The sequence below is a fragment of the Rhodoferax potami genome (assembly GCF_032193765.1).
GTDB classification, from domain to species: domain Bacteria; phylum Pseudomonadota; class Gammaproteobacteria; order Burkholderiales; family Burkholderiaceae_C; genus Allorhodoferax; species Allorhodoferax potami.
This window is the reverse complement of record NZ_JAVBIJ010000001.1, coordinates 2,669,959-2,726,631: the sequence shown is the minus strand read 5'-3', so window position 1 is coordinate 2,726,631 and position 56,673 is coordinate 2,669,959. Positions and strand designations below refer to the sequence as shown.

Here is a 56,673-nt window from a genome sequence, read left to right as displayed (position 1 = left end):
CACCGTACCGCCCGGGCACATGCAAAAGCTGTACACCGCTCGCCCGTTGGCTGCGTGGTGCACCAGTTTGTAGTCGGCAGCACCCAGCAGAGGGTGGCCTGCGTGGCGGCCCCAGCGGGCGCGGTCGATCACGCTTTGCGGGTGTTCGATGCGAAAGCCCACAGAAAACGGCTTGGACTGCATGGCGACTCCGCGCTCGTACAGCATGGCAAAGGTGTCCCGCGCACTGTGACCCAAGGCCATGACCACATGGCTCGTGGGCAACTCATATACGCTGCCGTCTTGAAGGTTTTCGACCTCTAGCCCTCGAACTGATTGCGCGGAGTGCTCCTGATTTAGGAGCAAGTTGTTGACGCGCTGCTCAAAACGGATTTCGCCGCCCAGGGCAATAATCTGCTCGCGGATGCCTTCCACCACCTTCACCAGTTTGAAGGTGCCGATGTGGGGGTGCGCTTCATACAGGATTTCGGAGGGTGCACCGTATTGCACAAATTCGTGCATTACCTTGCGGCCCAGAAAACGGGGGTCTTTGATCTGGCTGTAAAGCTTGCCATCCGAAAAGGTGCCAGCGCCGCCTTCACCGAACTGCACATTGCTCTCGGGTTTGAGCGTTTTTTTACGCCACAGGCCCCAGGTGTCTTTGGTGCGCTGGCGCACGGTGGTACCGCGCTCCAGCACGATCGGTTTGAAACCCATTTGGGCCAGCACCAGCGCCGCGAACATGCCGCAAGGCCCGAAGCCCACCACGACCGGACGCAGGGGCATGTCTGCGGGAGCTTGGGCCACCATGCGGTAGGCCATGTCGGGCGTAGCACTGATGTGCGGATGGTTGGCGTGCCGGATCAGCAAGGCGGCTTCCTGGGCCGGGTCTGCCAATGTCAGGTCCACGATGTAGACCGCCAGCAGGTCGACCTTGCGGGCGTCAAAGCTGCGCTTGAAGATGTGCAGGTCGGCGATGTCGGTGTTCGCAATGCCCAGCGCTTGGGCGGCCAACGCTTGCAGGGCCTCCAACGGGTGGGCTACCGGGGCGCGGTCGGCCTCGGTTTCTGCGGGCGCATCAGCGGCGCGGCGCGCCTCCACGGGCAGGGCGGAAAGGGGAAGTTTGAGTTCGGTAATTCGGATCATGGCACGGGCTCGTGGTTATCAAGCAAGGCCATGATTTTACGCGGGCTGGGTCAATGCAGTCCGGTGCGCGGGGTGGCCGAGGGGCTGTAGCCAAAGAGTTTGCGGTAGTCGCTCGCGAACTGGCTGAAGTGCCAGAAATTCCAGTCAGCAGCTACGTCGCGCACCGTAGCGCTCGGGTTGCCGCGCAAGTCGCGTCGCGCACCGTTGAGGCGCAAGATGCGCAGCGTTTGCACCGGCGTCATGCCCAGCACGTTTTCAAAACAGTACTGCAGGGTGCGCCGGCTCACATGCAGCTGTTCACACAAGTCGGGCACAGTCACGCTCTGGTCGTGATGGGCCAGCAGGTAATCCCGCGCTGCGGCCACGATACGCTGGCGGCGGCTGAAGCTGTCGCGCACCCCGGCATCCACCACGCTGGTGTCCAGCAAAGGCAGCAGGGCTTCCAGGGCATGGGTTTGCGCGTGCGCCGGATCGGCCGGCACCCCGTGATCGGGCTGCAGCAATGCACTCAAGGTGTGCAGGCACTGCTTCAGTGCTGCCGCAGAAGGGTGCAGAATTTCGGCGGCCTGCAGCCGGCCCCAGTCCACATCAAAGCCGAGCGCTTGGGCGGCGCTGTGCAAGGTGTCTTGCCGTACCACCAGGCCGAAGATGGTGTAGTCGGCCGGCGTCACCAGCTCAAACTCTTGGTGACCCGGGCGCACCAGCACGCTGTGGGGGGGCGCAGTGCGTCCGTTGATGCGGGTGATATCCGCCGAGAACGGCAGTCCAAACCACATGGCATCAGGCCATACACAACAGGACTGCCGCATACCCTGGCTGGTGCTCTCGCGAAACACCTGCATCCCGGGGAGCTGGATTTCCTCCAGCAGCCCGTGGAAGGTGCCGCAGGTGGTCTGGTCGTAGCACTGCTCCCAGTTGGTGAGGTTGGCGGCGTGCTCATCCGCATCGCGGGCCTCGACGATTCGCAGACCGGCTGCAGTGTGGGTTGTGGGGTTCATGAAGCTTCTCTCCCGTGATGCAGTCCGGGTTCGCACCGTCCAGGTGCGCGCCGCAAGTCTGCCGATTTTTGATACCAGCTTATGGCGGGACTGCCTACATTCACAGCTAGCAAACCCTATGCCGAGCTGCATCGGACCTTGACTCAACCTTGTTGGAGAACCCACATGTCATCTGCGCATTCCACGGGCGTACACACGCTCAAACCGGTGCTCAGCACCCTGCAACTCTGGGGCATTGCCGTGGGCTTGGTGATATCCGGCGAATACTTCGGCTGGAGTTTCGGCTGGGCTTCGGCTGGTACCTTGGGCTTCACGGTCACCGCGCTCTTCATCGCGGCGATGTACACCACTTTCATCTTCAGCTTCACCGAGCTGACCACGGCCATTCCCCACGCCGGCGGGCCATTTGCTTACAGCAAGCGGGCTTTCGGCCCCACCGGTGGCTATCTGGCCGGGGCTGCCACGTTGGTGGAGTTTGTATTCGCTCCACCCGCGATTGCATTGGCGATTGGTGCTTACTTGAATGTGCAGTTTCCCTCGCTGGACCCCAAGCTCGCGGCCTTGGGCGCCTACCTGGTGTTCATGACACTCAACATCGTCGGCGTGCAAATTGCTGCCACCTTCGAGTTGGTGATCACCGTCATCGCGATCTTTGAATTGCTGGTGTTCATGGGTGTGGTGTCCCCCGGCTTCTCGATGGCCAACTTCACCAAAGGCGGCTGGGCGGGTAGCGATGATTTCAGCTGGGCCGCGATTCCCGGCATGTTTGCCGCCATTCCCTTCGCGATCTGGTTCTTTTTGGCGATCGAGGGTGTGGCCATGGCCGCCGAAGAAGCCAAAGACCCCAAGCGCTCGATTCCGATTGCCTACATCACCGGCATCTTGACGCTGGTGTTCTTGGCCGTCGGCGTGATGGTATTTGCCGGGGGTGCCGGCGACTGGACCAAGCTGGCCAACATCAATGATCCACTGCCCCAAGCGATGAAACTCATCGTCGGCGAGAACAGCGGCTGGCTGCACATGCTGGTGTGGCTGGGCCTGTTCGGTCTGGTGGCGTCGTTCCACGGCATCATCTTGGGTTACTCGCGCCAGATCTTTGCTCTGGCCCGTGAGGCCTATTTGCCGGCTTACTTTGCCAAGGTGCACCCGCGCTTCAAGACACCACACCGCGCCATTTTGGCGGGTGGCGTGGTGGGCATTGCCGCTATCTACAGCGACTCCTTCATCACCATCGGTGGCCAGTCTCTGACGGCCAATATCGTGACCATGTCGGTGTTCGGCGCCATCCTGATGTACATCTTGAGCATGCTCAGTGTGTTCAAGCTGCGCCGGTCAGAGCCTGCCATGGTGCGCCCTTTCCGTGCGCCGCTGTACCCCTTCTTCCCGGCCTTTGCCTTGTTCGGCGCGCTGGTGTGCATGGCCACCATGATCTATTACAACCCGCTCATCTTCGGCTTGTTTGTGGGCTTCCTGGTGTTGGGTTATGTCTACTTTAAGATGACAGGACAACAGCGCGCCGACGCCACGTTGGCAGGCATGAGCGCACCGGTTGCCAAGTAACCGGTCCTGTTCGATTCCAGTTTTTTGCGGATTCACTGACGTGCCAAGCCACCCTTATCAGCACACCGTCGCAAGCCATGTCTATGGTTTTCGGGATCTCAAAGACCTGATGGCCAAAGCCACGCCTTTGCGCTCGGGCGACATGCTGGCCGGGGTGGCCGCGCACACCGCGCAGGAGCGGGCGGCGGCGCAGATGGCCTTGGCAGAGCTGCCCTTGCGCACCTTTCTGTCAGAAGCCTTGGTGCCCTATGAATCGGACGAGGTCACCCGCTTGATTCTGGACAGCCACAGCGCGGAGGCGTTTGCGCCGGTAAGCCACCTCACGGTGGGCGACTTTCGCAACTGGCTGCTCAGTGACGCGGCAGATACTGAAGCCCTCACGGCATTGGCACCCGGCATCACGCCTGAAATGGCGGCTGCGGTGAGCAAGCTCATGCGCAACCAGGATCTGATTCTGGTGGCCAAGAAGTGCAGCGTGGTGACCGCGTTTCGCAACACCATTGGCTTGCCCGGCCGCATGGCGACTCGCCTGCAGCCCAACCACCCCACCGACGACGCCACCGGCATCGCCGCCAGCTTGCTGGATGGCTTGCTGTACGGCAGTGGGGACGCCGTCATCGGCATCAACCCCGCCACCGACAACGTGGCGCAGGTGATGAAACTGGTGCACATGATGGGCGACGTGATTGCGCACTACGAGATACCAACCCAGAGCTGTGTGCTCACCCATGTGACCAACACCATCCAGGCCATTGAGCGTGGTGCGCCGGTGGACCTAGTGTTCCAGTCGATTGGTGGCACCGAGGCGACCAACAGCAGCTTCGGCCTGAACCTGGCCTTGCTGTCCGAGGCTCGGAGTGCAGCCCTTTCGCTCCACCGTGGCACGGTGGGCGACAACGTGATGTATTTCGAAACCGGGCAGGGCAGTGCCCTGTCAGCGAATGCCCACCACGGCATGGACCAGCAAACCTGCGAAGCGCGTGCCTACGCAGTGGCCCGTGCGTTCAAGCCCTTGCTGGTGAATACGGTGGTGGGTTTCATCGGCCCTGAGTATTTGTTTGACGGCAAGCAGATCATCCGCGCGGGGCTGGAAGACCACTTCTGCGCCAAGTTGCTGGGCCTGCCCATGGGCTGCGATGTTTGCTACACCAACCACGCCGAGGCTGACCAGAACGACATGGACGTATTGCTCACCCTGCTGGGGGCGGCCGGTTGCAACTTCGTGATGGGCATTCCGGGATCGGACGACATCATGTTGAACTACCAGACCACCTCGTTCCACGACGCCTTGTACGCCCGCAAGGTGCTGGGCTTGCGGCCTGCACCTGAATTCGAGGCCTGGTTGCAGCGTATGAATATTTTCCAGGGGCAGGGCGCCGGCTTGGTGCTGCCGCCGGGACTGCCCGCCGCCTTCGAGCAGGCTTTGTTGCCCTTGGCTTGAGGTGATGTATGTCTGATCCACGGTCGCCCGTCACCGCCAACCCATGGGCGGCATTGCGCCAATTCACTGATGCCCGCATTGCCTTGGGACGCTCCGGCGTGAGTTTGCCCACGAGCGCGCATCTTGCGTTCCAACTCGCCCACGCGCAGGCGCGTGACGCCGTGCACCGCGGCTTGGATGGCCCCGCCTTGGCAGAGCAACTCAGCGCTGCATGGCCGGGTCTGCCGGGCGCTGTGCTCCAACTGCACAGTGCGGCCACCGACCGCAACCACTACCTGCAACGCCCCGATCTGGGGCGGCGGCTCGACATAGCGTCGCGCGATTCGTTGGCCCCTTCCGAGGGGACCTTGGAGGAACGACCATTCGACGTGGCGTTTGTGATTGCAGACGGCCTGTCCGCTTTGGCTATCGAGCAAAACGCGGCACCGTTTTTGGCTGCTTTGCATCAGCGCATGGCGGTTGAAGATTGGAAGGTCGCGCCCCTGTGTGTGGTGCGCCAGGCCCGCGTCGCCATCGGCGACGAAATCGGGCAGGCACTGGGTGCGAAGGCGGTGGTGGTGCTGATCGGGGAGCGCCCGGGCCTGAGTTCTCCAGACAGCATGGGCTTGTACTTGACCTGGATGCCCCGCGTGGGTCTGACGGATGCGAGTCGCAACTGCATTTCCAATGTGCGGCCCGCAGGGCTGGTGGTTGACGAGGCAGCCTACAAATTGCACTTCCTGCTCGCCGAGTCCCGACAGCGTCAGCTCTCCGGGGTGGACCTGAAAGATGAAACCGCCACAGCGGCTACTGCCCTGAACGCAGGCCACGGCAACTTCCTGCTGAAGTAAGCCGCGGCCCTTTGCGTGAATTCAGGTGGGCAAGTACCCTTCGACCGACAGGTAGCGTTCGCCGGTGTCGTAGTTAAAGCCCAACACGGTGCTGCCTGCGGGAATCTCGGGCAGCTTCTGCGCAATGGCTGCCAAAGTGGCACCGCTGGAGATGCCGACCAGCAAACCTTCTTCACGTGCGCTGCGGCGGCCGTATTCACGGGCAGTTTCGGCTTCGACCTGGATCACGCCATCCAGCAGATCCGTTTTCAAGTTTTTGGGGATGAAGCCTGCGCCAATGCCTTGAATCGGATGGGGGGCGGGTGCGCCACCGCTGATTACAGGGGATGCGGAAGGCTCCACGGCAAACACTTTGAGCTGCGGCCACTTGGCTTTGAGCACTTGCGCCACACCGCTCAGGTGCCCGCCTGTGCCCACGCCGGTGATGATGTAGTCCACGCCATTCGGAAAGTCGTTCGCGATTTCCAGCGCGGTGGTGCGCACATGCACGTCGATGTTGGCGGGGTTTTCAAACTGCTGGGGAATCCAGGCACCGGGGGTCTGGGCTTTGAGTTCTTCGGCGCGGGCGATGGCTCCCTTCATGCCCTTCTCGCGCGGTGTCAGGTCGAAACTGGCGCCGTAGGCCAGCATCAGGCGGCGGCGCTCGATGGACATGCTGTCGGGCATAACCAGAATCAGCTTGTAGCCTTTGACGGCTGCGACCAACGCCAAGCCCACACCGGTGTTGCCGGAGGTCGGCTCAATGATGGTGGAGCCGGGTTGCAGCGCGCCGCTGCGTTCAGCGTCTTCGATCATGGCCAAAGCAATGCGGTCCTTGATGGAGCCGCCCGGGTTGGTGCGCTCGCTTTTCACATACACCTTGTGGCTGTCGCCGAACAGTTTGTTGATGCGGATGTGGGGCGTGTTGCCGATGGTTTGCAGGACGTTGTCGAATGCCATGGGGTGTCTCCGTGATGGGGTGTGCAGCTGATTATTTTGTAGCAAAGCCGTGAATTGCTAGCGACAGTTTGCACATATCGATATTCCGGCGCCGGCAGGCCCGATAATCGAGGGGTGAAGCCCGCCAGACCACCGCTGGTGCAATTTGGGAAACCAAGCACTGGAGGAACGTCCGGACTGCATAGGGCAGCGTAGCAGTTAACGACTGTCCACTGACAAGCCGGCCACGCAAGTGGCAGGCCCTAAGGTGAGGATTAGAGCAACAGAGACGAGCCGATTTAGTTCGGGTGAAACGGGCAATCTCTACGCGCAGCAATACCAAGTAGGCCAACGTTGACGGGGCCCCCGGAGTTGGCGGGTAGGTAGCATCGAGCCGTTTGGGTGACCAGCGGCCCAGAGTAATGGTGGTCACGTGGGGGAAACCCCATGCACAGAATCCGGCTTATCGGTGGGCTTCACACTTTATTTGTTGTATGGTCGAGTCTTCACAGTGTTTTTGGCGGAGGCTCTATGCGACCGATTCTGGAACTGTTGGAGAAACACGGGGGCTCTGTCTGGAGTCTGAACCCGGAAGACAGCGTCTACCAGGCGCTTGAAATGCTGGCGGACTGCAACGTCGGTGCGCTCATGGTGATGGACGGCGACAAGCTGGTCGGCATCTTCTCGGAGCGGGACTACACCCGCAAAATCGCGCTTGCAGGCCGATCCTCCAAAGACACCCAAGTGAAAGACATCATGACCTCGCAGGTCATGGTGGTCGGCCCCAAGACGCGCACCCAGGAGTGCATGGCCTTGATGAGTCAGAAAAAAATCCGCCACTTGCCGGTGGTCGACGGTACCAAGGTGCTGGGCATGATCTCTATCCGGGACTTGATGGACGACATCATCAAAGACCACGAACAGACGATCAGCCAACTGCAGAGCTACATCGCGAGCTGACCCGCCCTTAAAACTTTTCCCAGCCCGCCAGATACCGCCACTGGCCGACCGGCAGGTCGGCCAAAGTGACGCGGCCCAAGCGGATGCGCTTCATGGCCAGAATCTGCAGGCCGGCTTTTTCGCACAGGAATGCAATCAGCCCGGGGTGCGAGCCCTTGATTGCAAAGCGCAGGCGGCTGGATTCGGGCGTGGTGCTGTTGACACTCACCTTCACTTGCGGCAAGTCCAAGCGCTCGTCTTTGAGCGCGTAGCCGATCGGCTTGAGTGCATCCGGCTCAATTTCGCCTTGTACCTCCACCAGAAACTCGTGTTCCATGGTGGACATGTCTTCGGTGAGTTTGCGGGTGGTACGCCAGTCTTGGGTGAACACCACCAAGCCGGTTGCGCCGTTTTCGAGCTCGACGTCCGCTTCCAGATGGTTGAAGTGGCGTTTCAGGACCCGGGTCTCGCTGGCATCGCCCTCCCAATGCTGGGCGGGGGTGAGCAGCAGGCGGGCATTGGGTGGCGGCACTTTTGCGCCGCGGGCGGGCGGCCGCATGGGAGCGCCCGCGCGGGTCGGGGGCAGTTCTTCCAGCCCGTCGGTATGCCCGGCAGGCTTGTTGAGCAGGATCGTCACCGGAGTGAGTTCCATCAGGCTGGCGTTAGGGTCCAGGGTGATGGTCTCGTGGTCTACCCGGTGTTGGGGCTCTTCAATCACCTTGCCATTCACTTGTACCCAGCCACCTTCAATGTACTGCTCGGCCTCTTTGCGGGAGCAGTCTTTGAGTTGCATGACCTTTTTGGACAGGCGCTCACCGGTGTCCGGCAGTGGCGCAGGTGCAGGCCGCTGCCGTGGAGTGGCGCCACTGGCAGGGCGCGCCGCACTGCGAGTGCCTGCAGACTCTGCCCGGGGCGGCCGCGTAGCGCCCGCACGTTCAGGTGGGCGTGGATGGCCGTCCGCAGGTCGGCTGCGCAGTGGGCGAGGGGGGGCACCATCGCGCGGTGCGTTGCCGGTCGGGCGCGGGTGTGCCGGGCCGTCATGGCTGCGGGGTGGGCGGTTGCCCGCCGGGCGTGCGCCGGCCGGCCGCGCAGCGCTGGCGCGGGGCGCCGAAGAGGGCGCTGAAGCAGGGCGCGGTGCCGGGGTGGCCTGGCGTGCAGGGGTCTGACCCGCAGGCAGGCGCTTGGGGGTCTTGGCTGCGGGATTGAGCTTGAGGGTATTGCGGGTCATGGCCGGCCTTTTTCGTTATCCAGTGCGTAAATGCGTTCGACGTGGGCCAGCAAAGAGCGTTTGGCGACCGGCCAGATGCGCGGATCCACGTCGTCATAGGCCAGGGGCAGCCAATCGTCCATGCTGCCATGGGGGTGCGCTTGCATGACGGCGGCAATTTTCGCTTCGCGCTTGAGCCGGTGGGCTTTGAGGTGGGCAATCGCATCGAGTGCCGCCTCCATCACATGGCCATGGGCAGGCAGGATGAATTGCACCTGGTGCGCCTCGCAGGCGGCGCTCAAGGCGTCCAGCGATTGCAGGTAGTCGTGCATATTGCCGTCTGGCGGGTCAATCACGGTGGTGCTGCCGTTGAGGATGTGGTCACCGCTGAAGAGCAGTCCGTCCTCTTCGAGTAACAGGCAGACATGGTTAGCCGCATGACCCGGGGTGTAGATCACTTGCAGGGTATGCTCCGGTTTAAGTGCACTTTCTACATTTAGCCCAGGCAGCATATGCGCGAGCAGCTCCTGATTTAATAGCGGTCGATCAGGGGTGAATGCACTGGCTGCGCGCGCAGTAGGCGCAGAGGGCAGACCCAGAATCGGCGGGCCGCCCTGGCAGAGCGCCTGCAGCGGGGCGGCGCCGGGCGAGTGATCCGGGTGGGAGTGGGTGCAAACAATCCGCAAGATGTTGCCGCCTGCGCCGTCTTCAAACGCGGCCGCTGCCCACAGGCGCTGCAGGTGGTCGGGGTCGGCGGGACCCGGGTCAATCACCGTAAAGCCGGTGGCAGGCTCCCCCACGAGGTAGCTGTTGGTGCCTGGGCCTGTCATCACCCCGGGGTTGGGTGCGGTCAGACGCAAGACATTGCGCAGCAATGGGGTGGGGCGGTCGGTTTGCCAGGCGTCAACGAGCGAGGCAGATGCCGGCGACAGTGCGCCGGGCAAGAGAGAGGTGGGTCGGGCCATGCGGCGGATTGTGACGCCAAACGGGGATAATGAAACGATGCGAATCCAGTTCACCAAAATGCAGGGCGCGGGCAACGACTTCGTGGTGCTCGACGAAACCCGTGGCCGCCTCGGCCTGACCCCTGCGCATTACCGCTATCTGGGCGACCGCCACTTTGGCGTGGGTGCCGACCAGATCTTGACGGTGCGGCCTTCTCCGGGCGAAGGCATCGACTTCGAATACGTGATCCACAACGCGGACGGCAACGAGGTCGAACAGTGTGGAAACGGTTCCCGCTGCTTTGCCCGTTTTGTGCGCGACCAAGGTTTGACGACCAAAGACCGCATCCGCGTCAAGACCATGAAGGGCGTGATTGAGCCGCTGCTCACGCCCGATGGCCGTGTCACGGTCGATATGGGACCCCCGGTGTTTGAGCCGGCCGAGATTCCTTTTGACGCCACGGGCTTGAGCCTTTTGCCCATGGGTTCATGGGGTTATTGGCCTCTGGCCCCCGTTGATCCTGCGCAAGGCGCTTCTCTTTTGATAGCTGCGGTCTCGATGGGCAATCCCCACGCGGTCACCCTGGTGGCCGATGTGGATGCGGCACCGGTCGGCGTATGGGGCCCGCACGTGCAGGCCGATGCCCGATTCCCGCAAGGCGTGAACGTGGGCTTTTTGCAGGTGGTGAGCCGCAGCGAAGTGCGCTTGCGTGTTTACGAGCGCGGCGTGGGCGAAACCCTGGCCTGTGGCACCGGCGCTTGCGCGGCAGTCGTGGCGGGCATCCGTCTGGGGCTGCTGGACGCGCGGGCGAACGTGCAAACCCGGGGTGGTGTGCTCACCATTGCGTGGGCGGGCCTCGGGCAGTCGGTTTTCATGACCGGCCCGGCCACGACTGTTTTCCACGGCGAAATTGATTTACCCGAATAACCTGACTCTGCTCACGATGACTACACCTATCAACCAAGCCTTGGCAAATCCGATCACCGAAGACGACATTGCCAACTTTCTGGCGAACAACCCCGATTTTTTCCAGCGCCACGCAGAGCTGTTGGCCACGGTGCAGTTCACCAGCCCGCATAGCCACCGCGCGGTGAGCCTGCAAGAGCGTCAGGCAGAAATGCTGCGCGAGAAGATCAAATTGCTGGAGCAGCGCATCATGGAAATGATCCGCCACGGCAATGAGAACGTGCTCCTGTCCGACAAAATTTTGCGCTGGGCGCGCTCGCTGTTCCTCACCATCAACCCGGCAGAACTTCCCACTGAGATCGTGCGGGAGATCCAGGATCAGTTTGCGGTGCCCCAAGTGGGCTTGCGCTTGTGGGGCTTGGCAGAGAGTTTTGCCGGTATCCCTGCCGCGCAAGCGGTGAGTGAAGACGCCAAGGTATTTGCCACCTCCTTGAATGAGCCCTTTTGCGGGCTCAACACCGGCTTCGAGGCCGTGAGCTGGCTGGAGCAGCCGACCGGCATGAGCTCGCTGGCCTTGATCCCGCTGCGCAGCGGTGTGGCTGGTAGTTCTGCCCCTGCTTTTGGCATGTTGGTGCTGGCATCCAGCGACTCCCAGCGCTTCAACAGCAGCATGGGAACCGAGTTTTTGGCCCGTATCGGCGAGATCGCCAGCGCCGCTCTTTCGCGCTTGCGCTGAGTCAGCTATCACCGCCATGCCCGCGGACGATCGTGCCCTGATCGACAAGTATCTGGAGTTCGTGCGGGTTGAAAAGCGCTTAGCGGCGCGCACCGTCGAGCTCTATGCCTTGGACCTGGCCCGCCTCCACGAGCAGGCAGAGCGCGCCGGTGTCGGGTTGCGCGAGGTGCAAAACCATCACATCCGCCGCTGGGTTGCGCAAATGCATGGCGCGGGCCGCAGCGGCCGTGGCATTGCATTGATTTTGTCGGGGTGGCGAGGTTTTTTTGCCTGGTTGGGGCGGGATGGGCTGGTGCCCAGCAACCCGGTGCAAGACGTGCGCTCGCCCAAAGCCCCCAAGCCACTACCCAAAGCGCTGGCGGTCGACGATGCAGTGCAATTTGCAGACTTTGAAAGTGATGACGATGCCTGGTTCGAGGCCCGCGATGCCGCCATGGTGGAGCTGCTCTACGGCAGCGGCCTGCGGGTCGGGGAGTTGGTGGGACTGGATGTCGTGGCTGGCAAAGACGCCAAAGGCTGGGTCGATCTGCAGGCGGCAGAAGCGCATGTGCTGGGCAAAGGCTCCAAGCGCCGCAGTGTGCCGGTCGGCGCCACCGCCCTGAAGGCCTTGCAACGGTGGCTGGACTTGCGTGGCCCATCAGGCACCCGCGGCGCAGCACCAGTCCCTGCGTCTGGTGCGGATGCCGCGTCTGCCCTGTTCACCGGCCGCAATGGCACCCGGCTCACCGCGCAAAGCATCTGGCAGCGCTTGAAGCGCCGCAGCCAGCTTGCCGGCCTGAATGTGCCGGTGCATCCGCATATGTTGCGCCACTCGTTCGCCAGCCATGTGCTGCAAAGCAGCGGTGACCTGCGTGGTGTGCAGGAGCTGCTGGGCCATGCCAACATCACCACCACACAGGTGTATACCCGGCTCGACTTTCAGCACCTGGCCAAGGCTTACGATGCCGCGCACCCCCGCGCCAAGCTCAAGCGCTGATCGCCAAATAGCGGTTTTTTGCAAAAAGTTGGTGACTTTCTTGCGAAGCCGGAAAATGCGGCATATAATCGTGGTCTTGCAACGCGGGAATAGCTCAGTTGGTAGAGCGCAACCTTGCCAAGGTTGAGGTCGAGAGTTCGAGACTCTTTTCCCGCTCCAAATTCACCCTCAAGGGTTTCAAAAAAGGTCAGCACATTGCTGGCCTTTTTTGTTTTCTGCGTCTGCTCTCGCGCTTGCGGGCGGCAGCGCACCTCAAGCGACAATACACCCCATGAAAATCATTCGCCTGCGCGCCGGCAAAGAGCGCTCCTTGTTGCGTCGTCATCCTTGGATCTTCGAGTCCGCCATTGCCAAAGGGGGCGGTGACAGCGGCGAAACCGTGCGTGTGGAGTCGGCGGAAGGGGCGTTTTTGGGTTGGGCCGCTTTCAGCCCGCAATCCAAAATACGTGCGCGTGTCTGGAGCTTTGACGAGAAGCAGCGGATTGATGCTAGCTTTTTTATAGCTGCTTGCGAAGGCGCTATCAGCGCCAGAGCCCGATTTGATATCAAAAGCGATGGCGTTCGGCTGATCCACGGCGAGTCCGACGGCTTGCCGGGCCTGATTGTCGACCGTTATGGCGACACGTTGGTCGCGCAGTTCACCTCAGCGGGTGTTGAGAAATGGAAGTCCGCCATTGCCGATGCGCTGCTCTCCGCCACGGGTTTGACCAAGTTGTATGAGCGGTCGGATGCCAGCAGCCGTGCGCTGGAGGGGCTGCCCGAGGCTACCGGCTGGTTGCGCGGTGAGGGGCCCACCGATCTGGTGCTGCGTGAGCACGATTGGACTTTGGCGCTCAGCATTTCCGAGGGCCATAAAACCGGCTTTTACTTGGACCAGCGCGACAGCCGCCACCGGTTTGCAGAGGCGACCCGCCGCTTGGGTTTCCAGCGGGTGCTCAATTGCTACTGCTACACCGGCGGATTTACGGTGGCTGCGTTGTCCGGTGGTGCCGGTCATGTGACATCGATTGATTCCAGCGGCCCTGCCATTGAAAAAGCACGTGCTAATGTGGCACTCAACGGTTTCGACGCCAGCCGGACCACGTTCATGGATGCCGATGTCAACGCCAGCCTGCGTGCCTTCGCGGCGGAGGGGCGCACGTTTGATGCCATCATTTTGGATCCGCCCAAGTTCGCGCCGACAGTGGCCCACGCCGAGCGCGCGGCCCGGGCTTACAAGGACATCAACCGCTTGGCGTTCAAATTGTTGGAGCCCGGTGGTGTGCTGTTTACCTACAGCTGCTCGGGCGGTATCAGTGCGGACCTTTTCCACAAAATCATTGCCGGAGCCGGCTCGGATGCGGGCGTCGACGGATTTATTACCGACCGCATGGGCGGTGCGCCGGATCACCCGATGACGATTGCTTTCCCGGAAGGGGAGTACCTCAAAGGCTTGGTGGTGATGCGCCGCTGACCCCACCGGCCCTCGTGCCCTTGAATTGCTGACTACACTCCCCAGTTGCTTTGTTTGCACTGCACCATTTTTGGAATTTGAATCATGAGCTTGATCCCCGCAACCATCCTGACCGGCTTTTTGGGTTCCGGTAAAACCACCTTGCTCAAGCGCGTGCTGGCTGAGGCCCATGGCCAAAAGATTGCCGTGATTGAAAATGAATTTGGTGAAGAGAATATCGACAGCGATATTCTGGTCAGCGACACCAACGAGCAGATCATTCAAATGAGCAACGGTTGCGTCTGCTGCACTATTCGCGAAGACTTGCGCACTACCTTGAAAGACTTGGCAGAAAAGAAGCGCAAGGGCGAGCTTGATTTTGAACGGGTGGTGATTGAGACCACCGGCGTGGCCGACCCCGGCCCGGTGGCGCAGACCTTCTTTATGGATGATGAGATCGCCGAGACCTATTTGCTCGACTCGATCCTGACCTTGGTCGACGCCAAACACGCGGTTCAGCAGCTCAATGATCGTCAAGAGGCGCGTCGCCAAATCGGGTTTGCCGACCAGATCTTTATCAGCAAGTCTGATTTGGTATCTAAAGAGGAGCTGGATGCCTTGATGCACCGCATCAAACACATGAACCCGCGCGCGCCGCAAAAAGCGGTGCATTTCGGCGAAGTGTCTCTCCAAGAAGTGTTTGATCTGCGCGGCTTTAACCTCAACGCCAAGCTCGATATTGATCCGGACTTCCTCAAGGACGACGACCACCACCACGACCATGCCCATGGAGAGCATTGCGACCACCCGTCGCACGCCCATGACCATGCGACCCACGGTCACCACCACCATCACGAAGATGATGTGAAGAGTTTTGTGTTCAAGTCAGAGCGTCCGTTCGACCCAGCCAAGCTGGAAGACTTTCTGGGTGCCATCGTCAATATCTATGGCCCGCGCATGCTTCGCTACAAGGGCGTGTTGAATATGAAGGGCACCGACCGCAAGGTGATCTTCCAAGGCGTGCACCAGCTCATGGGCAGCGATTTGGGCCCTGCGTGGGGTGAGACTGAGGTGCGCACCAGCAAAATGGTGTTCATTGGTATTGATCTGCCCAAGGACATTTTCTTGCAAGGCATGGAACAGTCTTTGGTTTAACTGTATCGAGGGGAGCTGCGTACGGCTGCTGTCACGGCCGTCGTTGCTCATGATCATTTGGATGGAACGAGGGCAGGGGGTGCTATGTTTGTCTCGCTTTTGCAACTTATGGGTTTTCCTTCAGGTAAGCCTGTACACTCGCGCGCCGAAGAAACCCGCTCCGAGAGGCCTCGAAAAGCCTCCAGAGTGGCTGCAGCCACCAGCGACGATGTGCAGGCCGAACCTGCCAGGAGACAAGAAGTGAACGCGAAGTCCGGGAAAAATAGCAAGGCCAAAGAAGCCCCTGCCAAAGTCAAGCCAGCTGCCGTCAAGGTCGCTGCAAAATCCGCTGCCAAGCCAACTGCGAAAGTCGTTGCCAAAGCACCTGTCGCTACACCACCGAGCAGCAAAGCCGCTGTCAAAACCACGGTTCCTGCCCCTGTGAAAACAACTACCAAGACTGCTGATAAAGCGCCTGTGAAATCCGCCGCCAAAACAGCTGCTGCAACGCCTGCAAAAACCAAGCCTGCCGCCGAAAAAGCGGTTGTCAAACCGGTGGCCGTTGCCACGCCGGTGGTTGCTCCGGCTCCCGCAGTGCCTGCCAAAGCAGGCCGCCCGTCTTCGCGACTGGCCCAGCTCACGGTGCCCTCTATGGCGCAGTCAGTCGCCTCAACGGCTGCCAAAGCCAGTTATAACCAGTCCATGTCTTCCCCTGTTATTGCTCCCGTAATTCCTGCTATCGTGAAAAAAGACGCGAAACTTGCCAATAATTGGAAAAACAAAACGGTGACCGAAATGACGGATGCTGAACTGTTGGCGATGCCCGACTCCGAATACATGAACGAGATGCAGCTCGCATACTTCCGCCTGAAGCTCACCGAGCTCAAGCGCGGAATTCTTGCGAGCGCCGGAGAGACTACCGAGCATTTGCGTGAAGATACCTCGGTGGTTCCCGATCCTGCGGACCGCGCAACCATTGAAGAAGAGCACGCTTTGGAGCTGCGCACTCGCGACCGCGAACGCAAGTTGCTGAAGAAGATTGAGCAGTCCATCGGACGTATCGATTCTGGCGACTATGGCTATTGCGATGAAACCGGCGAACCTATCGGTGTCGGTCGTTTGCTGGCTCGCCCGACGGCGACGCTCTCTCTGGAAGCGCAGCAACGCCGCGAGCTGAAACAGAAAATGTTCGGGGATTAATTCCCCTTTAACGCAGGCTACCTACCGCTGATATGGCAACCAAAGACGAACGTCCCGGCCTACTTTCCAAAGTGGCGATGTTCGTTCGCAATCCGACCAAAGACTGGTCGGATATCTCTCGCACCGAGACGGAGCCGGATAGTGCTTACGACAAGCAGGCTCTCAAGGCCATGATTGAGCGCAAGCGGCAAAACGACTTTGTCCGCAAGCGTGAATTCGACCAGCTCCGCAAACTGCGCAACAGAGACCCCTCCGCGGTAGCCAATCTTGCGCGCCCTTCGTTTTTCCAGAGCAGTATTCCCACCGACCCCGACGGTCGTGCGGTGACTCTAAAGAAAATCGATGAAATCGAAGCGCAGATGTCGAGGCAGTGGTGGAAAGGCAAGCAAGACGCTGCTGCCGCTGCGAATGCTGGGAGTGAACAGCGCCCGTCGGCAGTTGCACCTGGGAGTGACACACAACCATCCTTGGCGCCGAGTGGCACCTCTGCCGGCACCCGGTATGGGGGGGCGCCGCTGCATCCACATTGCCCATCATGCGCGGAGTACCGGATCAGCCGGGAGCAGGCGCGCCGCAAACGGAATACGCGGCCACGCAAATGGGCCAGCCGACGGAGCCAATGTTTGCGCCGCCGGCGTCCAAGGCGCCTGGGAGCAAGCCTTCATTCGCCCGAGCCACAGAGTCCTCTGATCTCTCGTTCACGACTTCCAAGCTGCTGGCTTTAGAAGTCTCCGATGCGGCGGCTGACCCTGAACTGGAGGAAGCCGCCATCCGCTTTGCCAATGGCGACGACCACGGCGCGGAAAGTAGCCTGATCAGCGCGCTGCGACGCGGTGTGGCGGATGCGTCGACGGCGTTTAACTGGGCAGCTGCCTTGATGGACCTTTACCGAGCCACTCAAAATCGTGAGCGTTTTGATTGGGCTGTCGTAGAGTTTGCGCACCTGTGGGATGAGCGGGTGCCTCGTTGGGATGTTGTTCAACTCAACACGGCGTTCGGCGCGGAAACGACGTTGGCGGCGCCTTTTGGGCCAGAGCCAGTGGCTGGAGAGTACGTCGAAGCGGATCCGATGTGGTCCTGCCCCCAGTTTTTGGACGTCCAAGGAATGGAGGCTTTGCGCCTAGTACTGTCGACTCAGCCGATGCCATGGACTTTGGACTGGACTGCTCTTGAGCGTATCGATGCCCCTGCGATGCCTTTGCTTTCTGGCTTGTTTGCCAGTTTGTGCGACGAGCCCGTCTCGTTGCGGTTCGCCGGTGCATCGCAATTGTTGACAGCGCTGCAATTCTTGACGCCTTCCGCCAATCGCAGTGTTGATTCCGCATGGTGGATTGTTCGTTTAAACGTCCTCCGAGCCTTGCAATGTCTTGACGATTTTGAGCTGGTGGCGTTGGACTATTGCATTACCTATGAGGTTTCTCCCCCTGCATGGGCCCCGGCGCGCTGTGATTATTCAGCCGTTCATTTCCGCTCCGCTCATGCAGCTTCCGCCGATTTCGTTTCTACTTCGCCGATGGGTGTTGGTTCTGTCACCCTGACCAGCCAAGAGCTGCGCGGGGTCGTTGCCGGCGATACAACGGCGCTATTGGCGGGGCTGGACAGCGCACGCGACCAGTCGAACAACATTGTGATTTCTTGTCGATTTTTGGTCCGGGTCGACTTCTCTGCAGCAGGAACGATCTTGAACTGGGTCGTTTCGCGTCAGGCGGAGGGCTGTATGGTGCAGTTTCAAGATGTGCATCGCTTGGTCGCCGCATTTTTCAATGTGATTGGCATCAGCGAACACGCACGCGTTGTGCCACGCGACCTTTAAATTTGGGTTCGCGCGGGGAGGGTATTTCTCCGCTTGCAAACTCTTGCTTCACCCCCAACTCCCCCTCTATGGAACAATTTCACGGAACGACCATCATCAGTGTGCGGCGCAAAACAGCTGCGGGTGTTCAGGTCGCAATCGGCGGTGACGGACAGGTCACTTTAGGCAACATCGTAGTCAAGGGCACTGCCCGCAAAGTGCGCAAGCTCTATCACGGCAAAGTGCTGGCCGGCTTTGCAGGTGCTACGGCGGATGCCTTCACTTTGTTTGAGCGTTTTGAAGCCAAGCTCGAAAAGCACCAAGGTCATTTAGTGCGGGCGGCGATTGAGTTGACCAAGGACTGGCGCACCGATCGCGTTTTGCGCAAGCTGGAGGCGATGTTGGCGGTGGCGGACAAAGATGCGTCGTTGATCATTACAGGAAACGGAGATGTGCTCGAGCCTGAAAACGGGATCGTCACCATCGGTTCCGGTGGCGCGTATGCCCAAGCCGCGGCGGTTGCCTTGCTCAACCACTCTGATCTGCCGGCCGCGGATATTGTGAAGCGCTCACTCGAAATTGCAGGTGAGCTGTGCATCTACACCAATATGCACCACACCATCGAAACCCTGTAACTCCTGTTTCCCCGAAGTTTTTTATGCAGACGCTCACTCCCCGCGGCATCGTTGCCGAGTTAGATAAACACATTGTTGGCCAAGCGCAGGCGAAACGTGCGGTTGCGATCGCATTGCGCAATCGTTGGCGCCGGCAGATGGTCGAGGGCGATTTGCGTCATGAAATTACGCCTAAGAATATTTTGATGATCGGCCCTACCGGCGTTGGTAAAACAGAGATTGCGCGACGCCTAGCAAAGCTGGCCGATGCGCCGTTCATCAAAGTGGAGGCGACCAAGTTCACCGAGGTTGGTTATGTGGGCAAAGACGTGGATGCCATCATTCGCGATCTGGCAGAAATCGCCGTAAAGCAGGTTCGGGAGCAAGAGAAGCGCAAAGTTGCCCGCCGGGCTGAAGACGCTGCCGAAGAGCGCATTTTGGATATCCTGGTGCCACCTCCGCGGTTCGATGCCGGCGCCACATCAACAGCCGACGCCCCCGAGAGCTCCACGCGCCAAGCGTTTCGCAAGAAGCTGCGCGAGGGACAGCTCGATGATCGTGAGATTGAGTTAGACCTCGCCATGCAAACGCCGAACTTGGAAGTCATGGGGCCTGCGGGCATGGAAGAGATGACCGAGCAGCTTCGCGGGCTCTTTGGTCAAATGGGCCAAGGCAAGAAGCAAACCCGCAAATTGCGGATTGCAGAGGCCGCCAAACTACTGGCTGAGGAAGAGGCTGCCAAGCTGGTCAACGAAGACCACATCAAAACCCAGGCGATCCAAACCCTGGAGCAAAACGGCATTGTTTTTATTGATGAAATTGACAAGGTGACCTCCCGCGGCGAAGGCAATGGGGGTGAGGTTTCCAGGCAAGGTGTTCAGCGTGATTTGCTCCCCTTGGTCGAAGGAACCACGGTCACCACCAAGTACGGCATGGTGAAGACGGACCATATTTTGTTCGTCGCATCGGGCGCCTTCCATTTGAGCAAGCCGAGCGATCTGATTCCTGAATTGCAAGGACGCTTCCCGATCCGCGTGGAATTACAGTCTTTGTCTGTTCAAGATTTTGAAGCGATCTTGACCCAAACCCATGCATCGTTGATCAAGCAATACCAAGCTTTGCTGGCCACCGAGTCTGTATCGCTGGAGTTCACGGTGGATGGAATTACCCGGCTTGCGCAAATCGCGTTCGATGTGAACGAGCGAACCGAAAACATCGGTGCTCGCCGCTTGGCGACGGTGATGGAGCGTTTGCTGGATGATGTGAGTTTCGATGCGGGAGACCTGGGTGGCCAAACCATCCAGATCGATGCCCGCTACGTGGATGAGCGTCTCGGGGCGCTGAGTCAGGACGAAGACTTGTCCCGATTTATTCTGTGATTTGTGAAAAAGCGGATAAACGGTAGTCCCTTCAAGCATCACTTTCAGAGCATCTGCTAAGTGCTTAATTTAGAACGGTTTTTAAGGCGTCGTCGCCTTTAGAAACGCTTCTAAGTCCTTGATTTCATTGGAAAAAATTCGCGTAAGGCATCTTGCGATCAGGCCGTTTGCTGATACAGTGCAAAAAAGTGCAATTTAGTGGTGAAAAGTGCCATGAAATTGCTGTTTGAGTGCTGTCACAGTACAAAGGTGGTTTTACGTGTTCCAAGGGGCTTCGTCTCTCAGTCTTGATGCCAAGGGTCGCCTGTCGGTGCCGACACGGCATCGTGACGTCTTGAGTGCGACGGCTGCCGGACAACTCACGATCACCAAGCACCCCCACGGCTGCCTGATGGTTTTCCCGCGTCCGGAGTGGGAAAAGTTCAGGGAACGTATCGCTGCATTGCCGATGTCGGCGCAGTGGTGGAAGCGGATTTTTTTGGGAAATGCCATGGATGTCGAGATGGATGGCACCGGCCGCGTGCTGATCTCGCCTGAACTCCGGGAGTCCGCAGGTATTGCCAAAGACACCATGCTGCTTGGCATGGGCAATCATTTTGAGTTGTGGGACAAAGCGACCTACGACGAACAAGAGGCCAAGGCGATGCAGGGTGACATGCCCGACGTCTTCAAGGACTTTTCTTTTTAAGGCCTGACGGTGGAAGCTCCCCGGATCCATACCACCGTGTTGTTGAACGAAGCGGTTGATGCCTTGTTCAGTGACGGCGGCACCCCATTTGCCGCAGCGGCCCAAGCCACCTATGTCGACGCCACGTTCGGTCGTGGTGGCCACTCTCGGCTTATTTTGTCGCGCCTGGACGCTGATGGGCGCTTGATTGCGTTCGATCGCGACCCGGAGGCTGTGGCACAAGCAGCGCTGATCGACGATGCCCGCTTCTCTATCCGTCACGAAGGATTTTCCAATCTTGGGGTTCTGGCCGGCGGCAGTGTGGGCGGAATTCTGATGGATCTGGGGGTCAGCTCCCCCCAGATTGACAGCCCGGAGCGGGGCTTCAGCTTCCGCTTTGAAGGTCCTTTGGATATGCGCATGGACACCACGCGCGGAGAGAGTGTTGCCCAGTGGCTGGAGACAGCCGAGATCAATCAAATCACGGAGGTGATACGTGAATACGGTGAAGAACGGTTTGCTGGGGCAATTGCAAAGGCGATTGTTGCTCGCCGACAGGAACGGGGGGCAATTTCAACCACCTCCGAGCTGGCCCAACTCGTGGCTGACACGGTCAAAACCCGCGAGCCGGGCCAGAACCCTGCAACGCGCACATTTCAGGCTTTTCGGATTTTCATCAACGCCGAGCTTGAGGAGTTGCAACAAGCGCTAGAAGCCAGTCTCGAGGTGCTGGAGCCCGGAGGGCGGCTGGCGGTGATCAGCTTTCATTCGCTGGAAGACCGGATCGTCAAGCAATTTATTGCCAAACACTCGAAAGATGAATATGACCGGCGTGCCCCTTTTGCCGCACCTAAGGTCATGAAGCTCAAGGCGCTTGGGCGTATCAAGCCGTCGGCTGAGGAGGTCGCTGCAAATCCTCGCTCCCGCAGCGCCATTCTGCGCGTTGCGCAGAGGATGCCCGCATGATCCGCATCAACCTCGTGCTGTTGTTGGCGGTCGTGATCAGCGCCCTGTACCTGGTCGGCGTGCAATACGAGTCCCGCCGCCTGTTCACTGAGTTGGACAAGGCGCGTGCTGATTCGCGTCGCCTTGAGACGGAGTTCGGACGCTTGCAGGTGGCCAAGCGTGAGCAGGCCACTTCTGCCCGTGTGCAGCAGCTCGCACGCGACAAGCTCCAGATGCGCCAGGTGACACCTGCCATCACCAGCTATGTGACCTACACCGCACCGGCGACCAAAGCCGCTGCCGAAGCCTCTGTGCCTACGAAAGGTGCCGAGTGACACGCCGGGGCATCCAGTACACCTCCAGCCCCTTGCTGGCCAGCCGCACCCCTGTGTGGCGCAGCAAGTTTGTGGTGGGCGCCATTGCTTTGGGCTTTACCGGGTTGGTGGCCCGGGCGGCTTACATCCAGGTGTATGCAAATGATTTTTTTATTAAGCAAGGCGAAGTGCGCTTTGCCCGGACGATCGATCTCCCCGCGGATCGCGGCCGCATTCTGGACCGCAATGGATTGATCCTGGGGTCCAGCGTACCCGCGCCCAGCATCTGGGCTATCCCTGAGGATGTCGATCTCGAAAAAGGCCAGCTCTCGCAGCTGGCCAAGTTGTTGGATATGCCCGTGGCGGAGCTGTCCAAAAAGCTGGCTGACGAAGACAAAACGTTTGTCTGGATCAAGCGGCAGGTCGATGCGGACATTGCCAAAAAAATAGCCGAGCTCAACATCAAGGGTATTTATCAGCGCAAAGAGTACAAGCGCCAGTACCCGGAAGGCGAGGCTGCGGCCCACATCGTCGGCTTTACGAACGTGGAAGACAACGGCCAAGAGGGCGTTGAGCTGATGTTCAACAAAGAGCTGCTCGGTCGTGCTGGTATGCGCCATGTGATCAAGGACCGATTGGGTAGGGCGGTCGAGAATGTGGGCGAGGTGGTGCCGCCGGTGCCCGGGCGAGATTTGCAGCTCAGCATCGACAGCAAGGTGCAGTTTTTTGCGTACCAGAAGCTGCGGGATGCAGTGACCACCCACAAAGCCAAAGCCGGCAGCGTGGTGGTGTTGGACGCCATCACTGGCGAGGTGCTGGCCTTGGCTAACTACCCCAGCTACACGCCCGACAAGCGCAAGAACCTGACCGGTGAACAGCTGCGCAACCGTGCTCTGACCGACACCTTTGAGCCTGGCTCGGTCATGAAGCCCTTCACGGTGGGCTTGGCGCTCGAAACCGGTCGTGTGAAGCCGACCACGATGATCGACACGGCCCCCGGCACCATCACGATCACGGGCGCGACGATCCGCGACTCTCATCCCCACGGGATGTTGACGGTAGAGCAGGTTCTGCAAGTGTCCAGCAACGTGGGAACGACCAAGCTGGCCATGCAAATGCCCGCGAGCGAAATGTGGCAAACCTTTTCGCAAGCCGGGTTTGGCCAGAAGCCCCAAGTCGAGTTTCCCGGTGTTGTGTCCGGTCGCTTGCGCCCTTACAAATCGTGGCGCCCCATCGAGCAAGCCACGGTCTCGTACGGCTACGGCATGTCTGCGTCCCTGTTTCAAATGGTGCGCTCTTACACCGTCTTTTCACACGGCGGGCAAATCATCCCGGCCACCTTGCTGAAAACCACTACGCCTGCAGTAGGCGTACAGGTGTTTTCCGAGCAAACAGCCGCCCGCGTCCGGCATATGTTGAAAATGGCAGCCGGCCCCGGCGGGACTGCCCCCAAAGCCCAGACGATCGGCTACTCGGTAGGTGGCAAATCCGGTACCGCATACAAGCAGATCGGCAAGGGCTATGGCTCTGACGGCAACCGCAAATACAGAAGCTGGTTCGTGGGCATGGCCCCGATTGAAGAGCCCCGGATCATTGTCGGCGTGATGCTGGATGAACCAAGCGCTGGCAAATATTACGGCGGTGAAGTGGCTGCTCCGGTGTTCAGTGAAACGGTGCAACAAACGCTGCGCATGTTGGGTGTCCAGCCCGATATTGCCGTGCAGCCGCATATCCAGGCTTCGGCGGTCGAGGAGAGCTTCTGATGACGGCTTTCACCCATCCCGCCGCCGTGGTTGCCTGGTTGCGCGCGCGTGGCGTGCAAGGTCTGACGACCGACAGCCGTACCCTCAACGTTACAGATGCCTTCATTGCCTGGCCGGGCGTGGCGACTGACCCTCGCCGCTTCGTGTCAGCGGCGCTGAAGCAGGGCGCATTGGCCTGCGTGGTCGACCAAGACGGGGCCGATGCTTTTGGTTTTGATGCTGAAAAAGTAGCGCCATACGCCAACCTGAAGGCCGACTCCGGCCCGATCGCCGCCGAGTTTTATGGTGCGCCATCCCGCGAGTTGGCGCTGTTGGCAGTGACGGGTACCAATGGCAAAACCAGCACGGCTTGGTGGCTGGCGCAAGCCTTAGGTCAAGTCCAAGGCGCACAAGCCAAAGCCTGTGGCGTGATTGGCACTTTGGGTGTCGGCCGCCCGCCCGCGCTGAAGGCTACCGGTTTCACTACGCCGGATCCAGTGCTGTTGCAAAAGACACTGCGCAGCTTTGTGGATCAAGGGCTCACGGCCTGTGCTATCGAGGCCTCCTCCATCGGCATTGAAGAAATGCGTATGACAGGCACTGTGATTCATACCGCCATCTTCACCAACTTCACCCAAGACCACTTGGACTACCACGGCAGCATGGCCGCCTACTGGGCAGCAAAGCGTTCGCTGTTTGCTTGGGAGGGCTTGCGGGCCGCGGTGATCAATGTGGATGACGACAAGGGCCTGGAGCTGGCCGCCGAGCTGGCAAGTTCCGGCGTGGACCTGTGGACCGTCGGTGTGAACCGGCCAGCCCGATTGCAGGCGCGTGATGTATCCCATACCGCTAAAGGCCTCGCGTTCGATGTGGTGGAAGGCGCGCAAGTCATTCGCATGCAGTCGCACGTCATTGGCAGCTACAACGTGTCCAACTTGCTAGGCGTGCTGGCTACTTTGCGTGCGCAGGGTATTGCACTGCCCGAGGCGGTTGCTGCGTGCTCCACACTGCTGCCTGTTCCGGGTCGCATGGAGTGCGTGGGCGGGGGTGCTGCGCCTTTGGTGGCCGTGGACTACGCCCACACCCCGGACGCTCTGGACCAGGCGCTGCGCGCCTTGCAGCCCGTGGCGCGCAGCCGCGGCGGGCGCTTGTGGTGCGTGTTTGGCTGTGGTGGAGACCGCGATGCCACCAAGCGCCCCTTGATGGGCGCAGTGGCTGCTGCGCAGTCGGACCGTGTTGTGGTGACGAGCGACAACCCCCGCAGCGAAAGGCCTGAGTCCATCGTGGCGCAAATTCTTTTGGGTATGGTGGAGTGCCCGCACGTGGACGTGCAAGTGGACCGCGGCGCAGCCATCGCCCAAGTGATTGCCGAGGCCGCTGCACAAGACGTGGTCTTGCTCGCGGGCAAAGGCCACGAAGAGACCCAAGAAGTGGCCGGCACCAAGACGCCGTTTTCTGACATGGCGCACGCCAAGGCGGCGCTGTCACAGCGCCAGCCCACCCACGGAGTTGTTGCATGAGCCTGTTCATGACGCTGGCGGATGCCGCGCGCTTGTTGCCTGGTGCCCACTTGATAGGCAATAGCACGGCTGGCATTGCCCGGGTCCATACCGATACCCGCACCATTGAGCCGGGCGATCTGTTCGTCGCGCTCAAGGGCGAGCGTTTTGACGCCAACGCCATGTTGCACGAGGCGCAGGCCCAAGGTGCAGCCGCCGTGTTGTGCCATGCCGGTCTACCCGCGTCGGCCTACCCCGTAGGGCTTCCGCGACTCGAAGTGCCTGACACCAAGCAGGCATTGGGCGCACTCGCTGCTGCATGGCGCGCGCAGTTTCAGATTCCCCTGATCGCAGTCACCGGCAGTAACGGGAAAACCACCGTGACCCAGATGGTCGCGAGCATCTTGCGTTCCTATGCGCCGGATGGCGCCGCATTGGCCACGGTGGGCAATTTCAATAACGACATCGGAGTCCCACTGACCCTGATGCGCTTGCGCTCCGCCCACCGCATCGCCGTGGTCGAGTTGGGCATGAACCATCCCGGCGAAATCGCTAGCCTTGCGGCTATGGCTCGCCCGACGGTGGCGCTGGTCAACAACGCGCAGCGGGAGCACCTGGAGTTCATGCACACCATCGACGCCGTTGCGCGCGAGAACGGCAGTGTGCTGTCCGCCTTGCCGGGCGACGGCGTTGCCGTGTTTCCTGCAGATGACGAATTTGCTCCCCTGTGGCGTGGGCTGGCCGCAGGCCGCTCCGTTACCGGTTTTTCCGCCGCGTCGACTGGCGCTGAGGTGGTCTTGCAACATGCCAATTGGCAGGACGGCGCTTGGCAGGTACAGGCCCACAGCCCGCAGGGCATGCTGCAGTTCCGCTTGACTATCGCTGGCCGTCACAACGTCAAGAACTCGCTGGCTGCCGCCGCCTGTGCGTTGTCCGCAGGCGTGCCGGTCGCGTCGGTTCAACAAGGCTTGGAGGCCTTTTTGCCTGTTAAAGGCCGCTGCCGCGCCCTGCAGGTTCGGCATGGTGCCAGCGATTTCACCCTGGTAGACGACACCTACAACGCCAACCCCGATTCCATGCGGGCCGCCATTGATGTGCTGGCCGATTTGCCCGGCCCCCGTTTGTTGGTGATCGGCGATATGGGCGAGGTCGGTGAACAAGGCCCGGCTTTTCATGCCGAGGCAGGCCGCTATGCGCGGGCTGCAGGCATAGAGCATGTGCTGGCTTTGGGCGAGGCCAGTGCCTTCGCGGTGCAAGAGCTGCCCTCTGCGCGCCATTTCGCGACCGTGGAAGGTTTACTCCAAGCCGCGCACGCATTGGTGCCGGACGTGGCCAGCGTATTGGTTAAAGGCTCGCGCTTTATGCGCATGGAGCGTGTGGTGGAGGCTTTGTCGGCCCCATCTGCGCCGGAGGTGGTATCCGATGCCGCTTGATTTGTTTGGAGAATTTACATGTTGCTGAGCCTGGCCCAATGGCTGCAAGGTTTGTCCCCGGAGCTCGGGTTCTTCCGGGTGTTTCAGTACCTGACGTTCCGGGCCGTCATGGCTGCGCTCACCGCATTGCTCATCGGCCTGGTGGCCGGGCCTGTGGTGATCCGCCGTTTGCGCGCCTTGAAAATCGGCCAGCCAATTCGTGGCTATGGAATGGAAACCCACCTCGCCAAAAGCGGAACGCCCACCATGGGCGGGGTGTTGATCTTGCTATGCATCGCGATTGCGACCTTGCTGTGGGCGGATCTCTCCAACCGTTTTGTCTGGATTGTGTTGGTCGTCACGCTGGGTTTTGGTGCGATTGGCTGGGTCGATGACTGGCGCAAAGTGGTGCACAAAGACCCGGAAGGCATGCGCTCCCGGGAAAAGTATTTCTGGCAGAGCCTGATCGGCTTGTTGGCTGCGCTCTACCTCGTCTTCAGCATCTCTGAAAGCTCCAACCTCCGGGTCTTGGAGCTGTTTTTCAATTGGGTAGCCTCAGGCTTCGATGTCAACCTTCCGCCCAAAGCGGGATTGTTTTTGCCCTTCTTCAAGGAGGTGAGCTACCCCTTGGGCGTGCTCGGCTTTGTGGTCATGACCTATCTGGTCATCGTCGGCTCCAGCAATGCGGTCAACCTGACGGACGGCCTCGACGGCCTGGCCATCATGCCTGTAGTCATGGTGGGTTCGGCTTTAGGCGTCTTTGCTTATGTAACCGGGAGCTCGGTGTTTTCCAAGTACCTGCTTTTTCCGTACATCCCCGGTTCGGGTGAGCTTTTGATCTTCTGTTCGGCATTGGCCGGCGCCGGACTGGCGTTTTTGTGGTTCAACACCCACCCCGCGCAAGTCTTCATGGGCGATGTCGGGGCGCTGGCCCTGGGCGGTGCCTTGGGCACGATTGCCGTGATTGTTCGCCAGGAAATTGTGCTGGCCATCATGGGCGGCATCTTTGTGGCTGAAGCGGTGTCGGTGATGCTGCAAGTCACCTACTTCAAATACACCAAGCGCCGTTTCGGCGAGGGCCGCCGCCTGCTCAAGATGGCGCCACTCCACCACCACTTTGAAAAGTCCGGCTGGAAAGAGACCCAGGTCGTGGTCCGCTTCTGGATCATCACCATGTTGCTCTGCCTGGTCGGCCTCTCCACCCTGAAACTGCGATGAACACCCCCGAGCAGCCACATCCCGCAGACAGCCCCCTCACGCCGGTCGACACGACAGGCCGGCTCGCGCACGACCCGGCCTTGAGCGCCGCGGCCGTAGATTTGTCTGCTGACGAGCCGTTAGCCGAGGTAATGACGCCAGTCGATGTGCCTGTAGTTTCAGTTCCAGCTCCAGCTCCCATCGCTTTGCCCGTGACGCTGACTGCGGCCAAAGATGCTGCCGAGTTTGTGGCCCGCATTTTTGCGGATACCCAGGCGGACAGCACCGACGCCAAAGAGGCCGAGGTCGCCGCACTCGCTTCCGAAGCGGTTGCGCAAGAGGTGGTGTCCACCGATGCGCCCGCTGAGCCTGTGGTGTTTGCGCCCCTCGCCGGCCAGCAGGTGCTGATCCTCGGTTTGGGGGCTTCTGGTCTTGCCATGGCGCGCTGGTGTGTGCGCGCTGGCGCGACCAGCGTGACCGTGGCAGACACCCGTGACACCCCGCCCCAGCTGGCGGTGTTGCAACACGAACTGCCCCAGGTCCGCTTTGTCGCGGGGCCTTTTGACGCCAGCCTGGTCGAAGGACAAGGCTTGCATGCGGTATACCGTTCGCCGGGCCTGAGTCCTGCAGATATTGCTCCTGTTTTAGGAGCTGCTCGCGCAAGCTCTATCGCGGTTGGTGGCGAATTAAGCTTGTATTCGCAGGGTCTGGAGACCTTGCGGGCCCAGCGCGCTTACGCCCCCGCTGTTCTGGCGATCACCGGCACCAATGGCAAAACGACGGTCACCTCACTGACCGGTCAACTGATCGCCCATGCGGGCAAAACAGTGGCGGTCGCCGGCAACATCGGCCCGACCTTGTTGGACACCTTGACCCAGCACCTCGTGGCGGACACGCTGCCCGAAGTCTGGGTGCTGGAACTCTCCAGCTTCCAGTTGGATGCCGCAGGCAGTTTCGAGCCAACCGCCGCGGTCGTGCTCAACATCAGCCAGGATCACCTCGACTGGCACGGCAGCATGCAAGCCTATGCCGGCGCCAAGGCCCGTATCTTTGGCCAGCACGGCATGCTGGTGCTCAACCGCGAAGACGCGGTCGTCATGGCCATGCGCCCTGAGCCGGTGCGGGTCCGCCTGCAGCGGCCGCAAGAGCGGGCGTACATCACCTTCGGCACCACCATGCCGCAACGCCCCGGCGACTTCGGCATTGAGGAAGTCAACGGCATGGTCTGGTTGGTGCGCGCCCTCGAGGCCGACGAGACCCGCAAACGCCGCAAGGATGAAGAACAAGAGATCCATATCCAACGTTTGATGCCAGCGGACGCCTTGCGCATCCGCGGCCGCCACAACGCGAGCAATGCGCTGGCCGCTTTGGCTTTGTGCGCTTCCGCCGGCTGCTCATTGGCCGCAGTGTTGTACGGCCTGCGGGAGTACCGTGGTGAGCCGCACCGTGTCGAGCCGATTGGCGTGCTCAACGACGTGGAGTTCTTTGACGACAGCAAAGGCACCAACGTGGGTGCCACCGTGGCCGCACTGCAGGGTTTAGGTGCGGACCGCCGCATCGTGGTGATTCTGGGTGGCGAAGGCAAGGGGCAAGACTTTGCCCCGCTCGCAGGCCCGGTCGAGCGCTATGCGCGCGCAGCGGTGCTGATCGGGCGAGATGCCCCCTTGATCCGTGCTGCCCTCGAGCACACCGGTGTGCCGGTGTTGGATGCGGAGTCCATGGCCGCAGCTGTGGCGCTGGCTAATGCCAAGGCCCATGCAGGCGATGCGGTGCTGATGTCGCCCGCCTGCGCGAGCTTCGATATGTTCAAGAACTACGAGCACCGTGCCCAGGTGTTTTGCGAGGCTGTGAAAGAGCTGGCCTTGGCCAATGGTACTGAATTGGAGCAGCTCCTATGAAGCTGATGCCCCGCGCGCTCGCAGCCTGGTTTGCACCCAAGGAGGCCGAGGCCGCCGGTGCACTGCCAGTGCGCTTGGGCGGGCGTGGGTCTTTCTCTGCCAGTACCACGCCAGCGCAAGTCAAGGGCTTTGACCAACCCCTGGTTTGGGTCACGGTGGCGCTGCTGCTATGGGGCTTGGTGATGGTGTATTCCGCATCTATCGCCATGCCGGACAACCCCAAATTCACCTTCTACAGCCACACCCACTTTGCAGTGCGCCATGCCATGTCGTTGATGGTGGCCTTCGTCGCGGCGCTAATTGCTTTTCAGATTCCGCTGCAGACTTGGGAGCGCTTGGCCCCTTGGTTGTTTGTGGTGTCTTTGATCCTGCTGATTCTGGTGCTCGGTGTGGGTCGTGGCGTGAATGGCGCCAAGCGCTGGATCTCGCTGGGCGTCATGAATTTTCAGCCCTCCGAGCTTGCCAAATTCGCGGTGCTTTTGTATGCGTCGGACTACATGGTGCGCAAAATGGAAGTGAAAGAGCACTTCTTCCGCGCGGTTGCACCGATGGCGGTGGCGGTGGCGGTGATCGGCTTGCTGCTCCTAGCCGAGCCCGACATGGGTGCCTTCATGGTGATTGCCGTGATTGCGATGGGCATTTTGTTTCTGGGCGGCGTCAATGCCCGCATGTTCTTTCTGATTGCTGCGGTGATGGTGCTGTTGTTTGCACTCATGATCGCTACTTCCGAATGGCGGCGCGAACGCATTTTTGCGTACCTCGACCCATGGAATGAAAAGCATGCCTTGGGCAAGGGCTATCAGCTCTCGCACTCCTTGATCGCGATCGGTCGGGGTGAGATTTTTGGTGTCGGCTTGGGCGGCAGTGTGGAAAAGCTGCACTGGCTGCCAGAGGCCCACACCGACTTTTTGTTGGCGGTGATCGGCGAAGAGTTCGGTCTGGTCGGCGTGGTAGTGGTGATTGGCCTGTTCTTGTGGCTGACCCGCCGCATCATGCACATCGGCCGCCAGGCGATCGCCTTGGACCGCGTGTTCTCAGGGCTGGTGGCACAAGGCGTGGGCGTGTGGATGGGCTTTCAGGCTTTCATCAATATGGGTGTGAACCTAGGCGCCTTGCCCACCAAAGGCCTGACCCTGCCACTGATGAGCTACGGCGGCTCTGCCATTCTGATCAACCTCGTGGCCATTGCGGTAGTTCTGCGGGTCGATTATGAAAACAGACAACTCATGCACGGAGGCCGTGTATGAAGCAGAAAACCGCGCTCATCATGGCCGGCGGCACGGGTGGGCACATCTTCCCGGGCCTGGCAGTGGCGCAAGCCCTGATCGACAAAGGTTGGCGCGTCCACTGGCTGGGAGCCCCCGGCAGCATGGAAAGCCGCATCGTGCCCAGCCGCGGCATCCCACTGGAGTTGGTGAACTTTGGCGGTGTGCGTGGCAAGGGCTTGAAGACCCTGGCCTTTTTGCCATTCAAACTGTTGCGCGCTTTCTGGGAAAGCCTGCAAGTGGTGCGGCGCGTGCGCCCTGATGTAGTGGTGGGCCTCGGCGGCTACATCACCTTCCCGGGCGGCATGATGGGCGTGCTGTGTGGCAAGCCTTTGGTGCTGCACGAGCAGAACTCGGTGGCCGGCTTGGCGAACAAGGTGCTCTCCGGCGTGGCGGATCGGGTGTTCTCGGCGTTCCCGGGCGTGATGCCCAAGGCCGAGTGGATCGGCAACCCCTTGCGTGCCGAGTTCTTGAACCTGCCAACTCCCGAGCAGCGCTTTGCCGGCCGCAGTGGCCCCCTCAAGGTGCTGGTGGTGGGGGGTAGTTTGGGGGCCCGCGCCCTGAACACGGTGGTGCCGCAAGCACTTGCCCTGATTCCTGAGGGGCAGCGCCCCATCGTGACCCATCAAGCGGGGGAGAAACAAATTGACGAACTGCGCGCCAACTACGCCGCCGCAGGGGTGCAAGCCCATTTGACCCCGTTTATCGACAACACCGCCATGGCATTTGCCGATGCGGACCTGGTGATCTGCCGCGCCGGCGCCAGCACCGTGACCGAACTGGCCGCCGTGGGTGCGCCAGCGGCTTTCGTGCCTTTCCCGTCCGCGGTGGACGATCACCAGACCTTCAACGCCCGATTCTTGGTCGAGCAAGGGGGCGGCTGGCTGATGCCGCAAGCCACGCTGACGCCCGAATCCTTGGCAGAAATGCTACAAAAAACAGAGCGACCTGCGCTGATGCAGCAGGCGCTGGGAGCTAAAAAGATGCAAAAACTACATGCCACCGATGCGGTGGTCGCCGCCTGCGAGGAGCTGGCCACATGAAGCACGCAGTCAAACACATCCACTTTGTGGGTATTGGTGGTTCCGGCATGTCCGGCATTGCCGAAGTGCTGAGCAATCTCGGCTACGAGATTTCGGGCTCCGATCTCGCTGACAACGCTACCACCCGTCGCCTGGCCGCACTGGGTATCAAAACCTATGTGGGCCATGCGGCCGGTCACGTGACTGGTGCCGATGCAGTGGTCACCTCCACGGCGGTGCAGTCCGACAACCCCGAAGTCATCCGCGCCCGCGAGATGAAAATCCCCATCGTGCCCCGCGCGCTGATGCTGGCCGAGCTGATGCGCCTCAAGCAAGGCATTGCGATTGCTGGTACCCACGGCAAAACCACCACCACCAGCCTGGTCGCCAGCGTGTTGGCAGAGGCGGGCCTTGACCCGACCTTTGTGATCGGCGGCCGCCTTAACAGTGCTGGCGCCAATGCGCGCTTGGGCAGTGGCGACCACATCGTGGTCGAGGCCGATGAGTCGGACGCGTCTTTCTTGAACCTGCTGCCCGTGATGGCGGTGGTGACCAACATCGACGCCGACCACATGGAGACCTACGGGCACGATTTCGGCAAGCTCAAGAAAGCCTTTGTCGACTTTTTGCACCGCATGCCTTTCTATGGCACCGCCATTCTCTGCACCGACGACGCCGCAGTACGCGACATCTGCGAGCAGGTTACCTGCCCGATCACCAGCTACGGCTTCAACGAAGACGCCGAAGTGCGCGCTGTGAATGTGCGCGCCATGAGCGGCCAGATGCACTTCACCGTGCAACGCCGCAACGGCGTGGTGCTGCCCGACATGGAAGTGGTGTTGAACCTGCCCGGTCTGCACAACGTGCTCAACGCCTTGTCGGCGATTGCAGTGGCCGTGGAGCTGAACATTCCGGATGCAGCCGTCATCAAGGCACTGGCCGAGTTCAAGGGCGTGGGCCGCCGTTTCCAGCGCTATGGCGACCTCGCTTTGCCCGCCAAAGAGGGCGAATCCGGTGGAGTCGTCACGGTGATTGACGACTACGGCCATCACCCCGTCGAAATGGCAGCCACCCTGGCAGCTGCACGGGGGGCATTCCCCGGCCGTCGTTTAGTGTTGGCTTTTCAGCCGCACCGTTACACCCGCACGCGGGATTGCTTTGAAGACTTTGTGAAGGTCATTGGCGCTGGTGCCGATGCGGTGTTGCTGGCCGAGGTGTATGCCGCCGGCGAAGCGCCGATTGTGGCCGCCGATGGCCGCTCTCTCGCCCGCGCACTGCGGGTGGGCGGCAAGGTGGAGCCCCTGTTTGTGGACGACATCGCTGCCATGCCCCAGGCCGCCATCGACAACGCACGCGATGGCGATGTGTTGATCTGCATGGGCGCGGGTTCCATCGGCGCCGTGCCCGGAAAAATTGTTGATTTGCTACAAAATAAGGAGCTGCTCGCGCAGCAGGGACGGGCGCTATGAGCCAAAATAATCTAAATCTCGGCAAGGTGGCCGTGCTGATGGGCGGCGCCTCTGCGGAGCGCGAGGTGTCGCTGATGTCAGGCACCGGCGTGCTCAAGGCGCTGCGTTCGCAAGGCGTGGACGCCCACGCTTTCGACCCCTCAGAACGTGCGCTGGATGAACTCAAGCGAGAGGGTTTTGAACGCTGCTTTATCGCGCTGCACGGCCGCTTCGGTGAAGACGGCACGGTGCAGGGCGCACTCGAGTTGTTGGGCATCCCCTACACCGGCTCCGGCGTAATGGCCTCCAGCATCTCCATGGACAAGGTCATGACCAAGCGTATCTGGCGCTTCGAGGGCTTGTCGACACCCGCATGGCAACAGGTCAAGAGCGCCGCTGAAACCCATGCTGCGTTTGCAGCGCTCGGTGCGCCCATGATCGTCAAGCCTGCACGCGAGGGCTCGTCCATCGGCTTTACCAAAGTGATGACGGCGGACCAGTGCGATGCTGCCTACGCGCTCGCGTCGCAGCACGACAGCCATGTGCTGTGCGAGCAGTTCATTGCCGGCGACGAAGTCACCTGCCCGATCTGGGGCCCGACCTCCGCGCCTGAAGCGCTGCCTGTCATCCGCATCGTCGCGCCCGAAGGTAACTACGACTATCAGAACAAGTACTTCACCGACACCACCCAATACCTGGTCCCCGCTGGCTTGCCTGCCGGTGAAGAGGAAGCCATCCAGGCGCTGGTGTGCAAGGCCTACCAGGTGCTGGGCTGCCGCGGCTGGGCACGGGCTGACGTCATGATTGATGCCAAGACCCGCACACCCTACCTGCTGGAAATCAACACCTCACCGGGCATGACCGGTCACTCTCTGGTGCCCATGTCTGCCCGCGCCGCAGGCATCAGCTACGAAGACTTGTGTGTGCGCCTGCTGCAAAGCACCGCCACCGACGGGAAGGCCGACGCGTGAACTCTGCCGCCGACACACCGCTGGACGTCAAGCTCATGAACGGGACCGCTGCGCTCCTGTTCGTGGGCTTTGTCGTCCTTGCGGTCGTTGCCGGTGGCAAATGGTTGGGGCGGCTGCAGGTGTTTGCCATTCAGGGCATCACCGTGGCGGGGGATATGAGTCACAACAGTCCGTTGACGCTGCGCGCCAATGTGGCGCCCGGCTTGAGCGGAACCTTTTTCTCGGTAGATCTGGCCCGTGTGCGCGCTGCCTTCGAGGCGGTGCCATGGGTACGGCATGCGGTCGTGCGGCGCGAGTTTCCGAACCGCTTGCGCGTCGAACTGCAAGAGCATGTGGCGGTCGCCTACTGGGGCGATGAGCCCGAGCTGCGCTTGCTCAATAGCTTTGGCGAAGTTTTCGAGGCTAACGTGGGCGAGGTCGAGCAAGAAGAGCTGCCTAAGCTGAGCGGCCCTGACGGCGAAAGCGACGAGGTATTGCAGATGTACCGCACGCTGGCGCCTTCCTTTGCGGGCATGGAGCTGGAGTTGGAGCAACTGGAGTTGTCCGACCGAGGCAGTTGGCGCGCGCGCCTGGACGGCGGCGCCGTGATTGAACTGGGCCGTGGGGGGCCGGATGTCGTGGTGGAGCGACTCCAACAATTTTTGAAAACGTTGACGCAAGTCACTTCACGCTACGGGCGCGGCCCCGGATCGCTGGAGTCGGCAGACCTGCGTCACGTCAACGGATATGCCGTCAAGTTGCGTGGCGTCACCACGCTGGCAGCGGCTGATAGCGGCAAGAAATAGCGCAAACGGAGCAGGGCAACACAATGGCAAAAGAATACAAAGATCTCGTCGTCGGCCTCGACATCGGCACGGCCAAAGTCATGGCGGTGGTGGCCGAGGTCATGCCTGGAGGTGAGCTCAAACTCGCCGGCTTCGGTGTGGCACCCACCAATGGACTCAAGCGCGGTGTGGTGGTCAATATCGATGCGACGGTGGCCAGCATTCAGCAAGCGCTCAAAGAAGCCGAACTGATGGCCGACTGCAAGATCACCCGTGTGTACACCGGCATCACCGGCAGCCATATCCGTGGCATCAACAGCAGCGGCATGGTGGCGGTGAAAGATCGCGAGGTCACCCAAGCCGACGTCGCCCGTGTGGTCGAAACCGCCAAGGCCATCAACATCTCGACCGACCAGCGCTTGCTGCTGGTGGAGCCCCAAGAGTTCATCATCGACGGCCAGGATGTGCGTGAGCCCATCGGCATGAGCGGCATCCGCTTGGAAGCCAAAGTGCACATCGTGACCGGTGCTCAGAGCGCGGCAGAAAACATCATCAAATGTGTGCGCCGCTGCGGCTTGGAAGTCGAGCAGCTAATGCTGAACCCACTGGCCAGCAGCCTTTCGGTGCTCACCGAGGACGAGCGCGAACTCGGTGTCGCACTGGTGGATATTGGCGCCGGTACCACCGATGTCGCCATCTTCACCAATGGCGCCATCCGCCATACCGCCGTGATTCCGATTGCCGGTGACCTGATCACCAGCGACATTGCCATGGCTCTGCGCACACCAACCAAAGATGCTGAAGACATCAAGGTCGAGTCGGGCCACGCCAAGCAGTTGTTGGTAGACCCTGAAACCCAGGTCGAGGTGCCGGGTCTGGGCGATCGCGGCCCCCGCATGTTGAGCCGTCAGGCACTGGCGGGCGTGATCGAGCCGCGGGTCGAGGAAATTTTTACCCTGGTAAATCAGGTGATGCGCGAGTCCGGCTATGAAGAGGTGCTCTCCAGTGGCATCGTGCTCACCGGCGGCAGCTGCATCATGCCGGGCATGGTGGAGCTGGGTGAAGACATCTTCCTCAAACCGGTGCGCAGAGGTATCCCCAAATACAACAGCGCTTTGGCCGACATGGTGGCGCAGCCCCGTGCGGCCACGGTGATGGGCCTGCTCGAAGAGGCCCGCATTGCCCGCCTTCGGGGTTACAAGGTCGCCCAGAAATCCGGCACGATGAAATCAGCCTTCAGTTCTGTGAAGGACTGGTTTGTGGGGAACTTTTAACCATGTTTACACCGGCCACCAATGTGTTCGTGGGTCACCAATTTCCCCGCCATTGCTGGGGGCTGGTTCGTGTGCTGGTCCATCGAGGGCAGGACCCGCCTTCGTAAAGCGCCACCGTGTTTGCACTCAGTCGTTGGAAAAAAAATCGTCGAAAAATATTGAATCTCAGGAGATGACAAATATGAAAGCCCAAATCAAGGCCGAAATTCGCGATGCAAATATGGCTTATTTGAATATGGCCCAGAGTTTTATCCAGAAGGACCTCCAGTCCGCTGTGAAAATACTGGGTATGTCGCAAGACGCTGCAGAAATTATCAAAACGTTGTCAGAAAGTCAGAAAACCAGTATTGCCGATAGCGACATTTTGTTGTGCCGCTTCGGTGTCAGCGATGACGTGGTGTGGAAGCTCCTCACCAGCCATCCGGCTCCCAAGCCGGAGGCCGAGCATGCCAAGCGCCTGCTCGCCGACATCTTGTTGGCAGGCCGTTTGGCCGTCGCTGCTTGAGTTCTGCCCGACAACCGGTTTCAACCCATTCAATATTGCAATTCAAGGAGTAACAACATGAGCATCGAAATGATCGAAGAAGAAGCTTTTAACCAAGGCACACAAATCAAAGTCATTGGCGTAGGCGGTGGCGGTGGCAATGCGGTGGAGCACATGATCTCGACATCGGTGGGGGGTGTGGAATTCATTTGCGCCAATACCGATGCTCAGGCGCTGAGCCGCAGCTCGGCCCACAAGACCATCCAGCTCGGCGGTACCGGCTTGGGTGCCGGAAGCAAGCCTGACAAAGGCCGTGAAGCGGCTGAGCAGGCAGAGGCCGACATCCGCCAAGCCATCGAAGGCGCGCACATGTTGTTCATCACCGCCGGCATGGGCGGAGGTACCGGTACCGGCGCCGCACCCGTGATTGCCAAGGTCGCCAAAGAAATGGGCATTTTGACCGTTGGTGTGGTGACCAAGCCCTTCGATTTCGAAGGCGGTCGCCGCATGAGCAACGCCGACACCGGTCTGGCCGAGCTCGAAGCCAATGTGGACTCCCTGATCGTGGTACTGAACGAGAAGCTGCTTGAAGTACTCGATGAAGATGTGTCACAGGATGAAGCTTTCGCACACGCCAACGACGTGCTGAAGAACGCTGTCGGCGGTATCGCTGAAATCATCAATGTGAAGGGCGAGATCAACGCCGACTTCGAAGACGTGCGCACCGTGATGGGTGAGCCCGGCAAGGCCATGATGGGAACTGCCACTGCCAGCGGTCCCGATCGCGCCCGGATTGCGGCAGAACAAGCCGTGGCCTGCCCGCTCCTGGAAGGTGTCGACCTGTCGGGTGCCAAGGGCGTGCTCGTGCTGATTTCCGCCTGCAAGGGTTCTTTGAAGCTCAAAGAATCCAAGATGGCGATGGAAACTATCCGCGCTTGCGCTTCTGCAGATGCCCACGTGATCTACGGCACTGCCAACGACGAAAAGCTGGGCGATGAAATCCGTGTGACCGTGATCGCCACAGGCTTGAGCCGTCAAGGCGCGCGCCGCACCGCTCCCCCGCTGCAAGTGCTGCGCACCGGTACCGATAACGTGCCTTTCCATGTGCCCACGCTGAACACAGTCGCAAGCACAGGGAGCGCAAGCCCTGCGATGGGCAGCGTGGGATCGTCTGTCAGCCAGCCTGACTACGGCAGCATGTCCACACCCAGCGTGTGGCGTACGAACCGCACCCAGGCAGCGGCCAAGGTCGATGCACTCTCAAGCGGCGGCATGGACGACTACGAAATCCCCGCGTTCTTGCGCAAGCAGGCGGACTAGCCTTTTATATACCCCCCGGCTTGCCCACTGCGGGTGGCCGCTTTCCCCCCTTGCAGGGGGCAACACCAGTGGGCCGGCTGAGCCGGACCCACGGTGTTTCTGGCCAAAGGCATCCGCTCCGGAGGCGTATTGCGCTACTTTTACAATAGACCTGTGCTGAAACAACGAACTCTCAAATCCCTGACCCGCGCCGTTGGCGTGGGCCTGCATAGCGGCCAGCGTGTCGAGATCACGTTGCGCCCGGCGGCGCCGGATACAGGGATCGTGTTCCGGCGGGTCGATTTGGCCAATGCTCCGGATATCGTGGTGTCGGCTGAGTCGGTAACAGACACCCGCTTGGCCTCTACCCTTTCGTGCGGGAATGCCAAGGTCCACACCGTGGAACACTTGATGTCCGCCTGCGCTGGCTTGGGCGTGGACAACTTGTTTGTGGACATCACGGCCGAAGAGGTGCCGATTCTGGATGGTTCCGCCGCCTCGTTCGTGTTTCTGTTGCAAAGCGCAGGCATTGAGTTGCAAAACGCGCCGCGCCGGTTTATCCGGCTGATCAAGCCGGTGGAAGTGAGGGAAGGCGAAGGCGCCAACGAAAAATGGGCCCGTCTCGACCCGTACCACGGCTACAAACTCAGCTTTGAGATTGATTTCAACCATCCTGCCGTGGACTCCACCGGTCAAAAAGTCGAATTCGATTTGAGTACCGACAGCTATTCCCGCGACATTGCGCGTGCCCGTACTTTCGGTTTCACCAAAGACGTCGAGATGATGCGTGCCAACGGCTTGGCCTTGGGTGGGGGGCTGGACAATGCCATCGTGATGGACGACTACAAGGTCCTGAATGCCGATGGCTTGCGCTACGACGACGAGTTCGTGAAGCACAAGATTCTGGATGCCATCGGCGACTTGTATATCGTCGGCAAACCCCTGCTGGCCGCCTACAGTGCCCGCCGGTCAGGTCACGCCATGAACAACAAACTGTTGCGAGAGCTTCAAGCCCACCCCGAAGCCTGGGAAGTGGTGACCTTTGAAGACGTCAAGCAGGCACCACAGGGCTTCGCCCAACCGGTTCGGGCCTGGTAACAGCCGCTTATCCGGCCGGTGCTTGTCACGGGGCTGTCGCTGTTGATAATGGAAAGGTCTGCGATGTGCAGACGGTACCGTAAGGCGCACCTCCCATGAACTCCATTTCCTCGATTGCTCTTTCCGGAATGAACGCGGCGCAAACCCGCCTAGGAGCCAGCGCCAACAACGTAGCCAATCTGGCAACTGAAGGGTTCAAGCGCCAGGACACGGTGCAAACCGCCCAAGCCGGAGGCGGGGTCAGCACGTCGGTGCGCGAATCCCCGCAGGTAGGCAATGCCTTGGAGCAGGACGTGGTGAGCCAGTTGCAGGCGAAAAATAGCTTCATCGCCAATTTGGCGGTTTTCAAAACCGCCGACAAAATGGCCGGCGCCTTGTTGGACACCCGGGCCTGACCACGCCCAGACCTTGATTCAGGGTTGGGTGTAACGATGCACCAAGGCGTCTACCCGACCTTGGCGCTTCAATTTGTCGATGGCAGCCTGCAAACGGCCGACGACTTCGGGATTCGATTTGAGATTAAAAGCGTAGAAATACGCTCCTTCGTCTGCAAGCTTGCTGTGCTTGATTACCGTGCTTTCGTCCAAGCTGCTGCTGCGCAATGCCCAAGCCATCGCGACCTCGGTATCCACCATCGCATCGACCACGCCGGACAACAGCAGCCGCAGGATGCTGGCGTTGGAGCTGTCTTCGACCATCGAGGTCGGCGCCACCCCGGCATTTAGCAGGTCCTGGTAAGCCGCCTCGCCTCGCACAACCCCGAAGCGCAGTTTGTTTAACTCGCGTGTGCCGGCTGCATCTGCAGGATGGGGCCGAGCAAACACCCAGGTGCTGCGCGACAGAATAGGCCCCACCCACAGGAAATGGTCATCGCGCTCGGGCTTGCGGGCGGTGGTGAAAAGCACCGTGTCCGGTGTAGTGCGGACAATCTTGTAGCCCCGCGCCCACGGTACCATTTCCACTCTGCAGTTCAAGCGCGCGGTCTTGCAGGCCTCCCGCAGTAAGTCTGTGGCGATGCCTTTGACATCCCGGCCGTCTTGAAAGTTGTAGGGCGCCCACTCTTCGGTATAAGCGGTGAGTGTTTGTGCGCCGGCCGTCGTTGCTGCACACAAGGCCAAAAGGATTCCAGCGTAAATTTTGATGGTGTGCATGTCAAAACCGCATTCATTGGCTACGTCCGTCACGATAACGGATTTTCCCGTTACCACCCACGCCATTGCTCCCGGCGAGCATGGCCATGGACTTGCCTGCATGGGCATGGGTGATCGCCAGGCCCAAGGCGTCGGCCGCATCGGGGCCGGGCAAACCGGGCAGGTGCAGCAGGCGCTTCACCATCTCTTGCACCTGGTCTTTGTGAGCGCGGCCGTGGCCCGCGACTGCCTGCTTCATTTGAAGCGCGGTGTACTCCGCCACCGGCAGGTTGGCGCACACCAGTGCTGTGACCAGCGCTCCGCGGGCCTGGCCCAGTAACAGGGTGGACTGCGGGTTCACGTTCACAAACACAATTTCAACCGAGGCGCAGGTGGGCTGGTAGCGCTCCACCACTTCACCAATGCCGTCAAACAGCACCTTGAGCCGCGCTGGCAAGGCCCGGGTATCGAGGTGCTCGGTGCGGATCGTGCCACTGGCCACATAGCGCACATCCGCGCCCACGACGTCTACCAAGCCGAAGCCGGTAGTGCGCAAGCCGGGGTCAATACCAAGAATTCGCATGCTATAAAGTTAGGAGCTGCTCGCGCAATATCTACGGGCGCTACAGGTCAAAATACCACCGTGCGGAGTGGAAAAACACCGGGGCCGCAAAGCACAAGGCGTCCACCCGGTCCAGCAAGCCACCGGCACCGGTGACTGCGCGCATATTGCCCCCCCAGCTAGGGATGCCCCGGTCGCGCTTGAGCGCTTTCATGACAAAGTGGCCCATCGTGCCTGCAACGCAGGCAATAAAGGAAAACGCAAACGCGGTGCCCGGCACCCAAGGGGTGATGCCGGCAAGCAATGCGCCGAACAGGCTGGCCGAGAACACGCCGATCCACCAGCTCGGCCAATTGAAGCTCATGCTGATGGCAGGGGCTGCCGGTGGCAATTTGAGTTTGCGGGACACGAGGTGCTGCACTGCCATGCAGAACTGCACCACCAGCACCAAGAAGAACACCATGAACGCGTTCCGGTGGTCGTAGCCCGGAAACTTCAGCATCAAGAGCGCAGGCACGTGGCTCATGCCGTAGATGCACACCATGATGCCCCACTGCAGCTTGGCATTGCGTTCCAGAAAACGCTGCGGGTCATTCGCCAGCGCGCTCGCCACCGGCAGGGCCAGGAACACATACACCGGAATGAACACCGCAAACATGTCGAAGTGCTCGGTCGCGACCAGCCAGTACTGCAAGGGCAGCACCACGAAAAATGCCAACACCAGGCTGCGGTGGTCGCCCAGTCGGGTGGGCGACAGGGTCATGAATTCACGCAGCGCAAAGAACGAAAGGCCGCCGAACAAGCTCAGGGCGACCAAGGGGCCGCTCAGCCACCCCACCCAAAACACAAACACCATCAGCCAACTGGTGCGGATGATACCGTCCAGGTTCTTCAGCTCTGCGCGCTTGCGGTCGCCGGCTTCATCGTCGCCGTGCTCCCGCAGGGACATCAGAAACGCCACGATGCTGGAGAGCAGCAACAGGCCAAAAACAATAATGAACAACGCACCCACTTGCTGGGTCGGGCCTAGATTTTTCAGGTAGTGGTACATGGACTTGCCTTACACGTCCCGCAGGGCCACTACGGCGTTGCGCGCCCGGTCCAGAAACGTCCGGCGCTCTTCGCCATCAGCCACTTGCATGGGGGCGCCGAAGGTCACAGAGCACAGCACCGGTACCGGCACCACTTCGCCCTTGGGGAGTACGTGCTGCACATTGTTGATCCAGGCGGGCACCAGCACCACGTTGGGAAAGCGGGTGGCCAGGTTGTAGAGGCCGGCCTTGAACGCCTGTGGCTCACCGGTGTGCCCGCGTGTGCCTTCGGGAAACAGGATGATCGAGTCACCATTGGCTAATGCTTCGATCAGCGGCTCCAGTGGGTCTTCTTCAGAAGTGCGGTCACGCGAGACGTAGATCACATGGAACACCTCTGTCGTGAGCCATTGCCTGAAGGGAGATTTGGTCCAGTAGTCTTTGGCGGCAATGGCGCGGGTGATGTGCCGCAATTCCTTGGGCAAGGCCGCCCAGATCATCACCAGATCGGCGTGGCTCTGGTGGTTGGCAAAGTAGATCCGCTGTTCTGCTTTGGGCGGGCAGCCGTGCCAGCGCGCTTGCGCACCGGTGAGAAAGCGGATCAGGCCCAATAGAAAGTAACTCATCAACTTGGCAAGCATGGCGGGGATGATACAGAGCGGATGTGTCTGCTCTTAGGCTTTATCTCACTCTAGTGGCATCGATCTTTTGGTTTGCGCTGGAAGCGGTGGGCGGGGTGCTCTGCGTCGTTCGTGTCCCCCGCGCTGCGCGCTCCTCCTTGACCTCACTATGCAGAGCACCCCGCCCACCGCCCACCGCTTCCCGGGGGGGTAAGCCAAGTCAATGAATGTTGGCAAGCATTTCACTCCAGCAGTGGAGCAGGCGTGAGTCCCAAAGCGAGGTCAAGGAGGAGGCCGAAGGCCGGGGGACACGAGCGGCGGGACTCATGCCTGCTTCGCTGCGGGCAACAGCCAAAGCAGCCCGAAGCCAAAAATGAATTCAGGGCAGCTGCGCGTCCGCCATCCGCGCCACGATGGTGCCAGCACGGCTGTTCAGGTAGCCCGAGTTAGGTGTCTTCTCAAAGAACTTGGGCCGCGGCAACATCACTGCCAAACGGGCCGCCTCGTAGGCGCTGAGCTTGCTGGCGGGTTTGCGGAAATAGTGTTGAGCCGCGGCCTCCGCGCCAAACACACCTTCGCCCCATTCCACGCTATTGAGGTAAATCTCCAGAATGCGCTGCTTGCTCAGCAACTGCTCCAGCAGCAAGGTCAGCACAAACTCCTGGCCTTTGCGAAGCAAGGTGCGCTCGCCCGACAAAAACAGGTTCTTGGCCAGTTGCTGCGTAATGGTGGAGCCGCCTACGATCTTCGGGGGCTTGGTGCTGGCCTTGCCTTGGCTGAGGCGCTGCTCGGCGCGCTGCTCTGCCTTGGCGTTTTTGGCCCATGCCTTTTCCAAGGCTTCCCAGTCCACCCCGTCGTGTTGGCGGAAGCTATCGTCCTCCGAGGCAATCACCGCGCGTTTCAGGTTGTCTGAAATCCGCTCATAAGGCACCCACTCCTGGCGCCACCGGAAGGTGTCGCGCTCCCGGGCGACTCGCCAAGCCTCGGAGCGTTCAAAGGCGGTGGACTGCGGGTCGATCACCGCCATGGCGGCAATCCGGCCCACGAAATACAGCTGGAGCGAGACAAACGCCACGCCACACAGCAGCACCCAACGCAACAGCGATCTCATCGGGCCGCGGAGGACGAGACCTTGGCTTCCAATGTCTCGTCACGGGTGAACTTGAAGCGGGACACCACCAGAATCTGGTCTGCCTGGCGCCGCATGGCGGTATTGAAGTTGCCGAACGGGCCCGCCGAGCGGGCAATCGCCTGGGCGCGCTTGTCGAGCACCGGGTTGCCCGAGCTCTGCACCACCTCAGCGTCGATGACCCGGCCATCAAAGTTGATGGTGACGATCATGGTCAGCTCGCCATACAGCTTCTTCCCGCCGCTTTGGGGGAAGTTGTCGGTGCCTTTTTCCTCGATACGCTGGCGCAGTTGGTCGTAATAGACCGCATACACCTCTTCACGCACAGAGGGGCTCACATAGCGCTTTTTCGGGCGCGCGTTCTCCATGTTGATGCGTCGCTCGATTTCGGCCAGCAACTTGATCAGCTGCCGGCGCTTTTCCTCGCGCTCGGCCTGGTCTGATTTGTCTGCCAGTTTGTTGGGGTCGGGCGGGGGCAGGGCGGCCAGTTGGCTTTTGACTTGCGCGAGCAACAGGTTTTGCTGCTCCTGCAGGCTTTGCAGTTTGCGTGCGCTCTCTTCTTCGAGGGTGTCGCCGATGTCGGTAAACGCCGAGGGCGGCAAAGGGCTGGTGGCGCGGCCTTTTTCCACATCGCCACCACCAGCCAAATTGGTTTGGGCAATCGCCTGGGCCTTTTCCGGTTTTTCTTTGCTCTTGGCGTTCACCAGAATGACTTCCAGTGGCTGGTCCTCGAACACCCGGTTAAAGGCCTCAGGGTCTACAAAACGCACGGTCAACAGCGCCGCGTGTACCGCAATGGATACACCCAGAGCCCATTGGAGCGTGGTCAGTTTGCGCAGATTCACGGGGTGGGATTATCACCGCCGGCGTCCGGCGCTTCGTTCACGTCCACTGCAATCGCGATCGGGCCTGCCACATCGTCTTCGCTGTCGTCCTCGTCTTCGGTGGCCTCTGTCTCGACCGGTGCGTCCAAGCGTTCCAGCACCGTGCCATGCACATCCAGGGTGATGAGGTCCATCTCGCCCAGCTTGACACGCACCTTGGCGTGGCGGGGCAGGCCTTGGGCGCCCATGACTGGCAACACCAGCGGAATGTCGTCGGCGCGCACCATGCCGTCCTTGAACAGGCTGGCGGTGAGCTCGGTGATGCCGTGCTGCTGGGCGTAACGCATGGTCCAGAACCGCTCCATGGCGCCCTGGTAGCCGTTGTAGGCGCTGTAAGCCGCGTCGAACGAGGAGATGATGGCGAACAGCTCCGCGTCCTTGGGCTTGAACGGGGCGACGAGCGCCGCCGTCTTGCCATGGCGTGCACAGGCAATGATCTGCCACTGGTTCACCAGGTCGGTATAGCGGCGCAGTGGTGAGGTCGCCCACGAATACGCTTTGACGCCGATACCCGCATGCGGTAATGCCTTGGTACCCATGCGCACTTTGACGCCCGGTGCCAGCGACGCCTGGCTGCGGTAAATGCCGGGCACGCCCATCTCGGCGAGCCAGCTGCCCCAGGTGCTGTTGGCCAGAATCATGGCTTCGGCCACGATCAGGTCCAGCGGGGCGCCGCGCTGGCGGATGCTGATGAGGACGGTCTCGTCGCCCTGCGGCTCCGCGCCATCGTTGCCTTGCAGGCGGAAGTTGTAGTCCGGGCGGTTGAAAGTCTCGGGTTTGCCGCGCACGATCTCGCGCTTCGCCTTCAGGTCGCGCGCCAAGCGGTGCAAAAATGATAGCTGCTCGCGCAGACCTGCTGAGGGCTGGGTGTCATTTTCATGGTTAAACGAGGCGTCGGTCAGCCACTGCTCGGTGACCACGCTGTCGAGCTGGTCGTGGCGCAGGTTGTGAGCAATCGGCACCCGCTCCAGCTTGGTTTCACTGTTGGTGATCTCCAGCGTCTCTTCATTGAAGGTGACGTACAGCGAGACGGACGGGCAGTCCCGCCCCTCCATCAAGGTGTAGGTCTGTACCACCTCGTCGGGCAGCATGGTGACCTTGTAGCCGGGCATGTACACCGTGGACAGGCGGGCGCGACCCAGCACGTCCACCGGGCTGCCGGGCTGCACGGCCAGGCCGGGCGCGGCGATGTGGATGCCCACCGTCACGGTGCCGGACCCCAGGCCCTGCACGCTCAGGGCATCGTCAATTTCGGTGGTTTGCGAATCGTCAATCGAAAAAGCCTGCACGGCCGCCACGGGCAACTCGTCCGCAATGGCCGGCGCGCTGATCGCGGGAAAGCCGGTGCCCTTGGGGAAATTCTCCAGCAAAAAGCGCTTCCAGTGGAACAGGTAGGGCGAGGCAATCGCACCGGCCTTTTGCAGCAGCTCTAGCGGCGCAATGTGGGTGGCGCGGCTGGCCTCGACCACCGCTTTGTACTCAGGGGCGTTTTTGTCCGGCTTGAACAGGATTTTGTACAGCTGGTCTTTGATGGACTGGGGGCAGCTGCCTGCCGCCAGCTCTTGGGCCCACTGGGCGATCTGCTCGGCAATCAGGCGTCTCTTTTCGATGGCAGCGAGCGCTTGCTGAATGATTTCGGCAGGCGCCTTTTTGAAGCGACCTTTGCCCGCACGGCGGAAGTAGTGCGGGGTGTCAAACAGCTTGAACAGCATGCCGGCTTGCTCGGCCTGGCTGGCCTGGGCCGAGAAATAGTCTTTGGCGAGATCGGCAAAACCGAACTCTTCGTCGGGGGCAAATTCGTAGGCCATGTCCAGCTCGATACCTGCGGCCTGCGCCTGGGCGGCGGCCACAAAATCAGCAGGAGCGGGCTTTTCGAACTTGATCAGCACGTTGGCCGACTTGACCTTGACGCGCTTGCCGGAATCCAACTCCACCTGTGCAGAGGCTTCTGCCTCGGACAGGACGCGACCGGCCATGAATTTTCCGGCTTCTTCAAACAGTACAAACATAGGGGGTGGATTGTCCCCGCAAAACGGGTCGTCCCGAACCCGTCGGCTCAGGCCTCGGGAACCGAAGGGTTTTAGGCAACACTGCCGGTGTCGCCCCTCAGGCCCATAAAGGCTGCCAAGTCAGGCAAAAAGGCCTCGAAACCCGTGAGCGCATGGTCGCCCCCTTCCAGCAAGGTGAGCCGGGTGTCGGCATAGCGGGCGTGCATTTCGCGCCAATCGAGCACCTCGTCGCCCTTGGCCAGGATGGCGCGGTAGCGTTCGGGGTGTTGCAAGGCGCCCACTTCCAGGCTGCGCAGTTCATCCACGTACTCGGGCAAAAAGTAGAAACTTTCCTCGGGCGCATGCCACTGGCGGTTTTCACCGATGTATTTCCCCAGATCGCGCGCCGGATCGACCGCGGGATTGATCAGCAAGGCGAGGCAGCCCGTCGCCTCGGCGATGTGGGTAGCGTAAAAGCCGCCGAGCGACGAGCCCACCACTGCCATGTGTGCTGTGGGCCAGCCGGCAATGCCCTGCATCAGCAGGGCCATGGCGGCGCGCGGGGAGGGCGGCAGTTGGGGGCACCACCACTGAACCTGCGGAAAGTGGTTGCCCATATAGGCGGCCATGGCTTGCGCCTTGTGGGATCGGGGGGAAGAGCGAAAACCGTGGAGGTAAAGCAGGTGGGTGATGGCCATGTCGGGATGGTAATGGGCGGCGGCTTGGGGATAATCCATGGCTATGTCGTACCAATTCGGAAAAGTCTCCCTGCGTCAGCGCATTGCGCCCTGGTTCTCGGGGTTTGACGGGCCCTTGGCCTTTGCGGTGTTCATGCTGGCGTGCGCCGGTTTGCTCATCATGTATTCATCGGGTTTCGACCATGGCACCCGGTTTGAGGATCATGGTCGCAATATGCTGATTGCCGCCGCCATCATGTTTGTGGTGGCCCAGGTTCCGCCGCAGCGCTTGATGCTGGTGGCCGTGCCGCTCTACACCGTGGGGGTGGCGCTGTTGATCGCGGTGGCGATTTTTGGCATCACCAAAAAAGGGGCCAAGCGCTGGGTCAACGTCGGGGTGGTGATCCAACCCAGCGAGATCATGAAAATTGCCATGCCGCTGATGCTGGCCTGGTGGTTCCAAAAACGCGAGGGGCAGTTGCGCCCCCTCGACTTCGTGGTGGCCGGTGGTTTGCTGGCTGTCCCGGTCGGCCTGATCATGAAGCAACCCGATCTCGGCACCTCGCTATTGGTCATGGCCGCCGGCTTGGCCGTGATTTTTTTCGCCGGCATGAGCTGGAAGCTGGTGATACCGCCCGTGGTGATCTCGGTGGTCGGCATTGTGTTGCTGGTCGTGTTTGAGCCCCAGCTGTGTGCGGATGGTGTGCGCTGGTCTGTGCTGCACGACTATCAGCAGCAGCGGATTTGCACCTTGCTGGACCCCACCCGGGACCCCTTGGGCAAAGGCTTCCACATCATTCAAGGGATGATTGCAATCGGCTCCGGCGGCATTACCGGCATGGGCTTTATGAAGGGGACCCAGACGCACCTCGAGTTCATCCCCGAACGCACCACCGACTTTATTTTTGCGGCTTACTCCGAAGAGTTCGGCCTGATCGGCAATGTGTTTTTGCTCTGCGCGTTCGTCTTCTTGATCCTGCGGGGTCTGGCGATCGCGCTGGAGGCGCCCACCCTGTTCTCCCGCCTGTTGGCAGGGGCTGCGACGATGATCTTTTTTACCTACGCCTTTGTGAACATGGGCATGGTGAGCGGCATCCTGCCGGTGGTGGGCGTGCCCTTGCCGTTCATTAGTTACGGCGGCACCGCCATGGTGACACTGGGGCTGGCGCTCGGTATTTTGATGTCGATTGCCAACTCCAAGCGCTTGGTGCAAAGCTAAGGTGGCGGGGTTCGCGGTCACGCTGATCGGGGTGGGCAACATGGGCGGGGCCATGGCGCAGCGCCTGGCCCGGCTGGGGTGGGCCCCGGCCATCCATGATCTGGACCGCGCCAAAGTGGAGGCTTTATTGCCATTTGGTGCGCTAGCGCCCGAAAATATTGCGCAAGCTGCTTCCAAAAGCATAGCAACTATTCTCTGTGTGGTCGATGCGACCCAAGTCCGTGATGTGCTGTTTGGCACCGACGGACTGGCTCGGCACCTGCCCGCAGGCCATGTGGTCATGCTGTGCCCGACCATTGCCCCGCACGATGTGGAGTCAATTGCCACGCAGCTACTTGCCCAAGGGGTCTGGACCCTGGATGCCCCGATGTCCGGCGGCCCTGCGCGTGCACTGGACGGCAGCATGAGCCTCATGGTGGCCGGGCCTGGTGCCGCGCGGACGCTATGTCGCCCCTTGCTGGAGGCCTTGTCCAGCAAGGTGTTTGACATCAGCGATCGGCCCGGTGACGGCGCGCGCACCAAACTGGTCAATAACCTGCTGGCGGGTATCAATTTGGTGGGGGCCGCAGAGGCGATGGCGTTGGCCGACCGCTTGGGGCTGGATGCCAGCCGCACGCTGGACGTGATTGCCCAGAGCAGTGGCCAGAGCTGGATCGGTACTGACCGTATGCGCCGTGCGGTGGCCGGAGATCTCGCGCCGCGCGCCCACATGACCTTGCTGGCCAAAGACACCCGTTTGGCCCTGGATGCGGCACAGGCCGCCGGTTTTGCCGGGCCCCTGGGCGAAGCGGCCAGCGCAGTGTTTGCCCAAGCGGTGCGGGCAGGCCTGGCCGGGATGGACGACGCGGCGTTGCTGGAATTTTTGAAGCGCTAAGCGGCCATACCCCTGTGGCAGGCCCCGACTCTGGCGACACAGCCACTGCGCCAGCCGTGCAGAGGCCTAAAATGGCCGCATGATCTCCCGCGAACCCACCATCGAACGCTTGGCCACGGCCAAATCCCTGTTGCTGACGCCCTTCGGGCTGGATGAGAGCCATCTCACCCGCGCGCTGAACGAAATCAAGGCGCACCAGGTGGACGAGGCGGACCTGTACTTCCAGTACACCCGTTCCGAGGGCTGGAGTCTGGAAGAGGGCATCGTCAAAACCGGTTCCTTCAGCATCGACCAGGGTGTGGGCGTTCGCGCGGTGAGCGGCGAGAAAACTGCCTTCGCATATTCCGACGATATTTCTGAAGCCAGTCTGCTGGATGCCGCCCGCACCGTGCGCACCATTTCGGCTGCAGCGCAGAACAAGCGTGCGAAGACTGCTACCCCAAAGATAGCAGGCGGCCGCAAGCTCTACGCCGGCCTGGACCCGATTGCCACGCTGGACAGCACCGCCAAAGTGGAGCTGTTGGGCAAGGTGGAGAAGCTGGCACGCGCCAAAGACCCACGCATCATCCAGGTGATGGCCGGCCTGGCTGCCGAATACGACGTGGTGATGGTCGCCCGTGCCGACGGCACGCTGGCTGCCGATGTGCGTCCGCTGGTGCGACTGAGCGTGACCGTGATTGCCGAGCAAAAGGGTCGCCGCGAGGTGGGCTCTAGTGGTGGCGGTGGCCGTTTCGGGCTGGCGTATTTCACCGATGCGCAAATTGAAGATTACGTGGATCAGGCCGTGCACGCAGCACTCACCAACCTTGATGCCCGCCCCGCGCCTGCCGGCGAGATGACTGTGGTGTTGGGTGCCGGCTGGCCCGGCATCCTGTTGCACGAAGCCATCGGCCACGGGCTGGAAGGCGACTTCAACCGCAAGGGCAGCAGCGCCTTCAGCGGCCGCATCGGCCAGCGCGTCGCCGCCAAGGGCGTGACGGTGCTGGACGACGGCACCATCGCCGATCGTCGCGGCTCGCTCAACGTGGATGACGAAGGCAACCCCAGCCAGCGCAATGTGTTGATTGAAGATGGCATCTTGAAGGGCTACATCCAGGACAGCATGAACGCCCGCTTGATGGGCGTGAAGCCCACCGGCAACGGCCGCCGCGAGAGCTATGCCCACTTGCCCATGCCCCGCATGACCAACACCTACATGCTGGGCGGCGACAAGGCGCCGGAAGAAATCATCGCTAGCATCAAAAAGGGCTTGTACGCCCCCAACTTCGGTGGCGGCCAGGTAGACATCACCAGCGGCAAATTTGTGTTCTCTGCCAGCGAAGCCTATTGGGTGGAAAACGGCAAGATCCAATACCCCGTCAAGGGTGCGACGCTGGTGGGCAGCGGCCCCGAGTGCCTGAAGCGCGTCTCCATGATCGGCAACGACATGAAGCTGGACCCCGGCGTGGGCACCTGCGGCAAAGAGGGCCAGAGCGTGCCGGTGGGTGTGGGTCAGCCTACGCTGCGCATCGATGGTTTGACCGTAGGTGGAACTGCTTAGTGGCAAGCGTAAGCCGCTGTCAGAAACCTGTGCTACATTGAACCCCATGCATTCCGCACGTTTCTTCTTTAGCTACTTTTGGTTCTCACGCACATCCGGCGGTCGAGAGATCTGAACGTACCCAAAAGAAACGTCCTGAATCTTCCCAAAAACCGCCGGCACCCCCGGCGGTTTTTTTATGCCTTTTTCAACCTGTTTTATTTGTAACTTGGACTCTGGAGACCTGACATGAACGCTAAAGCCTCTGCAACCGGTGAGTGGTACGGACAAGCCCAGCCCGCCGACCGCACCAGTAAAACCGACGACGAACGCATCAAGGACATCACCGTGTTGCCCCCTCCAGAGCACCTTATCCGCTTTTTCCCCATTCGCGGCAGCGCGACCGAAACCCTGATTTCGGACACCCGCGCCACGATCCACAACATCATGGCCGGCAAGGATGATCGCTTGCTGGTCATCATCGGGCCCTGCTCCATCCATGATCCTGCCGCTGCGCTGGACTACGCCCGCCGTCTGAAAGTGGAGCGTGAGAAGTACAAAGACACGCTGGAAATCGTGATGCGCGTGTACTTCGAGAAGCCCCGCACCACCGTGGGCTGGAAGGGTCTGATCAATGACCCCTACCTGGACGAGAGCTACCGCATCGACGAAGGCCTGCGCATTGCACGCCAGTTGCTGATCGAGATCAACCGCTTGGGCGTGCCTGCGGGCAGCGAGTTCTTGGACGTGATTTCTCCCCAGTACCTGGGCGACTTGATTTCCTGGGGCGCCATCGGTGCGCGCACCACTGAGAGCCAGGTGCACCGCGAGTTGGCCTCCGGCATCTCTGCGCCCATCGGCTTCAAGAACGGCACGGACGGCAATATCAAGATCGCAACCGACGCTATCCAGGCAGCGGCCGGCGGTCACCACTTCTTGTCGGTGCACAAAAACGGCCAAGTGGCGATTGTGCAAACCAACGGCAATCCGGACTGCCATGTGATTTTGCGCGGCGGCAAGGCGCCCAACTACGATGCCGCCAATGTGGCCGCCGCCTGTGCGGACCTCGCCAAGGCGAAGTTGCCCCAGACCCTGATGGTGGACTGCAGCCACGCCAATAGCAGCAAGCAGCACGAAAAGCAGCTCGATGTGGCCAAAGACATTGCCGGCCAGATCAGCGGTGGTTCGCGCAGCGTGTTTGGTGTGATGGTGGAAAGTCACCTGAACGCTGGCGCCCAGAAGTTCACCCCCGGCAAGGACGATGCAACTGCCTTGGAATACGGCAAGAGCATCACCGATGCTTGCCTGGGCTGGGACGATTCGGTGGAGTCTTTGGAAGTGCTGTCTACCGCCGTGAAGGCGCGTCGCGCAGCCTGATGGCACCATAAAAAAAGCCGGAGTGATTGCTCCGGCTTGCATTACCCAGCGGGCCTGAGTGCCCGCTTTTTTGTGCCTTATTGCAGCGGCTCAGGGGCCCGCAGCGACTCCATCACCGCGTCCGGCGTACCACCCGCAGCCAGATGGGTTTTGTACCAGACGCTCAGGATCGTGCTGATCACCGGGCCGGGGTTCTCGCGGACTTTGGCCACGTTCCACTGGTTGAGTTGGCAGATGCGTTCGACGAGGTCCATGTCCATGTCGATGGCTTCGGCGTCGCAACGGCGCAGTTTCAGGTCGGTGAATTGGGCGCCTTCCGGGAGGCGGAGTTGAAAGTTCGGATCGGTTTGCATGGGGTTGTGGGTTAAATATGGCGCTAGCGCTCGCAGATATTGCGCGAGCAGCTATGAAGTTTGTAGCAAGTTGGCAAGTTTGGCGTGGATGCCGCCGAAGCCGCCATTGCTCATGCACAGCACGTGGTCACCCGGTTGCAAGGCGGCGGCTACTTGGGCGAGCACAGCATCAATGGTGTCGCCCACTTGCGCCCGCGCGCCCATGGGGGCCAGCGCCTCGGCCGCGTCCCAGCCCAAGCCTCCGCTGTGGCAAAAGGCGAGGTCGGCTTCTTCGAGGCTCCAGGGCAACTGGGCCTTCATGGCACCGAGCTTCATGGTGTTAGAGCGGGGCTCGAACACGGCCAGAATGCGCCCGCTCCCGACTTGGCGGCGCAAGCCGTTGACCGTAGTGCGGATGGCGGTGGGGTGGTGCGCAAAGTCATCGTAAATGGTGACGGGTGCGCTGCCGGGCTGGCCTGCCAATGGGGCTTTGGCGCGCACTTCCATGCGGCGCTTGACGTTCACGAACTGGCCCAGGGCTTCGGCGGCGACGGCAGGAGACACGCCCACATGGTCGGCGGCGGCGATGGCGGCCAGCGCATTGAGCTGGTTGTGCACGCCGCCCAAGGCCCATTGCACCCGAGCCACTTCGCGGCCTTGGCGGTGGACCGCAAAGTCGTGGGGCTCGCCGACGGCAGAAAAGTCGCTCACTGCGGCGCCGAAGCTGCGTTGTTCGCTCCAGCAGCCTTGGTGCAGCACCCGGGTGAGGCTGTCTTCCAGGCCGTTGACGACCACGCGGCCGGTGCCGGGCACGGTGCGCACCAGATGGTGAAATTGTCGTTCGATGGCGGCTAGGTCGTCAAAGATGTCGGCGTGGTCGAATTCCAGGTTGTTCAGGATGGCGGTGCGTGGGCGGTAGTGCACGAATTTGCTGCGCTTGTCGAAGAAGGCGGTGTCGTATTCGTCGGCCTCGATCACGAAGAGTTTCGCTCCGGAAGCGGGGTGGAGGGCCGCCTGCGCCCCCAGCTCCGTGTCCCCCGCCCGCTTTGCGGGCTCCTCCTTGACCTGCGCAGAGGGCGCAGACGCCCCTCCGCCCAGTCTTGCCGATACTCCGAAATTCAGCGGGACGCCTCCGACCAGGAATCCGGGTTGAAGCCCGGCGTACTCCAGCACCCAGGCCAGCATGCTGGTGGTGGTGGTTTTGCCATGGGTGCCGGCGACGGCCAGCACATGGCGGCCTTGGAGCACGTGTTCAGCCAGCCATTGCGGGCCGCTGGTGTAGGGCGCGCCCGCGTCCAGAATGGCTTCCATGAGCGGGAATTTGGGCGTTCCGTCAGCGAGCCGCGCGCGGCTGACGACGTTGCCGATCACGAACATGTCAGGCTGCAAGGCCATTTGTACAGCACCGAAACCTTCGATCAGTTCGATGCCCAAGGCCCGGAGCTGGTCGCTCATGGGGGGGTAAACGCCGGCATCGCAGCCGGTTACTTTGTGGCCGGCTTCACGCGCCAGCGCGGCCAAGCCACCCATGAAGGTGCCGCAAATGCCCAAGATATGAATATGCATGGCCCGTATTCTACGGTTGGCAATTGATACGGAATTTTTGGAGTTTTTTGGCGTTTGGCCCAAGCAGAATATGCGGATCCAGCTATCAAAAATATAGCAAATATGCGGTGCGTAAGGCTTTGCGATGGCGGGCACAATGGCGCCATGGACGATCTGAAAGAAGAAATAGCGGCCACTGCCGCCCGTATGGTGGTGGAAGAGGGCTTGGAGTACGGTGCAGCCAAGCGCCGTGCGGTCAAGCAATTGGGGGTGCCGCCCCGTTCCGGTTTGCCCGACAACGACCAAGTGGAGGCCGCTGTCGAGGAGTACATCTCCATCTTCTGCGCGGACACCCAGCCCGAGGAGTTGCGGGCCCTTCGCGAGCTGGCGGTGCAATGGATGGAGCGGCTGGAGTCGTTCCGGCCGCATCTCGGAGGTGCTGTGTGGCGGGGCACAGCCACCCGTAACAGCGATATTTATCTGCAGTTGTTTTGTGATGATCCCAAATCGGCGGAGATCATGCTGATTGACAAGGGTGTGCGCTTTGAGGTGCGCTCAGTGCCGGGGCTGCAAGGGGAGATGGTCGATGCCCTGAGCATCCATGCCATGTGCTTGCCCTTGGGCGAGCACGTGGGGGTGCATCTCTTGGTCAATGACCTGGATGATGTGCGTGGCGCACTCCAGCCCGATGGGCGTGGTCGTGCCCGGCGTGGCAATATGGCGGCAGTTCAGCGCTTGTTGGAGTCGGATGATGCAAATTCCTGAAAATTCGGTCGCAGTAGCGCCTTCGGCTCGGCGTCGGAGGGTCTTGTGGGGTGCGGTCGCCGGGGTGGCGGCTGTGGCCGGAGCGGGTTTGTCGTGGCGCCAACAAGCAGCGTCGTCCGTGATGGAGCCGGTGCCCGGTTTTTGGGCGCAGCAATGGCAGACGCCCCAAGACACGAACCTGGCGATGCAACAGTTCCAAGGGCGCCCCGTGTTGATCAATTTTTGGGCGACGTGGTGCCCTCCGTGTGTGGATGAGCTGCCTTTGTTGGACCGTTTTCATACCGAGCAAGGGCCCAAAGGTGTGCAGGTGTTGGGGTTGGCGATTGACCGCAAGGAGGCGGTGGTGCCGTTCTTGCAGCGGGTTCCGCTCCAGTTTCCTGTGGCATTGGCGGGCTTGTCAGGGACGGATCTCGGACGCGCGCTGGGTAATGTGACCGGGGGGCTGCCGTTCTCTGTGTTGGTGGCCTCAGATGGCGCGGTTGCGCAGCGCAAGATGGGTCGAGTCCATGCGGAAGACTTGGTCGCTTGGGCTGCGGTAAAATAGAGTCTCTCACCTAGTGCTTCTGACCCGGAAGCACTGTCTCAAGCCCTTTCGGGGCGATTTTATTTAGACATTTTTCCAGTCTTTTCCCTTGATTTGGGTGGAGATATGGTTTTTTGGCGGTGTTTTGCTGTAAATTCGCCGTTTTACAAATGTCGGTTGTTGGAGATTCCATGGATTTACGCAAACTCAAAACCTTGATCGATCTGGTGTCTGATTCGAATGTTTCGGAGCTGGAAATTACCGAAGCCGAAGGCAAGGTCCGTATCGTCAAGGGTGGTGGTGCTGTGGTTCAGGGCTACGCGCCCGCACCTGTGTATGCAGCGCCCGTGGCTGCGGCGGCTCCTGCCAGCGCACCTGCTGCAGCGCCAGTGGCTGCCGAACCGGTGGTGGATGCTGGTCACACCGTGAAGTCGCCGATGGTGGGTACTTTCTACCGCTCGTCCGCCCCAGGCGCCAAGCCATTCGTCGAAGTGGGTGATTCGATCAAGGTCGGCGAGACCATCTGCATCATCGAAGCGATGAAGATCCTCAACGAAATCGAGGCAGACAAGTCCGGTACCGTGACCAAGATCTTGAGCGACAACGGCCAGGCAGTGGAATACGGCCAGCCCTTGTTCATCATCGAATAAAACGCAGCACCCATGTTCAAGAAAATTCTGGTCGCCAACCGGGGCGAGATTGCGCTGCGTATCCAGCGCGCCTGCCGCGAGTTGGGTATCAAGGCCGTCATGGTCTATTCCGAGGCGGACCGCGAAGCCAAGTATGTCAAGCTCGCTGAAGAAGCGGTTTGCATCGGGCCGGCTCCTTCGGGCCTGAGCTACCTCAATATGCCGGCCATCATTTCGGCGGCGGAAGTGACAGACGCGGAAGCGATCCACCCCGGCTACGGTTTTCTGAGTGAAAACGCAGACTTTGCCGAGCGTGTCGAGAAGAGCGGCTTCCAATTCATCGGGCCTACCCCTGAATCCATTCGCATCATGGGCGACAAGGTGTCTGCCAAGCAAGCCATGATCCGGGCGGGCGTGCCCTGCGTTCCCGGCTCTGAG

The 56,673-nt window shown here is 60.8% G+C and carries 53 protein-coding genes, 1 tRNA gene, 1 other RNA gene and 1 pseudogene (2 of these 56 cut by a window edge); 41 read left to right on the top strand and 15 right to left on the bottom strand.

All coding sequences use genetic code 11. The features are described 5' to 3' along the window. Positions 1-1,125 carry the 5' portion of an NAD(P)/FAD-dependent oxidoreductase gene (locus RAE21_RS13095; protein ID WP_313881729.1) on the bottom strand. The gene continues 675 nt to the left of window position 1, outside the view, so only the first 1,125 of its 1,800 coding nucleotides appear in the window; it begins with the start codon at positions 1,123-1,125; its stop codon lies off the left edge, out of view. A gap of 50 nt (positions 1,126-1,175) precedes the next feature. Further along, positions 1,176-2,123 carry a helix-turn-helix domain-containing protein gene (locus RAE21_RS13090; RefSeq protein ID WP_313881728.1) on the bottom strand — a complete coding sequence of 316 codons (948 nt, stop codon included), beginning with the start codon at positions 2,121-2,123 and terminating at the stop codon, positions 1,176-1,178. 165 nt (positions 2,124-2,288) lie between these two features. Here RAE21_RS13090 and eat point away from each other — a divergent pair, with 165 nt between their 5' ends. Genes eat through eutC form a run of 3 tightly spaced genes read left to right on the top strand, consistent with a single transcriptional unit; the run spans position 2,289 to position 5,954 of the window. Beyond that, the gene (eat, locus tag RAE21_RS13085) at positions 2,289-3,683 is read left to right on the top strand and encodes an ethanolamine permease (RefSeq protein ID WP_313881727.1); all 1,395 of its coding nucleotides are present in this window, start codon (positions 2,289-2,291) and stop codon (positions 3,681-3,683) included. A 40-nt stretch (positions 3,684-3,723) separates the two neighbouring features. Next, on the top strand, positions 3,724-5,124 hold the full coding sequence (locus tag RAE21_RS13080; protein ID WP_313881726.1) for an ethanolamine ammonia-lyase subunit EutB: 1,401 nt from the start codon (positions 3,724-3,726) through the stop codon (positions 5,122-5,124). A gap of 8 nt (positions 5,125-5,132) precedes the next feature. After that, positions 5,133-5,954 (top strand): ethanolamine ammonia-lyase subunit EutC, encoded by an 822-nt coding sequence (gene eutC / locus RAE21_RS13075; protein ID WP_313881725.1) that lies wholly within the window; start codon positions 5,133-5,135, stop codon positions 5,952-5,954. A gap of 21 nt (positions 5,955-5,975) precedes the next feature. On the opposite strand, the gene cysK is transcribed toward eutC, so the two are convergent. Beyond that, positions 5,976-6,893, bottom strand: a complete 918-nt coding sequence (gene cysK, locus RAE21_RS13070) for a cysteine synthase A (protein WP_313881724.1) — start codon at positions 6,891-6,893, stop codon at positions 5,976-5,978. A 116-nt stretch (positions 6,894-7,009) separates the two neighbouring features. On the opposite strand from cysK, the gene rnpB reads away from it, so the two are divergent. Both rnpB and RAE21_RS13060 read left to right on the top strand, forming a co-directional pair. After that, positions 7,010-7,354: RNase P RNA component class A (gene rnpB / locus RAE21_RS13065), an RNA gene on the top strand. A gap of 49 nt (positions 7,355-7,403) precedes the next feature. Then, entirely contained in the window at positions 7,404-7,832 is a 429-nt protein-coding gene (locus tag RAE21_RS13060; protein ID WP_313875069.1) for a CBS domain-containing protein, read from the top strand. Positions 7,833-7,839: 7 nt separating this feature from the next. On the opposite strand, the gene RAE21_RS13055 is transcribed toward RAE21_RS13060, so the two are convergent. Beyond that, positions 7,840-9,039 (bottom strand): RNA pseudouridine synthase, encoded by a 1,200-nt coding sequence (locus RAE21_RS13055; protein WP_313881723.1) that lies wholly within the window; start codon positions 9,037-9,039, stop codon positions 7,840-7,842. Continuing rightward, a pseudogene (locus RAE21_RS13050) lies at positions 9,036-9,917 on the bottom strand (MBL fold metallo-hydrolase); the annotation flags it as partial. The gene RAE21_RS13055 and the pseudogene RAE21_RS13050, both read right to left, overlap by 4 nt. Before the next feature lie 103 nt (positions 9,918-10,020). Here RAE21_RS13050 and dapF point away from each other — a divergent pair. The 28 genes from dapF to RAE21_RS12910 all read left to right on the top strand — a co-directional run bounded on the left by dapF (position 10,021) and on the right by RAE21_RS12910 (position 39,826). Next, entirely contained in the window at positions 10,021-10,890 is an 870-nt protein-coding gene (gene dapF / locus RAE21_RS13045; protein ID WP_313881722.1) for a diaminopimelate epimerase, read from the top strand. A 16-nt stretch (positions 10,891-10,906) separates the two neighbouring features. Beyond that, positions 10,907-11,605 carry a DUF484 family protein gene (locus RAE21_RS13040; protein WP_313881721.1) on the top strand — a complete coding sequence of 233 codons (699 nt, stop codon included), beginning with the start codon at positions 10,907-10,909 and terminating at the stop codon, positions 11,603-11,605. A 16-nt stretch (positions 11,606-11,621) separates the two neighbouring features. Next, entirely contained in the window at positions 11,622-12,581 is a 960-nt protein-coding gene (locus tag RAE21_RS13035; RefSeq protein WP_313881720.1) for a tyrosine recombinase XerC, read from the top strand. A gap of 83 nt (positions 12,582-12,664) precedes the next feature. Continuing rightward, a tRNA-Gly gene (locus tag RAE21_RS13030) sits at positions 12,665-12,740 on the top strand. Positions 12,741-12,852: 112 nt separating this feature from the next. Next, positions 12,853-14,034, top strand: coding sequence for a class I SAM-dependent rRNA methyltransferase (locus tag RAE21_RS13025; protein WP_313881719.1), 1,182 nt, complete (start codon positions 12,853-12,855; stop codon positions 14,032-14,034). An 84-nt stretch (positions 14,035-14,118) separates the two neighbouring features. Then, the gene (locus tag RAE21_RS13020; protein WP_313881718.1) at positions 14,119-15,168 is read left to right on the top strand and encodes a CobW family GTP-binding protein; all 1,050 of its coding nucleotides are present in this window, start codon (positions 14,119-14,121) and stop codon (positions 15,166-15,168) included. A gap of 186 nt (positions 15,169-15,354) precedes the next feature. After that, complete coding sequence (gene dksA / locus RAE21_RS13015; protein WP_313881717.1) at positions 15,355-16,347, top strand: RNA polymerase-binding protein DksA; 993 nt, start codon at positions 15,355-15,357, stop codon at positions 16,345-16,347. A 526-nt stretch (positions 16,348-16,873) separates the two neighbouring features. Then, complete coding sequence (locus RAE21_RS13010) at positions 16,874-18,160, top strand: STAS domain-containing protein (RefSeq protein WP_313881716.1); 1,287 nt, start codon at positions 16,874-16,876, stop codon at positions 18,158-18,160. 68 nt (positions 18,161-18,228) lie between these two features. After that, positions 18,229-18,774, top strand: coding sequence for an ATP-dependent protease subunit HslV (hslV, locus tag RAE21_RS13005; protein WP_313881715.1), 546 nt, complete (start codon positions 18,229-18,231; stop codon positions 18,772-18,774). A 23-nt stretch (positions 18,775-18,797) separates the two neighbouring features. Continuing rightward, the gene (hslU, locus tag RAE21_RS13000) at positions 18,798-20,132 is read left to right on the top strand and encodes an ATP-dependent protease ATPase subunit HslU (protein WP_313881714.1); all 1,335 of its coding nucleotides are present in this window, start codon (positions 18,798-18,800) and stop codon (positions 20,130-20,132) included. A gap of 259 nt (positions 20,133-20,391) precedes the next feature. Then, a complete protein-coding gene (gene mraZ, locus RAE21_RS12995) occupies positions 20,392-20,820 on the top strand; it encodes a division/cell wall cluster transcriptional repressor MraZ (RefSeq protein ID WP_313875080.1) in 429 nt (142 codons plus the stop codon). Positions 20,821-20,829: 9 nt separating this feature from the next. After that, positions 20,830-21,765 (top strand): 16S rRNA (cytosine(1402)-N(4))-methyltransferase RsmH, encoded by a 936-nt coding sequence (rsmH, locus tag RAE21_RS12990; protein ID WP_313881713.1) that lies wholly within the window; start codon positions 20,830-20,832, stop codon positions 21,763-21,765. Continuing rightward, a complete protein-coding gene (ftsL, locus tag RAE21_RS12985) occupies positions 21,762-22,079 on the top strand; it encodes a cell division protein FtsL (protein ID WP_313881712.1) in 318 nt (105 codons plus the stop codon). Before rsmH ends, ftsL begins: the two co-directional genes overlap by 4 nt. Further along, entirely contained in the window at positions 22,076-23,821 is a 1,746-nt protein-coding gene (locus tag RAE21_RS12980) for a peptidoglycan D,D-transpeptidase FtsI family protein (protein WP_313875083.1), read from the top strand. The genes ftsL and RAE21_RS12980 overlap by 4 nt, the downstream gene beginning before the upstream one ends. Further along, positions 23,821-25,320: a UDP-N-acetylmuramoyl-L-alanyl-D-glutamate--2,6-diaminopimelate ligase gene (locus RAE21_RS12975; protein WP_313881711.1), complete on the top strand. Its 1,500-nt coding sequence runs from the start codon at positions 23,821-23,823 to the stop codon at positions 25,318-25,320. Before RAE21_RS12980 ends, RAE21_RS12975 begins: the two co-directional genes overlap by 1 nt. After that, on the top strand, positions 25,317-26,732 hold the full coding sequence (locus RAE21_RS12970) for a UDP-N-acetylmuramoyl-tripeptide--D-alanyl-D-alanine ligase (protein WP_313881710.1): 1,416 nt from the start codon (positions 25,317-25,319) through the stop codon (positions 26,730-26,732). The genes RAE21_RS12975 and RAE21_RS12970 overlap by 4 nt, the downstream gene beginning before the upstream one ends. 18 nt (positions 26,733-26,750) lie before the next feature. Then, positions 26,751-27,929, top strand: a complete 1,179-nt coding sequence (gene mraY / locus RAE21_RS12965; protein ID WP_313875086.1) for a phospho-N-acetylmuramoyl-pentapeptide-transferase — start codon at positions 26,751-26,753, stop codon at positions 27,927-27,929. Further along, positions 27,926-29,806 carry a UDP-N-acetylmuramoyl-L-alanine--D-glutamate ligase gene (gene murD, locus RAE21_RS12960; protein ID WP_313881709.1) on the top strand — a complete coding sequence of 627 codons (1,881 nt, stop codon included), beginning with the start codon at positions 27,926-27,928 and terminating at the stop codon, positions 29,804-29,806. Before mraY ends, murD begins: the two co-directional genes overlap by 4 nt. A 5-nt stretch (positions 29,807-29,811) precedes the next feature. Continuing rightward, complete coding sequence (gene ftsW / locus RAE21_RS12955; RefSeq protein WP_313882706.1) at positions 29,812-31,053, top strand: putative lipid II flippase FtsW; 1,242 nt, start codon at positions 29,812-29,814, stop codon at positions 31,051-31,053. Further along, positions 31,050-32,114 (top strand): undecaprenyldiphospho-muramoylpentapeptide beta-N-acetylglucosaminyltransferase, encoded by a 1,065-nt coding sequence (murG, locus tag RAE21_RS12950; protein WP_313881708.1) that lies wholly within the window; start codon positions 31,050-31,052, stop codon positions 32,112-32,114. The genes ftsW and murG overlap by 4 nt, the downstream gene beginning before the upstream one ends. Beyond that, positions 32,111-33,562 carry a UDP-N-acetylmuramate--L-alanine ligase gene (murC, locus tag RAE21_RS12945; RefSeq protein ID WP_313881707.1) on the top strand — a complete coding sequence of 484 codons (1,452 nt, stop codon included), beginning with the start codon at positions 32,111-32,113 and terminating at the stop codon, positions 33,560-33,562. The genes murG and murC overlap by 4 nt, the downstream gene beginning before the upstream one ends. Next, on the top strand, positions 33,559-34,512 hold the full coding sequence (locus RAE21_RS12940; RefSeq protein ID WP_313881706.1) for a D-alanine--D-alanine ligase: 954 nt from the start codon (positions 33,559-33,561) through the stop codon (positions 34,510-34,512). The genes murC and RAE21_RS12940 overlap by 4 nt, the downstream gene beginning before the upstream one ends. Beyond that, on the top strand, positions 34,509-35,297 hold the full coding sequence (locus RAE21_RS12935) for a cell division protein FtsQ/DivIB (RefSeq protein WP_313881705.1): 789 nt from the start codon (positions 34,509-34,511) through the stop codon (positions 35,295-35,297). Before RAE21_RS12940 ends, RAE21_RS12935 begins: the two co-directional genes overlap by 4 nt. 23 nt (positions 35,298-35,320) lie before the next feature. Then, positions 35,321-36,550 (top strand): cell division protein FtsA, encoded by a 1,230-nt coding sequence (gene ftsA, locus RAE21_RS12930; RefSeq protein WP_313881704.1) that lies wholly within the window; start codon positions 35,321-35,323, stop codon positions 36,548-36,550. 181 nt (positions 36,551-36,731) lie between these two features. Further along, positions 36,732-37,055 carry a flagellar transcriptional regulator FlhD gene (locus RAE21_RS12925; protein WP_313875092.1) on the top strand — a complete coding sequence of 108 codons (324 nt, stop codon included), beginning with the start codon at positions 36,732-36,734 and terminating at the stop codon, positions 37,053-37,055. Between the two features lie 57 nt (positions 37,056-37,112). Then, entirely contained in the window at positions 37,113-38,354 is a 1,242-nt protein-coding gene (gene ftsZ / locus RAE21_RS12920) for a cell division protein FtsZ (protein WP_313875093.1), read from the top strand. A 153-nt stretch (positions 38,355-38,507) separates the two neighbouring features. After that, positions 38,508-39,431 carry a UDP-3-O-acyl-N-acetylglucosamine deacetylase gene (gene lpxC, locus RAE21_RS12915; RefSeq protein WP_313875094.1) on the top strand — a complete coding sequence of 308 codons (924 nt, stop codon included), beginning with the start codon at positions 38,508-38,510 and terminating at the stop codon, positions 39,429-39,431. A gap of 95 nt (positions 39,432-39,526) precedes the next feature. Beyond that, a complete protein-coding gene (locus RAE21_RS12910; RefSeq protein WP_313881703.1) occupies positions 39,527-39,826 on the top strand; it encodes a flagellar basal body protein in 300 nt (99 codons plus the stop codon). A gap of 18 nt (positions 39,827-39,844) precedes the next feature. On the opposite strand, the gene RAE21_RS12905 is transcribed toward RAE21_RS12910, so the two are convergent. The 8 genes from RAE21_RS12905 to RAE21_RS12870 all read right to left on the bottom strand — a co-directional run bounded on the left by RAE21_RS12905 (position 39,845) and on the right by RAE21_RS12870 (position 47,512). Beyond that, positions 39,845-40,582, bottom strand: a complete 738-nt coding sequence (locus RAE21_RS12905) for a substrate-binding periplasmic protein (protein WP_313881702.1) — start codon at positions 40,580-40,582, stop codon at positions 39,845-39,847. Between the two features lie 13 nt (positions 40,583-40,595). Next, on the bottom strand, positions 40,596-41,144 hold the full coding sequence (ruvC, locus tag RAE21_RS12900) for a crossover junction endodeoxyribonuclease RuvC (protein WP_313881701.1): 549 nt from the start codon (positions 41,142-41,144) through the stop codon (positions 40,596-40,598). A 40-nt stretch (positions 41,145-41,184) separates the two neighbouring features. Further along, the gene (locus RAE21_RS12895) at positions 41,185-42,174 is read right to left on the bottom strand and encodes a phosphatidate cytidylyltransferase (protein ID WP_313881700.1); all 990 of its coding nucleotides are present in this window, start codon (positions 42,172-42,174) and stop codon (positions 41,185-41,187) included. Between the two features lie 9 nt (positions 42,175-42,183). Next, the gene (locus RAE21_RS12890; RefSeq protein WP_313881699.1) at positions 42,184-42,795 is read right to left on the bottom strand and encodes a lysophospholipid acyltransferase family protein; all 612 of its coding nucleotides are present in this window, start codon (positions 42,793-42,795) and stop codon (positions 42,184-42,186) included. Between the two features lie 358 nt (positions 42,796-43,153). Next, positions 43,154-43,885: a monofunctional biosynthetic peptidoglycan transglycosylase gene (gene mtgA, locus RAE21_RS12885; RefSeq protein WP_313881698.1), complete on the bottom strand. Its 732-nt coding sequence runs from the start codon at positions 43,883-43,885 to the stop codon at positions 43,154-43,156. Beyond that, complete coding sequence (locus tag RAE21_RS12880) at positions 43,882-44,748, bottom strand: energy transducer TonB (RefSeq protein WP_428984026.1); 867 nt, start codon at positions 44,746-44,748, stop codon at positions 43,882-43,884. Before RAE21_RS12880 ends, mtgA begins: the two co-directional genes overlap by 4 nt. Then, positions 44,745-46,796 carry a ribonuclease catalytic domain-containing protein gene (locus RAE21_RS12875; RefSeq protein ID WP_313881697.1) on the bottom strand — a complete coding sequence of 684 codons (2,052 nt, stop codon included), beginning with the start codon at positions 46,794-46,796 and terminating at the stop codon, positions 44,745-44,747. The genes RAE21_RS12880 and RAE21_RS12875 overlap by 4 nt, the downstream gene beginning before the upstream one ends. Before the next feature lie 71 nt (positions 46,797-46,867). Continuing rightward, complete coding sequence (locus RAE21_RS12870; RefSeq protein ID WP_313881696.1) at positions 46,868-47,512, bottom strand: YqiA/YcfP family alpha/beta fold hydrolase; 645 nt, start codon at positions 47,510-47,512, stop codon at positions 46,868-46,870. Positions 47,513-47,516: 4 nt separating this feature from the next. Here RAE21_RS12870 and rodA point away from each other — a divergent pair, with 4 nt between their 5' ends. The 4 genes from rodA to RAE21_RS12850 all read left to right on the top strand — a co-directional run bounded on the left by rodA (position 47,517) and on the right by RAE21_RS12850 (position 52,441). After that, a complete protein-coding gene (gene rodA, locus RAE21_RS12865) occupies positions 47,517-48,671 on the top strand; it encodes a rod shape-determining protein RodA (RefSeq protein ID WP_313875102.1) in 1,155 nt (384 codons plus the stop codon). A 1-nt stretch (position 48,672) separates the two neighbouring features. Next, the gene (locus RAE21_RS12860) at positions 48,673-49,545 is read left to right on the top strand and encodes an NAD(P)-dependent oxidoreductase (RefSeq protein ID WP_313881695.1); all 873 of its coding nucleotides are present in this window, start codon (positions 48,673-48,675) and stop codon (positions 49,543-49,545) included. 79 nt (positions 49,546-49,624) lie between these two features. Next, a complete protein-coding gene (gene tldD / locus RAE21_RS12855; RefSeq protein ID WP_313881693.1) occupies positions 49,625-51,085 on the top strand; it encodes a metalloprotease TldD in 1,461 nt (486 codons plus the stop codon). A 228-nt stretch (positions 51,086-51,313) separates the two neighbouring features. Continuing rightward, positions 51,314-52,441, top strand: coding sequence for a 3-deoxy-7-phosphoheptulonate synthase (locus tag RAE21_RS12850; RefSeq protein WP_313881692.1), 1,128 nt, complete (start codon positions 51,314-51,316; stop codon positions 52,439-52,441). A 77-nt stretch (positions 52,442-52,518) separates the two neighbouring features. Here RAE21_RS12850 and RAE21_RS12845 read toward each other — a convergent pair whose 3' ends face one another. Further along, a complete protein-coding gene (locus tag RAE21_RS12845; protein ID WP_313881691.1) occupies positions 52,519-52,794 on the bottom strand; it encodes a hypothetical protein in 276 nt (91 codons plus the stop codon). 51 nt (positions 52,795-52,845) lie between these two features. Next, a complete protein-coding gene (gene mpl / locus RAE21_RS12840) occupies positions 52,846-54,339 on the bottom strand; it encodes a UDP-N-acetylmuramate:L-alanyl-gamma-D-glutamyl-meso-diaminopimelate ligase (RefSeq protein WP_313881690.1) in 1,494 nt (497 codons plus the stop codon). A gap of 144 nt (positions 54,340-54,483) precedes the next feature. Between mpl and RAE21_RS12835 the strand changes: the two genes are divergently transcribed. From RAE21_RS12835 to accC, 4 genes are all read left to right on the top strand, one after another. Then, positions 54,484-55,083 (top strand): hypothetical protein, encoded by a 600-nt coding sequence (locus RAE21_RS12835; RefSeq protein WP_313881689.1) that lies wholly within the window; start codon positions 54,484-54,486, stop codon positions 55,081-55,083. After that, positions 55,070-55,627 carry a TlpA family protein disulfide reductase gene (locus RAE21_RS12830; protein ID WP_313881688.1) on the top strand — a complete coding sequence of 186 codons (558 nt, stop codon included), beginning with the start codon at positions 55,070-55,072 and terminating at the stop codon, positions 55,625-55,627. The genes RAE21_RS12835 and RAE21_RS12830 overlap by 14 nt, the downstream gene beginning before the upstream one ends. Before the next feature lie 170 nt (positions 55,628-55,797). Next, entirely contained in the window at positions 55,798-56,256 is a 459-nt protein-coding gene (gene accB, locus RAE21_RS12825) for an acetyl-CoA carboxylase biotin carboxyl carrier protein (protein WP_313881687.1), read from the top strand. A gap of 12 nt (positions 56,257-56,268) precedes the next feature. Next, positions 56,269-56,673: the start of an acetyl-CoA carboxylase biotin carboxylase subunit gene (gene accC / locus RAE21_RS12820; protein WP_313881686.1), read on the top strand. It continues 945 nt past the right edge of the window; the window shows 405 of its 1,350 coding nt (coding positions 1-405); the start codon lies at positions 56,269-56,271; the stop codon falls past the right edge of the window.

Bases quoted from the DNA above. Each gene is read 5' to 3' on its own strand.
- RAE21_RS13090 (WP_313881728.1), bottom strand. From the start codon at position 2,123: ATGAACCCCACAACCCACACTGCAGCCGGTCTGCGAATCGTCGAGGCC.
- eat (WP_313881727.1), top strand. From the start codon at position 2,289: ATGTCATCTGCGCATTCCACGGGCGTACACACGCTCAAACCGGTGCTC.
- eutC (WP_313881725.1), top strand. From the start codon at position 5,133: ATGTCTGATCCACGGTCGCCCGTCACCGCCAACCCATGGGCGGCATTG.
- cysK (WP_313881724.1), bottom strand. From the start codon at position 6,893: ATGGCATTCGACAACGTCCTGCAAACCATCGGCAACACGCCCCACATC.
- RAE21_RS13060 (WP_313875069.1), top strand. From the start codon at position 7,404: ATGCGACCGATTCTGGAACTGTTGGAGAAACACGGGGGCTCTGTCTGG.
- RAE21_RS13055 (WP_313881723.1), bottom strand. From the start codon at position 9,039: ATGACCCGCAATACCCTCAAGCTCAATCCCGCAGCCAAGACCCCCAAG.
- dapF (WP_313881722.1), top strand. From the start codon at position 10,021: ATGCGAATCCAGTTCACCAAAATGCAGGGCGCGGGCAACGACTTCGTG.
- RAE21_RS13040 (WP_313881721.1), top strand. From the start codon at position 10,907: ATGACTACACCTATCAACCAAGCCTTGGCAAATCCGATCACCGAAGAC.
- RAE21_RS13035 (WP_313881720.1), top strand. From the start codon at position 11,622: ATGCCCGCGGACGATCGTGCCCTGATCGACAAGTATCTGGAGTTCGTG.
- RAE21_RS13025 (WP_313881719.1), top strand. From the start codon at position 12,853: ATGAAAATCATTCGCCTGCGCGCCGGCAAAGAGCGCTCCTTGTTGCGT.
- RAE21_RS13020 (WP_313881718.1), top strand. From the start codon at position 14,119: ATGAGCTTGATCCCCGCAACCATCCTGACCGGCTTTTTGGGTTCCGGT.
- hslV (WP_313881715.1), top strand. From the start codon at position 18,229: ATGGAACAATTTCACGGAACGACCATCATCAGTGTGCGGCGCAAAACA.
- hslU (WP_313881714.1), top strand. From the start codon at position 18,798: ATGCAGACGCTCACTCCCCGCGGCATCGTTGCCGAGTTAGATAAACAC.
- ftsL (WP_313881712.1), top strand. From the start codon at position 21,762: ATGATCCGCATCAACCTCGTGCTGTTGTTGGCGGTCGTGATCAGCGCC.
- RAE21_RS12975 (WP_313881711.1), top strand. From the start codon at position 23,821: ATGACGGCTTTCACCCATCCCGCCGCCGTGGTTGCCTGGTTGCGCGCG.
- RAE21_RS12970 (WP_313881710.1), top strand. From the start codon at position 25,317: ATGAGCCTGTTCATGACGCTGGCGGATGCCGCGCGCTTGTTGCCTGGT.
- mraY (WP_313875086.1), top strand. From the start codon at position 26,751: ATGTTGCTGAGCCTGGCCCAATGGCTGCAAGGTTTGTCCCCGGAGCTC.
- murD (WP_313881709.1), top strand. From the start codon at position 27,926: ATGAACACCCCCGAGCAGCCACATCCCGCAGACAGCCCCCTCACGCCG.
- ftsW (WP_313882706.1), top strand. From the start codon at position 29,812: ATGCCCCGCGCGCTCGCAGCCTGGTTTGCACCCAAGGAGGCCGAGGCC.
- murG (WP_313881708.1), top strand. From the start codon at position 31,050: ATGAAGCAGAAAACCGCGCTCATCATGGCCGGCGGCACGGGTGGGCAC.
- murC (WP_313881707.1), top strand. From the start codon at position 32,111: ATGAAGCACGCAGTCAAACACATCCACTTTGTGGGTATTGGTGGTTCC.
- RAE21_RS12940 (WP_313881706.1), top strand. From the start codon at position 33,559: ATGAGCCAAAATAATCTAAATCTCGGCAAGGTGGCCGTGCTGATGGGC.
- ftsA (WP_313881704.1), top strand. From the start codon at position 35,321: ATGGCAAAAGAATACAAAGATCTCGTCGTCGGCCTCGACATCGGCACG.
- RAE21_RS12925 (WP_313875092.1), top strand. From the start codon at position 36,732: ATGAAAGCCCAAATCAAGGCCGAAATTCGCGATGCAAATATGGCTTAT.
- ftsZ (WP_313875093.1), top strand. From the start codon at position 37,113: ATGAGCATCGAAATGATCGAAGAAGAAGCTTTTAACCAAGGCACACAA.
- RAE21_RS12910 (WP_313881703.1), top strand. From the start codon at position 39,527: ATGAACTCCATTTCCTCGATTGCTCTTTCCGGAATGAACGCGGCGCAA.
- RAE21_RS12905 (WP_313881702.1), bottom strand. From the start codon at position 40,582: ATGCACACCATCAAAATTTACGCTGGAATCCTTTTGGCCTTGTGTGCA.
- ruvC (WP_313881701.1), bottom strand. From the start codon at position 41,144: ATGCGAATTCTTGGTATTGACCCCGGCTTGCGCACTACCGGCTTCGGC.
- RAE21_RS12895 (WP_313881700.1), bottom strand. From the start codon at position 42,174: ATGTACCACTACCTGAAAAATCTAGGCCCGACCCAGCAAGTGGGTGCG.
- RAE21_RS12890 (WP_313881699.1), bottom strand. From the start codon at position 42,795: ATGCTTGCCAAGTTGATGAGTTACTTTCTATTGGGCCTGATCCGCTTT.
- mtgA (WP_313881698.1), bottom strand. From the start codon at position 43,885: ATGAGATCGCTGTTGCGTTGGGTGCTGCTGTGTGGCGTGGCGTTTGTC.
- RAE21_RS12875 (WP_313881697.1), bottom strand. From the start codon at position 46,796: ATGTTTGTACTGTTTGAAGAAGCCGGAAAATTCATGGCCGGTCGCGTC.
- RAE21_RS12870 (WP_313881696.1), bottom strand. From the start codon at position 47,512: ATGGATTATCCCCAAGCCGCCGCCCATTACCATCCCGACATGGCCATC.
- rodA (WP_313875102.1), top strand. From the start codon at position 47,517: ATGTCGTACCAATTCGGAAAAGTCTCCCTGCGTCAGCGCATTGCGCCC.
- tldD (WP_313881693.1), top strand. From the start codon at position 49,625: ATGATCTCCCGCGAACCCACCATCGAACGCTTGGCCACGGCCAAATCC.
- RAE21_RS12850 (WP_313881692.1), top strand. From the start codon at position 51,314: ATGAACGCTAAAGCCTCTGCAACCGGTGAGTGGTACGGACAAGCCCAG.
- RAE21_RS12845 (WP_313881691.1), bottom strand. From the start codon at position 52,794: ATGCAAACCGATCCGAACTTTCAACTCCGCCTCCCGGAAGGCGCCCAA.
- mpl (WP_313881690.1), bottom strand. From the start codon at position 54,339: ATGCATATTCATATCTTGGGCATTTGCGGCACCTTCATGGGTGGCTTG.
- RAE21_RS12835 (WP_313881689.1), top strand. From the start codon at position 54,484: ATGGACGATCTGAAAGAAGAAATAGCGGCCACTGCCGCCCGTATGGTG.
- RAE21_RS12830 (WP_313881688.1), top strand. From the start codon at position 55,070: ATGCAAATTCCTGAAAATTCGGTCGCAGTAGCGCCTTCGGCTCGGCGT.
- accB (WP_313881687.1), top strand. From the start codon at position 55,798: ATGGATTTACGCAAACTCAAAACCTTGATCGATCTGGTGTCTGATTCG.